At 57.3% G+C, this 56910-nt stretch carries 52 protein-coding genes, 4 tRNA genes and 2 pseudogenes (1 of these 58 only partly in view); 39 read left to right on the top strand and 19 right to left on the bottom strand.

The features are described 5' to 3' along the window. The 3 genes in view from CDA56_RS17340 to araD are tightly spaced (each overlapping or abutting the next) and all read left to right on the top strand, a layout consistent with a single transcriptional unit that may run on beyond the window. Positions 1 to 508: the final stretch of an FGGY-family carbohydrate kinase gene (locus tag CDA56_RS17340; RefSeq protein WP_004848873.1), read on the top strand. The gene continues 971 nt to the left of window position 1, outside the view; the window shows 508 of its 1479 coding nt (coding positions 972-1479); its start codon lies off the left edge, out of view; the stop codon is at positions 506 to 508. Continuing rightward, complete coding sequence (locus CDA56_RS17335) at positions 505 to 1404, top strand: L-ribulose-5-phosphate 3-epimerase (protein WP_025106381.1); 900 nt, start codon at positions 505 to 507, stop codon at positions 1402 to 1404. The genes CDA56_RS17340 and CDA56_RS17335 overlap by 4 nt, the downstream gene beginning before the upstream one ends. After that, positions 1394 to 2089: an L-ribulose-5-phosphate 4-epimerase gene (gene araD / locus CDA56_RS17330; protein ID WP_102803477.1), complete on the top strand. Its 696-nt coding sequence runs from the start codon at positions 1394 to 1396 to the stop codon at positions 2087 to 2089. Before CDA56_RS17335 ends, araD begins: the two co-directional genes overlap by 11 nt. A gap of 228 nt (positions 2090 to 2317) precedes the next feature. On the opposite strand, the gene kdpE is transcribed toward araD, so the two are convergent. The 6 genes from kdpE to kdpF are packed head-to-tail and all read right to left on the bottom strand — an operon-like array spanning position 2318 to position 10106. After that, a complete protein-coding gene (kdpE, locus tag CDA56_RS17325) occupies positions 2318 to 2995 on the bottom strand; it encodes a two-component system response regulator KdpE (RefSeq protein ID WP_025106379.1) in 678 nt (225 codons plus the stop codon). Then, on the bottom strand, positions 2992 to 5679 hold the full coding sequence (kdpD, locus tag CDA56_RS17320; protein ID WP_064404741.1) for a two-component system sensor histidine kinase KdpD: 2688 nt from the start codon (positions 5677 to 5679) through the stop codon (positions 2992 to 2994). The genes kdpE and kdpD overlap by 4 nt, the downstream gene beginning before the upstream one ends. A gap of 2 nt (positions 5680 to 5681) precedes the next feature. Then, entirely contained in the window at positions 5682 to 6257 is a 576-nt protein-coding gene (kdpC, locus tag CDA56_RS17315; protein WP_004848885.1) for a potassium-transporting ATPase subunit KdpC, read from the bottom strand. A gap of 10 nt (positions 6258 to 6267) precedes the next feature. After that, on the bottom strand, positions 6268 to 8316 hold the full coding sequence (gene kdpB, locus CDA56_RS17310) for a potassium-transporting ATPase subunit KdpB (RefSeq protein WP_049083038.1): 2049 nt from the start codon (positions 8314 to 8316) through the stop codon (positions 6268 to 6270). A 21-nt stretch (positions 8317 to 8337) separates the two neighbouring features. Beyond that, on the bottom strand, positions 8338 to 10017 hold the full coding sequence (gene kdpA, locus CDA56_RS17305; RefSeq protein ID WP_014837834.1) for a potassium-transporting ATPase subunit KdpA: 1680 nt from the start codon (positions 10015 to 10017) through the stop codon (positions 8338 to 8340). Further along, the gene (gene kdpF, locus CDA56_RS17300; protein WP_009651669.1) at positions 10017 to 10106 is read right to left on the bottom strand and encodes a K(+)-transporting ATPase subunit F; all 90 of its coding nucleotides are present in this window, start codon (positions 10104 to 10106) and stop codon (positions 10017 to 10019) included. The genes kdpA and kdpF overlap by 1 nt, the downstream gene beginning before the upstream one ends. A 309-nt stretch (positions 10107 to 10415) precedes the next feature. On the opposite strand from kdpF, the gene CDA56_RS17295 reads away from it, so the two are divergent. Both CDA56_RS17295 and phrB read left to right on the top strand, forming a co-directional pair. Further along, positions 10416 to 10622, top strand: coding sequence for a DUF2517 family protein (locus CDA56_RS17295; protein WP_103814128.1), 207 nt, complete (start codon positions 10416 to 10418; stop codon positions 10620 to 10622). Between the two features lie 244 nt (positions 10623 to 10866). Continuing rightward, the gene (gene phrB, locus CDA56_RS17290; protein WP_103814130.1) at positions 10867 to 12315 is read left to right on the top strand and encodes a deoxyribodipyrimidine photo-lyase; all 1449 of its coding nucleotides are present in this window, start codon (positions 10867 to 10869) and stop codon (positions 12313 to 12315) included. Here phrB and dtpD read toward each other — a convergent pair. After that, positions 12278 to 13759, bottom strand: coding sequence for a dipeptide permease DtpD (gene dtpD, locus CDA56_RS17285; RefSeq protein ID WP_103814132.1), 1482 nt, complete (start codon positions 13757 to 13759; stop codon positions 12278 to 12280). The two genes, phrB and dtpD, sit on opposite strands and share 38 nt — an antisense overlap. A gap of 270 nt (positions 13760 to 14029) precedes the next feature. Between dtpD and CDA56_RS17280 the strand changes: the two genes are divergently transcribed. The 8 genes and pseudogenes from CDA56_RS17280 to nei all read left to right on the top strand — a co-directional run bounded on the left by CDA56_RS17280 (position 14030) and on the right by nei (position 20347). Further along, complete coding sequence (locus CDA56_RS17280) at positions 14030 to 14773, top strand: type 2 GTP cyclohydrolase I (protein WP_014228436.1); 744 nt, start codon at positions 14030 to 14032, stop codon at positions 14771 to 14773. 15 nt (positions 14774 to 14788) lie between these two features. Continuing rightward, positions 14789 to 15445 carry a 5-oxoprolinase subunit PxpB gene (gene pxpB, locus CDA56_RS17275; RefSeq protein ID WP_064375131.1) on the top strand — a complete coding sequence of 219 codons (657 nt, stop codon included), beginning with the start codon at positions 14789 to 14791 and terminating at the stop codon, positions 15443 to 15445. Further along, a pseudogene (pxpC, locus tag CDA56_RS17270) lies at positions 15439 to 16370 on the top strand (5-oxoprolinase subunit PxpC). The gene pxpB and the pseudogene pxpC overlap by 7 nt, the downstream one beginning before the upstream one ends. Further along, entirely contained in the window at positions 16360 to 17106 is a 747-nt protein-coding gene (gene pxpA, locus CDA56_RS17265; RefSeq protein WP_004848906.1) for a 5-oxoprolinase subunit PxpA, read from the top strand. Before pxpC ends, pxpA begins: the two are co-directional and overlap by 11 nt. Before the next feature lie 62 nt (positions 17107 to 17168). Then, on the top strand, positions 17169 to 17894 hold the full coding sequence (locus tag CDA56_RS17260) for a DUF969 domain-containing protein (RefSeq protein ID WP_004130515.1): 726 nt from the start codon (positions 17169 to 17171) through the stop codon (positions 17892 to 17894). Further along, positions 17891 to 18886, top strand: a complete 996-nt coding sequence (locus CDA56_RS17255) for a DUF979 domain-containing protein (protein WP_025106370.1) — start codon at positions 17891 to 17893, stop codon at positions 18884 to 18886. The genes CDA56_RS17260 and CDA56_RS17255 overlap by 4 nt, the downstream gene beginning before the upstream one ends. Before the next feature lie 9 nt (positions 18887 to 18895). Next, positions 18896 to 19540, top strand: a complete 645-nt coding sequence (gene pcp, locus CDA56_RS17250) for a pyroglutamyl-peptidase I (protein WP_064358418.1) — start codon at positions 18896 to 18898, stop codon at positions 19538 to 19540. Positions 19541 to 19555: 15 nt separating this feature from the next. After that, positions 19556 to 20347 carry an endonuclease VIII gene (gene nei / locus CDA56_RS17245; RefSeq protein WP_025106369.1) on the top strand — a complete coding sequence of 264 codons (792 nt, stop codon included), beginning with the start codon at positions 19556 to 19558 and terminating at the stop codon, positions 20345 to 20347. Between the two features lie 45 nt (positions 20348 to 20392). Here nei and gltA read toward each other — a convergent pair whose 3' ends face one another. Both gltA and CDA56_RS31690 read right to left on the bottom strand, forming a co-directional pair. Continuing rightward, positions 20393 to 21676 (bottom strand): citrate synthase, encoded by a 1284-nt coding sequence (gene gltA / locus CDA56_RS17240; RefSeq protein WP_004100276.1) that lies wholly within the window; start codon positions 21674 to 21676, stop codon positions 20393 to 20395. Positions 21677 to 21888: 212 nt separating this feature from the next. Then, a complete protein-coding gene (locus tag CDA56_RS31690) occupies positions 21889 to 22041 on the bottom strand; it encodes a hypothetical protein (protein ID WP_418268728.1) in 153 nt (50 codons plus the stop codon). Between the two features lie 274 nt (positions 22042 to 22315). Here CDA56_RS31690 and sdhC point away from each other — a divergent pair, with 274 nt between their 5' ends. From sdhC to CDA56_RS17180, 11 genes are all read left to right on the top strand, one after another. Continuing rightward, on the top strand, positions 22316 to 22720 hold the full coding sequence (sdhC, locus tag CDA56_RS17230; protein WP_014837839.1) for a succinate dehydrogenase cytochrome b556 subunit: 405 nt from the start codon (positions 22316 to 22318) through the stop codon (positions 22718 to 22720). Beyond that, positions 22714 to 23061 (top strand): succinate dehydrogenase membrane anchor subunit, encoded by a 348-nt coding sequence (gene sdhD, locus CDA56_RS17225; protein ID WP_004100278.1) that lies wholly within the window; start codon positions 22714 to 22716, stop codon positions 23059 to 23061. The genes sdhC and sdhD overlap by 7 nt, the downstream gene beginning before the upstream one ends. Beyond that, complete coding sequence (gene sdhA, locus CDA56_RS17220; protein ID WP_103814136.1) at positions 23061 to 24827, top strand: succinate dehydrogenase flavoprotein subunit; 1767 nt, start codon at positions 23061 to 23063, stop codon at positions 24825 to 24827. Before sdhD ends, sdhA begins: the two co-directional genes overlap by 1 nt. A gap of 15 nt (positions 24828 to 24842) precedes the next feature. Then, entirely contained in the window at positions 24843 to 25559 is a 717-nt protein-coding gene (sdhB, locus tag CDA56_RS17215) for a succinate dehydrogenase iron-sulfur subunit SdhB (protein ID WP_004130526.1), read from the top strand. Between the two features lie 379 nt (positions 25560 to 25938). Continuing rightward, positions 25939 to 28746, top strand: a complete 2808-nt coding sequence (gene sucA / locus CDA56_RS17210; protein WP_004130528.1) for a 2-oxoglutarate dehydrogenase E1 component — start codon at positions 25939 to 25941, stop codon at positions 28744 to 28746. Positions 28747 to 28760: 14 nt separating this feature from the next. Further along, positions 28761 to 29984: a 2-oxoglutarate dehydrogenase complex dihydrolipoyllysine-residue succinyltransferase gene (odhB, locus tag CDA56_RS17205; protein ID WP_049071821.1), complete on the top strand. Its 1224-nt coding sequence runs from the start codon at positions 28761 to 28763 to the stop codon at positions 29982 to 29984. A gap of 99 nt (positions 29985 to 30083) precedes the next feature. Beyond that, complete coding sequence (sucC, locus tag CDA56_RS17200) at positions 30084 to 31250, top strand: ADP-forming succinate--CoA ligase subunit beta (protein ID WP_004848923.1); 1167 nt, start codon at positions 30084 to 30086, stop codon at positions 31248 to 31250. Then, positions 31250 to 32119 carry a succinate--CoA ligase subunit alpha gene (gene sucD, locus CDA56_RS17195; protein ID WP_004100288.1) on the top strand — a complete coding sequence of 290 codons (870 nt, stop codon included), beginning with the start codon at positions 31250 to 31252 and terminating at the stop codon, positions 32117 to 32119. Before sucC ends, sucD begins: the two co-directional genes overlap by 1 nt. Before the next feature lie 165 nt (positions 32120 to 32284). Then, positions 32285 to 33055: a helix-turn-helix transcriptional regulator gene (locus CDA56_RS17190; RefSeq protein WP_057173518.1), complete on the top strand. Its 771-nt coding sequence runs from the start codon at positions 32285 to 32287 to the stop codon at positions 33053 to 33055. 395 nt (positions 33056 to 33450) lie between these two features. Beyond that, positions 33451 to 34353, top strand: coding sequence for a LysR family transcriptional regulator (locus CDA56_RS17185; protein WP_004848928.1), 903 nt, complete (start codon positions 33451 to 33453; stop codon positions 34351 to 34353). Between the two features lie 64 nt (positions 34354 to 34417). After that, positions 34418 to 34858, top strand: a complete 441-nt coding sequence (locus tag CDA56_RS17180; protein ID WP_103814138.1) for a hypothetical protein — start codon at positions 34418 to 34420, stop codon at positions 34856 to 34858. A 2-nt stretch (positions 34859 to 34860) separates the two neighbouring features. On the opposite strand, the gene cobO is transcribed toward CDA56_RS17180, so the two are convergent. The 10 genes and pseudogenes from cobO to glmS form a co-directional block, all read right to left on the bottom strand. Further along, positions 34861 to 35463, bottom strand: coding sequence for a cob(I)yrinic acid a,c-diamide adenosyltransferase (gene cobO, locus CDA56_RS17175; RefSeq protein ID WP_032748761.1), 603 nt, complete (start codon positions 35461 to 35463; stop codon positions 34861 to 34863). Between the two features lie 9 nt (positions 35464 to 35472). Then, a complete protein-coding gene (locus CDA56_RS17170) occupies positions 35473 to 37125 on the bottom strand; it encodes a class I fumarate hydratase (RefSeq protein ID WP_103814140.1) in 1653 nt (550 codons plus the stop codon). A gap of 11 nt (positions 37126 to 37136) precedes the next feature. Continuing rightward, positions 37137 to 38138, bottom strand: coding sequence for a glutaminase A (gene glsA, locus CDA56_RS17165; protein WP_014228450.1), 1002 nt, complete (start codon positions 38136 to 38138; stop codon positions 37137 to 37139). Between the two features lie 103 nt (positions 38139 to 38241). Next, a pseudogene (locus CDA56_RS17160) lies at positions 38242 to 39520 on the bottom strand (dicarboxylate/amino acid:cation symporter); the annotation flags it as partial. Between the two features lie 169 nt (positions 39521 to 39689). Then, entirely contained in the window at positions 39690 to 40007 is a 318-nt protein-coding gene (locus CDA56_RS17155) for a DUF4387 domain-containing protein (RefSeq protein ID WP_064375127.1), read from the bottom strand. Then, a complete protein-coding gene (locus CDA56_RS17150; protein ID WP_014228452.1) occupies positions 40004 to 41374 on the bottom strand; it encodes an acyclic terpene utilization AtuA family protein in 1371 nt (456 codons plus the stop codon). The genes CDA56_RS17155 and CDA56_RS17150 overlap by 4 nt, the downstream gene beginning before the upstream one ends. Positions 41375 to 41377: 3 nt before the next feature. Beyond that, the gene (locus CDA56_RS17145) at positions 41378 to 42619 is read right to left on the bottom strand and encodes a methylaspartate ammonia-lyase (protein ID WP_025108135.1); all 1242 of its coding nucleotides are present in this window, start codon (positions 42617 to 42619) and stop codon (positions 41378 to 41380) included. Next, positions 42619 to 44064, bottom strand: coding sequence for a methylaspartate mutase subunit E (locus tag CDA56_RS17140; RefSeq protein ID WP_047724238.1), 1446 nt, complete (start codon positions 44062 to 44064; stop codon positions 42619 to 42621). Before CDA56_RS17140 ends, CDA56_RS17145 begins: the two co-directional genes overlap by 1 nt. 16 nt (positions 44065 to 44080) lie before the next feature. Then, entirely contained in the window at positions 44081 to 45469 is a 1389-nt protein-coding gene (glmL, locus tag CDA56_RS17135; protein WP_014228454.1) for a methylaspartate mutase accessory protein GlmL, read from the bottom strand. Continuing rightward, a complete protein-coding gene (gene glmS, locus CDA56_RS17130) occupies positions 45469 to 45918 on the bottom strand; it encodes a methylaspartate mutase subunit S (protein WP_004848951.1) in 450 nt (149 codons plus the stop codon). Before glmS ends, glmL begins: the two co-directional genes overlap by 1 nt. A 1225-nt stretch (positions 45919 to 47143) precedes the next feature. Here glmS and cydA point away from each other — a divergent pair. The 15 genes from cydA (at position 47144) to CDA56_RS17055 (ending at position 56815) form a co-directional block, all read left to right on the top strand. Beyond that, complete coding sequence (gene cydA / locus CDA56_RS17125; RefSeq protein WP_004130574.1) at positions 47144 to 48712, top strand: cytochrome ubiquinol oxidase subunit I; 1569 nt, start codon at positions 47144 to 47146, stop codon at positions 48710 to 48712. 15 nt (positions 48713 to 48727) lie between these two features. Further along, positions 48728 to 49867, top strand: coding sequence for a cytochrome d ubiquinol oxidase subunit II (gene cydB / locus CDA56_RS17120; protein ID WP_004848954.1), 1140 nt, complete (start codon positions 48728 to 48730; stop codon positions 49865 to 49867). A gap of 15 nt (positions 49868 to 49882) precedes the next feature. Further along, entirely contained in the window at positions 49883 to 49996 is a 114-nt protein-coding gene (gene cydX / locus CDA56_RS17115) for a cytochrome bd-I oxidase subunit CydX (RefSeq protein ID WP_004100325.1), read from the top strand. Then, the gene (gene ybgE / locus CDA56_RS17110) at positions 49996 to 50286 is read left to right on the top strand and encodes a cyd operon protein YbgE (RefSeq protein WP_004100327.1); all 291 of its coding nucleotides are present in this window, start codon (positions 49996 to 49998) and stop codon (positions 50284 to 50286) included. The genes cydX and ybgE overlap by 1 nt, the downstream gene beginning before the upstream one ends. Before the next feature lie 149 nt (positions 50287 to 50435). Then, a complete protein-coding gene (ybgC, locus tag CDA56_RS17105; protein ID WP_004100330.1) occupies positions 50436 to 50840 on the top strand; it encodes a tol-pal system-associated acyl-CoA thioesterase in 405 nt (134 codons plus the stop codon). Continuing rightward, the gene (tolQ, locus tag CDA56_RS17100) at positions 50837 to 51529 is read left to right on the top strand and encodes a Tol-Pal system protein TolQ (protein WP_014228456.1); all 693 of its coding nucleotides are present in this window, start codon (positions 50837 to 50839) and stop codon (positions 51527 to 51529) included. The genes ybgC and tolQ overlap by 4 nt, the downstream gene beginning before the upstream one ends. A gap of 3 nt (positions 51530 to 51532) precedes the next feature. Continuing rightward, entirely contained in the window at positions 51533 to 51961 is a 429-nt protein-coding gene (gene tolR, locus CDA56_RS17095) for a colicin uptake protein TolR (protein WP_004130580.1), read from the top strand. A 105-nt stretch (positions 51962 to 52066) separates the two neighbouring features. After that, positions 52067 to 53392 carry a cell envelope integrity protein TolA gene (tolA, locus tag CDA56_RS17090; protein ID WP_049084019.1) on the top strand — a complete coding sequence of 442 codons (1326 nt, stop codon included), beginning with the start codon at positions 52067 to 52069 and terminating at the stop codon, positions 53390 to 53392. Between the two features lie 128 nt (positions 53393 to 53520). Beyond that, entirely contained in the window at positions 53521 to 54813 is a 1293-nt protein-coding gene (gene tolB, locus CDA56_RS17085) for a Tol-Pal system beta propeller repeat protein TolB (RefSeq protein ID WP_004133400.1), read from the top strand. Positions 54814 to 54847: 34 nt separating this feature from the next. Then, positions 54848 to 55372, top strand: a complete 525-nt coding sequence (gene pal, locus CDA56_RS17080; RefSeq protein ID WP_004100337.1) for a peptidoglycan-associated lipoprotein Pal — start codon at positions 54848 to 54850, stop codon at positions 55370 to 55372. 9 nt (positions 55373 to 55381) lie between these two features. After that, entirely contained in the window at positions 55382 to 56173 is a 792-nt protein-coding gene (gene cpoB / locus CDA56_RS17075) for a cell division protein CpoB (RefSeq protein ID WP_049080954.1), read from the top strand. Between the two features lie 162 nt (positions 56174 to 56335). Next, positions 56336 to 56411: transfer RNA gene (locus tag CDA56_RS17070), tRNA-Lys, on the top strand. Positions 56412 to 56538: 127 nt separating this feature from the next. Then, positions 56539 to 56614 (top strand) — tRNA-Val (locus CDA56_RS17065). Positions 56615 to 56617: 3 nt separating this feature from the next. Further along, positions 56618 to 56693, top strand: a tRNA-Lys gene (locus CDA56_RS17060). Positions 56694 to 56739: 46 nt separating this feature from the next. After that, positions 56740 to 56815, top strand: a tRNA-Lys gene (locus CDA56_RS17055). The last annotated feature ends 95 nt before the right edge of the window (positions 56816 to 56910 follow it).

Here is a 56910-nt window from a genome sequence, read left to right as displayed (position 1 = left end):
AAGCTGGATCGCGCAAGATACCGACAGCAACCTCATTTTTTTACCCTATTTGTTCGGTTCCAATCTGGCGATGGATCTGCCCGGCGCGCTGGTGGGCCTCGCGGGGCATCATACGAAAAAGGATATTATTGCGGCTATCTATCGCGGCATCGTTTTTTCTCACCTGGTGCATCAGGACCGCATTATTGAACTCAATCGGGATATTCAAAAAATTCGCTTTACCGGCGGGCCGAGCCAGTCGAGAGGCTGGACGCAGATGTACGCCGATGCGGCCAATCTTCCGCTGGAAGTGGTGGATATCGAACAGGCGGGCTGTCGAGCCGCCGCGCTGTGCGCCGCGGCCGGCAGCGGCGCCTACGCTAACTTCAGCGAAGCGATTGCCGCCACGCAGCCCGAGGTGGTCTGCTATCAACCCGACAGCAATAGGCATCAGCAGCTGCGTGAAGGCTACGCCCGTTACTTAGCGGTCGCGCAAAGCCTCTCCAGGGCGACGGGAGCGGCGCAATGAAACCCAGACTTGGCATCTACGAAAAAGCGCTCCCCGCGGCGCTGGACTGGCCGAAACGCTTTGAAATGGCGGCGGGCCTGGCGTTTGATTTTATTGAAATCTCCGTTGACGAAAGCCCCGAGCGCCAGGCCAGGCTGCGCTGGAACCGGGGGCAGCGGCTGGCGTTCGTGGCCGACAAAATTAACAGCGGCATTGATGTGCCGAGCATGTGCCTCTCCGCGCACCGCAGCCATCCCTTTGGTAGCGTCAATCGCGATACCCGGCTTAAGGCGCGGGAACTGATGCTTGATGCGCTGGATTTTGCCAGCCACGTCGGCATTCGCAACATCCAGCTGGCAGGCTATGACGTCTATTACGAATCCTCTTCGGCGCAGACCCGGGAATACTTTATCGAGGGCATCAACTGGGCAGTGGCCGAAGCGGCGAAAGCGCAGGTGATGCTGTCGATGGAGATTATGGATACCGCCTTTATGAGCAATATCTCCCGCTGGCTGGATCTCGAACGGAAGGTTTGCAGTCCGTGGTTTTGCGTCTACCCGGACGTTGGCAACTTAAGCGCCTGGCAAAACGATGTTCCCGAAGAGTTGAGGAAGGGCATTCATAAAATCACCGCCATTCATTTGAAGGATACCCAGCCCGTTTCGCACGCTTCGCTGGGGCAGTTCCGCGATGTGCCATTCGGGACCGGCTGCGTCGATTTTACCGAGATATTTCGTACGCTCTCGGCGCTGAACTATCGCGGCGCCTGGCTGATTGAGATGTGGGCCAAAAATGACGGGCGGGACAGCGAGAGAATCGCCGACGCTAAAGCGTGGCTAACGGATAAATACCAGCAGGCGTTTCTCCCGCCTCAGTATGAAGGCATTGTGAATTCAGGAGTGAAGTATGTTGGATAACCTCAAGCAGGCGGTTCTTGACGCCAATCTGGCGCTGCCGAAATTTCATCTTGTGACCTTTACCTGGGGCAACGTCAGCGGTATCGATCGCGAGGCCGGGCTGGTGGTAATCAAACCCTCCGGCGTGGAATACGCCGTGATGACGGCCGAGGATATGGTGGTGGTGGAGCTGGCGACCGGCAGGGTGGTGGAGGGGCGCTATAAGCCCTCGTCGGATACGCCGACCCATCTGGCGCTGTATAAGGCGTTTAGCGGCGTGGGCGGAATTGTGCACACCCATTCGCGCCACGCGACGATTTGGGCGCAGTCAGGCAGGCCGCTGCTGGCGATGGGCACCACCCACGCCGACTATTTTTATGGGCCGATCCCCTGTACCCGCCCGCTCAGCGATGATGAAATCCGCGGTGATTATGAAACCAATACCGGTCACGTGATTATTGAAACGCTGGGCGCGCAGCATACCGATCCGCTCAGCGTGCCCGCCGCGCTGGTCCACGGCCACGGCCCGTTTGCATGGGGAAAAGATCCGGCGAACGCGGTGCATAATGCGGTGGTGCTGGAGGAGATTGCCTATATGAATATGTGGACCCGTCAGCTGAGCATTGACGAACAGCCGGTCTCTGCGACGTTGCTGGATAAACACTATTTGCGTAAACACGGGGCAGGGGCCTACTACGGACAATAATCGCCTGCATTTCCCGGATTGCGGCGTAAACGTCTTATCCGGGCTACCGGCCCGCAGTCGACGGTGAACACGTAGCCCGGTCAGCGTAGCGCCACCGGGATGAAACAGCGTTGATTTATGAGGCCCGGCACATTTCCCGGAGGCGGCGCTTGACGCGCCTGTCCGGGCTACCGCCTGGCAGACGACGGCGGTAGTCCGGCTAAGCGAAGCGCGAGCCGGGGACAACGGCTAGGGCATAAACCGATAGCCGATCCCCGTTTCGGTCAGCAAATGCTGCGGACGCGCCGGATCGGCCTCCAGCTTTTGCCGCAGGTGCCCCATATAAATGCGCAGATAGTGGCTGTGCTCCACCGCATTCGGCCCCCAAACCTGATTGAGCAGCTGCCGCTGGGTCAGCACCTTGCCGGGATTATTGAGCAGTACCGCCAGCAGGCGAAATTCAATCGGCGTCAGGTGGATCTCCTGATCGCCGCGTACGATGCGGCGGGCGGGGATATCAACGTCAATATCGGCAAAACGCACCCGCGGTTCGTCGGCCTGGGCGCCGGCATGGCGGCGCATCGCCACCCTCAGCCGCGCCTGCAGCTCGCCAATACCAAAGGGTTTACTGAGATAGTCATCGGCACCGGCGTCAAGCGCGGCGATTTTGTCCTGCTCCTCGGTGCGCGCCGACAGCACGATAATCGGCATCTGGCTCCACTGGCGAACCTCGCGAATAAACGCGTTGCCGTCACCATCGGGTAGTCCAAGATCGAGAATGGTTAAATCCGGCTTGCGGGTCGCGGCTTCGATCAGCCCGCGCTGCAGGGTCTCCGCTTCAAATACGCGCATGCCGTCGGCTTCCAGCGCGGTGCGCAGAAAGCGGCGGATAGCATTTTCGTCTTCAACGATCAGAACGTTAATCACATTTCCTCGGCTAACTCTTCCAGTTCAGGGGGCGTTTCCCTCGGCAGTGTAACACGGAAGCAGGCGCCGCCCTGCGGGCGCGTCGCGGCGCTAATGGTCCCGCCGTGCACCTCAACGATCGCCTGGCAAATGGCCAGCCCCAGCCCGACGCCGGGGATCGCCGACTCTTTATTGCCGCGAGCGAATTTATCAAAGATAGCCTGTTCTTGCCCGGCGGGAATACCCGGTCCGTTATCCCATACCTCAAGCACTAAAGTGTGCGGATCGACGTCTGCGGTAATGCCGATTTGCGCCTGTGCTCCCGCGTATTTCACCGCATTTTCCAGAAGATTAATCAGTACCCGCTCAAAAAGCGGACCGTCGACGTGAACCAGCAGCAGCGGGTCCGGCAGCGCAAGCTGAATATGCCGCCCGCCGAGCCCCGGCTCCAGCATACGCAGCGCGCTGCCGACGACCTCTTCCAGGGTTAGCCACTCTTTATGCAAATTAAAGCCGCCGGACTGGATCCGCGCCATATCCAGCAGATTATTCACCAGGCGGGTGGTATTGAGCACGTGCTGGCGTATCTCGTTGGCCTGCGGCGCGTGCTTCGATCCTTCGCTGGCGAGATCGAGCGTCAGGATCTCCGCCTGGCCAAACAGCACCGTAAGCGGAGTCCGTAGATCGTGGGACAGCGCCGCCAGCAGAGAGTTGCGCAGGCTTTCCCGTTCGCTGTTCAGCCGGGCCTGCTCTTCGCTGGCGGTGAGCGCCAGCCGTTCCAGCGCGCTGGCGACCAGCAGGGTGAAGGTTTCCAGCAGGCGCTGCTGTTCGGGGATCATCAGTTGGCGCAGGTTGGCCGGCTCCACGACCAGCAGTCCCCAGGTGCGGGCGGCGCTTTTCAGCGGCAGGATCTGGTAGGGCACTCCGGGAAGCGTATCGGTGCCCGCGCCGGCGGGTTGGCCTTTATCAAAGCTCCAGCGGGCAATCGCGTCATCCCAGGTGATTGCCGCCGCGGGCTGCGTCAGCGGCGTGAGTCTTAATGTTTCATCGGGCAGCAGCAGCTGGCTGCGCGCCTGAAACGTTGAGGCGATAAACCGCTCGCTGGTAGCGGCGATATCTTCACGACTGCGGCCCACCGCCAGCGCTTTTGACATTTCGTACAGATGCCGGGTGCGCTGTTCGCGATAGCGCGCCACCCGCGCCTGGTAGCGTACGCCGGCGGTGAGGTTGCCGATAAGCAGCCCGACGGTCAACATCACGCCAAAGGTCAGCAGATACTGCACGTCAGAAACCGCCAGCGTGCCGCGCGGCGCGACAAAAAACAGGTCGAAGCTGACCACGTTAATCACCGTCGCCAGCACCGACGGCCAGCGGCCGTACAGGAGGGCGATAATCACCACGCCGAGCAGGTACAGCATCACCAGGTTGGCGGCCTCAAAGGCCATCAGCCACTGCATGGCGACGACGGTAATAACCGCGCACAGGGCGATGGCGACGACGCACCCCTGGAGCTGCAAACGCCATTTTTCCATCGCCGTCCGGCTATCGCTGGCGCGCGCCGGCAGGGAGGCGGCCTTCTCATCCAGCGCGATCACCACCAGGTCGAGATCCGGCGCGTGACGGGCCAGGCGATCGGCGAAGCCGCTGCGATCCCACCAGCGCCTTTTCTGCTGGCGGCCAATCACTATCTTGCCGAGATTATGTTCGCGGGCGTAGTGGAGAACGGCCTTCTCTTCAGAAGGATCGGCGAGGGTGGCGGTTTCCGCGCCCAGCTCCTGCGCCAGCCTGAGCGCGGCGAGAATCGCCCGCCGTTTCGCCTCCGGCAGGCGGTGCAGAGAGGGGGTTTCAACATACACCGCATGCCAGACGCTCCCCAGCCGGGCCGCCAGCCGGGCGGCGGCGCGGACCAGCTTTTCGCTGCCGGTGTTATGGCCGATGCACAGCAAAATGGCGTCGCGGGTATGCCAGACTTTTTCCTGGCCCTGACGGTCGCGCCAGGCGCGCATCTGCTCATCGACCCGATCGGCGGTACGGCGCAGCGCCAGCTCGCGCAGGGCGATGAGGTTGCCCTTGCGAAAGAAGTTCTCGATGGCCCGCTCGGCCTGGCCGCCGATATAGACTTTTCCCTCATTGAGCCGCTGACGCAGATCGTCGGGGGGCAGGTCCACCAGCACCACATCGTCGGCGGCGTCGAAAAACGGATCCGGGACGGTTTCGCGAACCTGCACGCCGGTGATGCCGCTGACGACATCGTTCAGGCTCTCGAGGTGCTGGACGTTAACGGTGGTAAATACGTCAATGCCGGCTTCCAGCAGCTCTTCGACGTCCTGCCAGCGTTTAGGATGACGCGAGCCGGGCGCGTTGCTGTGCGCCAGCTCATCGACCAGAATCAGCGCCGGGCGACGGGCCAGCGCGCCGTCAAGGTCAAACTCCTTTACGTAGCGCCCGCGGTGGGAAAGGCGGCGCTGGGGCAGGGTACTGAGCCCCTCAAGCATTGCGGCCGTCTCTTTGCGTCCGTGGGTTTCCGCCACGCCAATCAGAATATCCAGCCCCTGGGCGCGCAGCCGCTGCGCTTCCGCCAGCATCGCCCAGGTTTTACCGACCCCGGCGCAGGCGCCAAAAAATATCTTTAGCTTACCGCGATGCGGGGCGGCGGCGTGTTGCAGCAGGCGGTCAGGGTCCGGACGCAGCGGCTCGTCACTCATTTTTACTTATCCTTCAGGGCATCCAGCGACATATTCAGCTGCAGTATATTTACCACAGGTTGGCCGAGAAAACTGAGCAACGGTTTTTGCGTTGCCTCGTTCACCAACTGCGTGACCTGCTCCACGCTAAGCTGGCGCGCTTTGGCGACGCGCGGCGCCTGCCACAGAGCGGCGGCAGGCGTCAGACTGTAATCCAGTCCGCTCGCCGAGGCGGTCACCAGCTCCACCGGAACCGTTGCGCTGGCGTCCGGATTGGCGGCGCGCAGGGCCTGCACCCGTTCGCTGATGGCTTTGTCCAGCGCCGGATTGCTGGCAGCGAGGTTGCTGCCGCCGGACGCCAGCGGGTTATCCGGCATCTCCGCCGTCGCGGAAGGGCGGCCCTGGAAGTAGCCCGGCGCGGTAAAGTTCTGCCCGATAAGGCGGGAACCGCGCACTTCGCCGTCAATCCGCACCAGCGAGCCGTTGGCCTGCTGCGGGAACCACCACTGTCCCAGCGCGGTGGTTAACAGCGGATAGACGCCGCCGGTGAGCAGCGTTAACAGAATAAACAGCACAACAGCAGGACGAATGAATGACATGGTTTTTTCCTCACAGCAGCCCGGTCAGGGTCAATAACAGGTCGATCGCTTTGATACCGATAAAGGGCACCAGCAGTCCGCCCAGGCCGTAGACCCACAGGTTGCGGCGCAGCATCGCCGAGGCCGTCAGCGGCTTATAGCTCACGCCCTTCAGCGCTAGCGGGATCAGGAAGATGATAATCAGCGCATTAAAAATCACCGCGCTCAGGATCGCCGAAGAAGGCGAGTGCAGATGCATCACGTTAAGCATCGCCAGCGGCGGATAGACGGCGGCAAAGGCGGCCGGAATGATGGCAAAGTACTTCGCCACGTCGTTGGCGATACTGAAAGTGGTTAACGAACCGCGGGTCATCAGCATCTGTTTACCGATATGTACGACCTCGATCAGTTTGGTGGGGTTAGAGTCGAGATCCACCATATTGCCCGCCTCTTTCGCCGCCTGGGTACCGGAGTTCATCGCAACCGCCACGTCGGCCTGCGCCAGCGCCGGGGCGTCGTTGGTACCGTCGCCGGTCATCGCCACCAGCCGTCCTTCCGCTTGATACTGGCGGATCAACGCCAGCTTGGCCTCCGGCGTCGCTTCGGCGAGAAAGTCGTCCACGCCTGCTTCCGCGGCAATAGCGGCGGCGGTCAGGCGGTTATCGCCGGTGATCATCACCGTCTTAATCCCCATTTTACGCAGTTGGGCAAAACGCTCTTTGATGCCACCTTTGACGATATCTTTCAGCGAGATAATCCCCAACACGCGTTCGCCTTCGGCGACCACCAGCGGCGTAGCGCCAAGACGCGCCACGTCTTCAACCTGTTTATCGACGTCGGCCGGGAAGTGGCCGCCGTTGGCCTCAACGTGGCGGCGAATGGCATCCACGGAACCTTTGCGGATCATCCGCTGGTCGATGTTGATGCCGCTCATCCGGGTCTGGGCGGTAAACGGCACGAAGGTGGCATGCAGCGATTGCAGATCGCGCTCGCGCAGATTAAAGCGCTGTTTTGCCAGCACCACGATGCTGCGGCCTTCCGGCGTTTCGTCGGCCAGCGACGACAGCTGGGCGGCATCGGCAAGGGTTTTCTCTTCCACGCCCTGCGCAGGCAGGAATGCCGAAGCCTGGCGGTTGCCGAGGGTAATGGTGCCGGTTTTGTCCAGCAGCAGGACGTCGACGTCGCCCGCCGCTTCAACCGCGCGGCCGCTGGTGGCGATCACGTTCGCGCCGAGCATGCGGCTCATCCCGGCGACGCCGATGGCCGACAGCAGGCCGCCGATAGTGGTGGGGATCAGGCACACCAGCAGCGCCACCAGCACCGTGACGCTGACCGCGTTACCGCTCCAGGCGGAGAAGGGCCAGATGGTGGCGGTGGCCAGCAGGAACACCAGGGTCAGGGCGATAAGCAGGATAGTCAGCGCGATTTCGTTCGGCGTCTTGCGGCGCTGGGCGCCTTCAACCATGGCGATCATCCGGTCAAGGAAGGTTTCGCCGGGGTTGACGCTGCAGCGGATCACCAGCCAGTCGGAGAGAATACGCGTCCCGCCGGTCACCGAGGCGAAGTCGCCGCCGGACTCGCGGATAACCGGCGCGGATTCACCGGTAATGGCGCTCTCATCCACCGACGCGCCGCCTTCGATAACTTCGCCATCGCAGGGAATAATATCCCCCGCTTCGACCAGCACCACGTCGCCTTTACGCAGCTCTTCGGCGGGGACGTGGTCAATTTGCGCATCGTGCTGCGGCGCGCGCAGCTTACGGGCAAAGGCGGTCTTTTTGACCCCTTTGAGGCTGTTAGCCTGCGCTTTACTGCGGCCTTCCGCCATCGCTTCGGCGAAGTTGGCGAACAGGACGGTGAACCACAGCCAGAGACTCACGGCGGCGGTAAATCCGGCGCTGCCGGCGATCTGCCCGCTTGCCATGGCAAGAGCCAGCAGGGTGGTGAGCAGACTGCCAATCCAGACGATAAACATCACCGGGTTACGCCACTGTATGGCAGGGCTCAGTTTTTTCACGGCGTCCAGCAGGGCCTGACGCACCAGCGTCGGCTCCAGCAGGGCTAATGATTTGCGACTCATAACAGGTTGCTCCGCAATCGCTTAAAGTAAGGAAAAGTGTTCCGCCAGCGGGCCGAGCGCCAGCGCGGGAATAAAGGTCAGGGCGCCAACCAACAGCACGGTGCCGATCAGCAGGCCGATAAACAGCGCGTCATGGGTGGCTAGCGTGCCGCTGCCGGCGGGCTGAATTTTCTTCGTTACCAGCGAACCGGCAATCGCCATCACCGGGATAATGACCGCGAAGCGGCCAACCAGCATGCAGAACGCTAGCAGCAGGTTCCAGAACGGCGTCGCCGCGCTGAGGCCGCCAAAGGCGCTGCCGTTGTTGTTGGCCGCCGAGGTGACGGCGTACAGCACTTCGCTGAAGCCGTGCGGCCCGGGGTTGAACATGCCCGCGCGACCGGCTTCGGTCATCATCGCCAGCGCCGTGCCGAGGAGCACCAGCGTCGGGGTCACGAGGATCGCCAGCGCAATCATTTTCATTTCGCGGACGTCAATTTTCTTCCCGAGGTACTCCGGGGTGCGGCCAATCATCAGCCCGGCGATAAATACCGCCAGCATCACGAACAGCAGCATGCCATACAGACCCGAGCCGACGCCGCCGAAGACCACTTCGCCTATCTGCATCAGCCACATGGGGACCATTCCGCCCAGCGCGGTAAAGGAGTCGTGCATGGCGTTGACCGCCCCGCAGGACGCGGCGGTGGTGACCACGGCAAACAGGCTGCTGGCGAGAATACCGAACCGGCTCTCTTTGCCTTCCATATTGATACTGCTGTCGGCGCCAAGGCTCAGCAGATGCGGGTTACCGCGGGTTTCCGCCCACATCACCACCGCCACGCAGACGATGAAGATGAGCGTCATCGCCCATAGAATGGCCCGTCCCTGACGGCGATCGCCCACCACCTCGCCGAAAGCGAAGCACAGCGCCGCCGGGATGAGAAAGATCGCCAGCATCTGCACCAGGTTGGTCAGCGCGGTTGGGTTTTCAAACGGATGCGCTGAGTTGGCGTTAAAGAAGCCGCCGCCGTTAGTACCCAGCATTTTGATCGCTTCCTGTGAAGCCACCGGCCCCATCGGCAGCATCTGGCGCACCCCTTCAAGCGAGGTAAAGCCCTGATTCGGGGAAAAACTCTGCGGCACGCCCTGCTGAATAAAGAACAGCGCGATGAGCAGCGAAATGGGCAGCAGCAGCCAGAGGGTGATGCGGGTCAGATCGACCCAGGCGTTGCCCAGGGTGCTGACTTTCTGCCGGGCGTAAGCGCGGGTAAGGGCAAAGATCACCGCGATGCCGGTGGCGGCGGAGAGGAAGTTTTGCACCGCCAGCCCGGCCATCTGGCTAAGGCTACTCATGGTGGTTTCACCGGCATAGGCCTGCCAGTTGGTGTTGCTGACAAAGCTCACCGCCGTATTCAGCGCCAGGTCCCACGACAGGCCGGGCAGGTGCTGCGGATTGAGCGGCAGCGAGCCCTGGAACATCAGCAGCGTGAACAGGACCAGCAGACCCAGCGCGTTAAACAGCAGAATAGCGAATAAATATTGATACCAGTTCATCTCCTGCGAACGAATGCCCGCCGCCCGCCATAAACCGCGTTCGATGCCGGCCAGGCCCGGTAGCGGGGCATCATTGATCATCGTCGCCAGCGCCGTGCCCAGCGGACGAGCCAGGATCATCAGCAGCAGAATAAAGCTCGCGATGAGTAAAAATCCTTGAGCGGCCATCAGAATGCCTCCGCGTGTATCAGGGCATAAACCAGATAAACCAGCAACAGGAACACCAGCGCTACGCCAGCGATTACGCCTGCACTCACAATCCACCTCCGGGTGTCTTTTTGATATACGAGGAGAATAGGCAGTCGGGCGCAAAGATTTCGCAAAAATCAGCGGCGGGGGTGTAAAAAAAATATAAAAATCGCCAAGACCACAATTTAACTAATGGTTAGTATTAATTTAACTTTTTTGTAACTAAGTTACCGGGTGAATGTAAATAAAGGCTAAATACGTGCTTTTTAGTGGTCGGATGAGTAGTAAAATTACAGCCAAAGCGGTACTATTTTAAGCAGAGAAACAGATTAACTTTACCGGCTTTGCTTGCCGGCCTGACAAAGGGGAGAGAAATTATGGCGTTGTACAAAACTTATCCTGCTCATATCATCTTTGCGCGTCGCGCTTTCGCCGTGGCGGCTGGCGTGCTGGCGCTGCCAATAATGCTGTTCTGGAAAGATCGCGCCCGTTTTTACAGCTGGCTGCACCGCGTGTGGGCGAAAACCAGCGAACAGCCGGTATGGCTGGCGCAGGCTGAAAAAGTCTCCGCAGATTTTTATTAATAACGGTTTATGGCTCAGCGGGCGCGCGCTGCGGAAACGGGCTAATGGATTGATATCCTGGCTTATTTACCCTGTTTTCCCCGGCACAGCGTGCCAACAGATTGCCTTATCATCATGCCGCCGGTTTACCCGGCGGTTTTTTTTTGCCATGAGTGGCTTACACTTATTCACTCCCCGAAGGTTAAGCCTGCGGGAGGGTTAAATATAAGTCGAACTTATCAATTTTCATGATGAAAGGAATGCTATGGCCACCCATCTGGTCTGGTTTCGCGCGGATTTGCGCATCCACGATAACCTGGCGCTCGCCGCCGCCTGCCGCGATCCCGATGCCGAGGTGCTGGGATTATTTATCGCCACGCCTGGGCAATGGCGCCAGCACGGTATGGCGCCGCGCCAGGCGGCGTTTATGGTCAGCCACCTTCATAGCCTGCAAGCGGCGCTGGCCGAAAAGGGGATCCCGCTGCAGATTGAACATGCCGCAGATTTCACCGCCAGCGTGGCGCTGCTCGCCAGCATTTGCCGGCAGCGGCAGGTGACCCATCTGTTTTATAACTACCAGTACGAAATCAATGAACGCCAGCGCGATGCGGCGGTGGAGAAATCCTTAGCGGAGGTGACCTGTCAGGGCTTTGATGACAGCGTTCTGCTGCCGCCGGGCAGCGTACTGACCGGCAGTCGTGAAATGTATAAGGTCTTTACGCCGTTTAAAAATGCCTTTATTCGCCGTTTGCAGGAAGCGCTGCCGGAGTGCGTCGCCGCGCCGAAAGTCCGCGCGGGCGGGCCCATCGCTGCGGCGTCTGAAGTGAAAATAGATTATCCGCAGACGCCATTTGATAGCGAGCTGTTCGCCGCGGATGAAAAAAGCGCCATCGCCCGGCTTCGCGGCTTCTGCCAGCAAAAGGCCGCCGACTATGAGCAGCAGCGCGATCTTCCCGCCATCGAGGGGACCAGCCGACTGTCGCCGTGCCTGGCGGTGGGCGCGCTCTCACCGCGCCAGTGCCTGCACCGTTTGCGGGTTGAGCAGCCGCGGGCGCTGGATGGCGAAGCCGGATCGGTATGGCTCAACGAGCTTATCTGGCGCGAGTTTTATCGTCACCTGATGGTTTACTACCCAAACTTGTGTAAGGGGCGGCCTTTTATCGACTGGACCGATAACGTGGCGTGGCTGGACGATAAATCCGCGCTTCAGGCCTGGCAGCGCGGGCAAACCGGCTTCCCGATTGTCGACGCCGCGATGCGTCAGCTTAATGCGACCGGCTGGATGCATAACCGCCTGCGGATGATTGTCGCCAGTTTCCTGGTGAAAGACCTGCGCATCGACTGGCGGCTGGGCGAGCGCTACTTTATCGAACAGCTTATTGATGGCGATCTGGCGGCGAATAACGGCGGCTGGCAGTGGGCGGCTTCAACGGGTACCGATGCCGCGCCCTATTTTCGTATTTTTAACCCGACGACCCAGGGAGAGCGCTTCGACAAAGCGGGGCAGTTTATTCGTCAATGGCTGCCGGAGCTGGCCGGGGTACCTGAAAAAGCGGTGCATCAACCGTGGCTGTGGGCGGAGAAACAGGGCGTAACGCTGGATTATCCGCGCCCGATTGTTGACCACAAGCAGGCGCGGCTGGCGACGCTGGCGGCCTGGGAAGCCGCCAGAGAGCTTAAGACTCCAACGCCAGGCGACGAGTCCGGATCTTAACGGCGTGATACAGCCAGATAGCCAGCACCAGGCCGACGCAGGCCAGCGCGCCCCAGGTTATCTGGCTGAACACCTCAATGTAGGCGTTGATCGAGTAGTTGACGGCCCCGGCGGCGTCGAACGACCCCTGCGACGTTTGATCGGCAATCACGCCTGCCAGATAGTTAGCGATAGCGCCGGAGAGCAGCATATAAATACCGGTCAGCACCCCGGTCACGCCGGGGATCTCAATACGGGTAATCTGCGACATCGCCACCGGGTCGATAAACAGCTCGGCGAAGCCCATCACCGCCAGGCCCAGCACCATCAGCGGCATTGAAGATTGTCCGTAAGCCGCCGACCAGCGTGCGCTGAGGGTCAGGATACAGAAACCGGCGCTCATCAGGCCGAGGCCCAGCGCAAATTTGCCCCAGATGCGCACGGTACGGTTGCCGTTAATATTCTCCTTCACCAGCCACGCCAGCACCACTCCGCAAAGCATCACCGCAAAGGCGTTCACCGACTGGAACATCGCGGTCGGTATCTCATAGCCCATAAAATGACGATTAACAAAACGGTCGATATAGAGGCTGATGGAGCTGCCTCCCTGCTGCGCAAAGGCCCAGAACAGCAGGCTGAAGCAGGTGAGCACCATAATCAGACGCAGCTCTTTACGCTGCCTGGCGGTCTCCGCCCGCAGGTAGATCCGCGTCAGTACCGCCAGGCCGATAACCGTCGCCACAATCAGCGCGTAAACCGACCACTCCTGCCAGAACAGCACGGTGATCAGCAGCGGCGCGGCGATCAGCAGCACCAGCAGCCAGCCCCAGTTTGGTAAGACGAAAGTCCGCGCCCGCAGCGCTTCGCGATTGACGCCCCGGGTGTGGCGGAAATGGTGATTGCCGCTGAGGAAAATCACCAGCCCGGCGATCATGCCGATGGCCGCCAGCGCGAAGCCCATCGCCCAGCTGTACTCCTCCTGCACGTAGCCGCAGGCGATCGGCGCAACGATAGACCCGACGTTGCCCGCCGCGTACATCAGCGAAAAACCGCCGTCGCGGCGCGGGTCGGTGGGTTCATACAGCTCGCCGAGCAGGCAGCTGACGTTGGATTTAAACAGCCCGTAGCCGCAGACAATAATCGCCAGCGACAGATAGAGGAAGGTAGGGGCGATTTCGCTGGCGCCGAGCACCAGATGGCCGATGGCCATCAGCAGCGCGCCGAGCATTACCGCCATGCGGTTGCCCAGCAGCTTATCGGCCAGGAAGCCGCCGAGAATCGGCGTGACGTAGACTAAAGAACAGTAGGCGCTGAACAGCGCATAAGCATGATTATCGTCATACTTGAGCTGATTGGTGAGATAAAGAATCAGCAGCGCGCGCATGCCGTAAAAACTGAAATATTCCCAGATTTGCAGCGCAACGACGTAATAAATCGCCCGCGGCTGTGAGGATTGTGTGTTCATGTAATGCCTTGTCCTGCCGTAAAAAAGAAAGTCGATCTTTCTGCATGAATAGCCATTAACTAGCGATATTCATGGCCTTATGGGCTTTCTGGTTATTTAATATGCTGTAATAGTGCATAAATATACACGAATGCGCGAGCGAGGGAGTAGACAAATTGCGGGATTTCGCGAAAAGTCAAAATGGACGGCGAAGCGGCAGAACTATCGACTGACCGGACGGATACCGTTATGTTATTCCTCTGCATAGAACGATGACCTGGTGGAACGGCAATGAAAAATAGTGAACTGGAACAACTGATTAATGAAAAACTCAATAGCGCGGCCATCAGTGATTACGCCCCCAACGGGCTCCAGGTGGAAGGGCGCGAAACGATACAAAAAGTCGTCACCGGCGTGACCGCCAGCCAGGCGCTGCTGGATGAAGCCGTCCGCCTGGAGGCCGATGCGGTGATCGTCCATCACGGCTACTTCTGGAAAGGCGAATCGCCGGTCATTCGCGGCATGAAGCGCAATCGCCTCAAAACGCTGCTGGCTAACGACATTAACCTCTATGGCTGGCACCTGCCGCTCGACGCTCACCCGGAACTGGGCAATAACGCTCAGCTGGCGTCGCTGCTCGGCATCAATGTGATGGGGGAGATTGAACCGCTGGTACCGTGGGGCGAACTGTCGATGGCGGTATCGGGCCTGGAGCTGGCTTCATGGATTGAAGCGCGGCTGGGTCGCAAACCGCTGTGGTGCGGCGACACCGGGCCGGATAAAGTCGCCCGCGTGGCCTGGTGCACCGGCGGTGGGCAAAGCTTTATCGACAGCGCGGCCCGCTTTGGCGTCGATGCGTTTATTACCGGTGAAGTTTCAGAGCAAACCATACACTCGGCGCGCGAGCAGGGGCTGCATTTCTACGCCGCCGGGCACCATGCCACCGAGCGCGGCGGCATTCGCGCGTTAAGCGAATGGCTGACGGAAAATACCGAACTGGACGTCACGTTTATTGATATCCCGAACCCGGCCTGATGAACGGAGGCAAAAGTGCAGCGAGCGCGTTGTTATTTATTAGGTGAAACGGCAGTCGTACTGGAGCTTGAGCCTCCGGTGACGCTGGAAAGCCAGAAGCGGATCTGGCGGTTAGCCCAGCGGCTGGTAGGCCATACCGAGGTGGTGGAAGCCATCCCGGGCATGAACAACATTACCGTGATATTGCGCAACCCGCAGCAGACGGCGTGGGACGCGATTGAGCGCCTGCAGCTCTGGTGGGAGGAGTGCGATACGCTCGAACCGGAATCGCGGGAGGTCTCGGTCCCGGTAGTTTATGGCGGCGAATACGGACCGGATCTGGGAGAAATTGCCCGCCACAGCGGCCTGAGCGAAAAGCAGGTGGTTGAGCTGCATTCGTCGGTGGAGTACGTGGTGTGGTTCCTCGGCTTCCAGCCGGGGTTCCCGTACTTCGGCGGCTTGCCGGATCAGCTGGCGATGCCGCGACGGGCGGAGCCGCGCCTGCTGGTGCCCGCCGGGTCCGTCGGTATTGGCGGGGCGCAAACCGGGATCTATCCGCTGGCGACGCCGGGGGGATGGCAGCTGCTGGGGCGTACGCCGCTGGCGCTGTTTGATCCGAAGCGCAAGGAGCCGGTGCTGCTGCGTTCCGGCGACAGAGTGCGTTTCGTGCCGCAAAAGGAGGGCGTATGTTAAAAATTATCCGCGCCGGAATGTATACCTCGGTGCAGGACGGCGGGCGTGAAGGGCTGCGTCAGCTGGGCATCAGCCGCTGTGGCGCTATGGATAAGCCGGCGCTGGTCACCGCTAATCTGCTGGTGGGTAACGGCGCTAACGCCGCGGCGCTGGAGATAACGCTGGGTCAGGTGGATATTCAGTTTGAACGCAGCGGCTGGTTTGCGCTGACCGGCGCCGCCTGCGAGGCGAAACTCGATGGCGAGCCGGTATGGGTGGGCTGGCGAACGGCGGTCAAGGCCGGGCAGCATCTGGTGCTCAAGAACCCGCAGCACGGTGTGCGCAGCTACCTGGCGGTGGCGGGGGGATTGCGGTGCCGAAGGTGCTGGGTTCGCGCAGCACCGATCTGAAAGTGGGGATTGGCGGTCTGGAAGGTCGACGTTTGCAGGACGGAGACCGGCTGAAGCTGGGGAAATCGGATAAGCAGTTCCGCGGGCCGCGCGGCGTGAAGCAGCTCCCCATCGGCAACCGCATCCGCGCGCTGCCCGGGCCCGAGTACCAGGAGTTTGATAGCGTGTCGCAGGACACGTTCTGGCGCTCGCCGTGGCAGCTTAGCCCGCAGAGCAATCGTATGGGCTATCGTCTGCAGGGGCAACCGCTGAAGCGGACGACCGACCGCGAGATGCTTTCGCACGGCCTGCTGCCCGGCGTGGTACAGGTTCCGCATAATGGCCAGCCCATCGTACTGATGAACGACGCGCAGACCACCGGCGGCTATCCGCGGATTGCGACCATTATCGAGGCTGATATGTACCAGCTGGCGCAGATCCCGCTGGGACAGCCGATCCACTTTGTTCCCTGCTCCCTGGAGGAGGCGCTGAAGGCGCGCGCCGACAGACAACGTTATTTTGAACAGCTGGCATGGAGACTGAACGATGAAGATTGATTTAAACGCCGACCTGGGCGAAGGCTGCGCCAACGATAGCGCGCTGCTGCAGCTGGTCTCTTCCGCCAATATCGCCTGCGGTTTCCATGCGGGCGATGCGGTGATGATGCTGCAGTGCGTCCGCGAAGCGCTGAAATATGGCGTCGCGGTGGGCGCGCATCCCAGCTTTCCTGACCGGGAAAATTTTGGCCGTACGGCGATGCAGCTGCCGCCGGAAACGGTTTATGCGCAAACGCTGTATCAGGTCGGCGCGCTGGCGGCGCTGGTGCGCGCGCAGGGCGGCGAGCTGCAGCACGTCAAGCCGCACGGCATGCTCTATAACCAGGCGGCAAAAGATCCGCAGCTTGCTGACGCTATCGCCAAAGCGGTATATGACGTTGACGCGGGTCTGGTGCTGGTAGGCCTGGCGGGCAGCGAGCTGATTCGCGCCGGGCAGCGTTATCAGCTGACCACCCGCCAGGAGGTCTTCGCCGACCGCGGCTATCTGGCGGACGGCAGCCTGGTGCCGCGTACCCAGCCCGGCGCGCTGATCGAGAGCGAAGAGCAGTCGCTGGCGCAAACCCTGGAAATGGTGCAGCACAGCCGGGTGCGGAGCATCACCGGCGAATGGGCGCACGTGGTGGCGGAAACCGTCTGCCTGCATGGCGACGGCGAGCACGCGCTGGATTTTGCGCGCCGCTTGCGCGCGGCGTTTGCCGGGCGCAATATACAGGTCAGTGCGGAAGTAGAAGAATAAAAACAATATTATCAAGCAATTAACATTAGACAACAATTCACAACAACATACAGGATGTAACTATGGGAGAGTCATTATCTCTCTGGCCACTGATCGGCATTGCTGCGATCGTGGTCGGATTTGTTCTGCGTTTTAACCCGGTACTGGTGGTTATTGTGTCCGGGATCATCACGGGTCTGACGGCGCATATGCCGATCGCGACCATTCTGGAAAAGCTGGGAGAAGGATTTCTTAATACCCGCAACCTGCCGTTTATTCTGCTGCTGCCGCTGGCGGTGATTGGCCTGCTGGAGCGGCACGGTCTGAAAGAGCGCGCGCAGACGTGGATCGCGAAGATCCGCAGCGCCACCGCCGGTCGTCTGCTTATCGTCTATCTGTTCGTTCGTGAAGTGACCGCGGCGATGGGCCTCACTAGCCTGGGTGGTCATCCGCAGATGGTGCGCCCGCTGCTGGCGCCGATGGCGGAAGGGGCGGCGGAGAAAAACTTCGGCGCCTTGCCCGGCGAGGTGCGCTATCGTCTGCGTGCGATGTCGGCGGCGACCGACAACGTGGGCCTGTTCTTCGGGGAAGATATTTTCGTCGCCTTCGGGGCGATTATCTTTATGCATAACTTTATGCTGGAGTCGGGCGGCATTCAGACCGAGCCGCTGCATATCGCCCTGTGGGGGATCCCAACGGCGGTCTGCGCCTTCCTGATCCACTCCGCCCGCCTGTGGCGCCTCGACCGCCATCTCCAGCGCGAGCTGGACAAGGTTAACGCCGGGCAGGCGAAAGGCGGTGCCGCATGAATTTTCAGCAAACCTGGCTGTACTGGCTGGCGGGCGCGGTTCTGCTGGTGGTGGCGGTGATGTCATGGCGCGATAAGGCCAACCCGCGCAGGCTGACAACCGGCCTGTTCTGGGGGCTCTATGGCCTGGTGTTTCTGTTTGGCGACTGGACCTATGAGCTGGTCGGCGACAAGCGGGCCGTTAATATCGGCGTTGGCGTGGTGGTGGTGGTGCTGGCGCTGATCGCCGGTTTTGGCGGCGTGCGCCTCGGTCGCTATCATCAGCGCTCGCAGGAAGAACGTACCGCCAGCGCCGCGCGTCTTGGCAACCGGCTGTTTTTCCCGGCGCTGGCGATCCCGGTAGTGACGGTGATCGGCGTGCTGCTGTTTAATAATCTCCCCTCGCTGCAGGTCGCTATCTTTGGCCCGGGCAATCACGCCACGCTGATCACGCTGTTTTCGATGACCGCGGGCACGCTGCTCGGTCTGGTGATGGCTATCCGCATGACCCATGAAACGGCGGCGCAGCCGTTACAGGAAGCCCGCCGCCTGCTGGATTCGGTGGGCTGGGCGTTTATTTTGCCGCAGATCCTCGCGGTGCTCGGGCTGCTGTTTACCGCCGCCGGCGTTGGCAACAGCATCTCCCTGCTGACGCAGCACTACCTGGCGGTAGACAGCCGGTTTATCGCCGTTGCCGTCTATACCCTGGGAATGGCGCTGCTGACGATGGTGATGGGCAACGCTTTCGCCGCGTTTCCTATCGTGACGGCGGGGGTCGGGATCCCGATTCTGGTGCTGCAGCACGGGGGGAACCCGGCGGTGATGGCGGCCATTGGCATGTTCTCCGGCTACTGCGGTACCCTGATGACGCCCATGGCGGCGAACTTCAATATCGTACCTGCCGCGCTGCTGGAGCTGCCGGATAAAAACGCGGTCATCAAAGCCCAGGTGCCGACCGGCGTTATGCTGCTTATCGTGAACGTATTTTTGCTCTATTTCCTGATGTTCCTGTAAGGAGGGATCATGGCTGGCGTGTTAATTACCGGTTTTGAGCCGTTCGGCGGCGAAGCGGTTAACCCTTCGTGGGAAGTGGTAAAGCGGCTGGATGGCGCTATTATCGGCGGACAGCCGGTGGCGGCGCGGCAGCTGCCGTGCGTCTTTGGCGACGCCCTGACGGCGCTGAACGCCGCGCTGGATGAGCTGGATCCCGTCCTGACCCTGGCGATTGGCCAGGCGGGCGGTCGCGTCGACATCACCGTTGAGCGGGTGGCGATCAACGTCGATGATGCGCGGATCCCGGACAATAAAGGCCTGCAGCCGATCGACGTACCGATCGCTGCCGGCGGGCCGGCGGCGTACTTCAGCACGCTGCCGATCAAAGCGATCGTAACCGCCCTGCGCAGCCGGGGGATCCCGGCGTCGGTGTCGCAGACGGCGGGGACGTTTGTCTGTAATCACGTGATGTACGGCCTGCTGCACAGCCTGCGTCATCGCAGCGGCACGAAGGGCGGGTTTATCCATATTCCGTATTTGCCGGAGCAGGCCGCGGCTCATCCCGGCGAAGCCAGTATGGCGGTAGAGACGGTGCAGGCCGCGCTGGAGACGGCCATCGCCGTTGCCCTGCAGCAGGATGGCGATGTGAAAGTCGGCGGTGGGGCAACGCATTAACACAAGGACAAGATTATGCCGGAAGGTCCGGAAATTCGCCGCGCGGCGGATAGCCTGGAAGCGGCGATTAAAGGCGAACCCCTGACCGGGGCGTGGTTCGCCTTCCCGCAGTTACAACATTACCAATCTCAGCTGGTCGGCCAGCGAGTGACGCACATTGAAACTCGCGGTAAGGCGCTGCTGACCCACTTCTCCGGCGGGTTAACGCTGTATAGCCACAATCAGCTGTACGGCGTCTGGCGAGTGGTGGACGCGGGGGAGCAGCCTGAAACGACGCGCGTTCTGCGCGTTCGGCTGCAGACCGCGCGCAGGGCGATTTTGCTCTACAGCGCCTCTGATATTGAGATGCTGACGCCCGAGCAGCTCGCCCGCCATCCGTTTTTGCTGCGGGTCGGGCCGGATGTGCTCGATATGCGCCTTAGCGTTGAACAGGTCAAAGCGCGGCTGCTGTCGGCGAAATTCCGCAACCGCCAGTTCTCCGGTCTGCTGCTGGATCAGGCGTTTCTTGCCGGATTAGGCAACTATCTGCGCGTGGAGATCCTCTGGCAGGTGGGGCTGACCGGGCGGCATAAAGCCTCTGAACTGGATGAAAAACAGCTCGATGCGCTGGCGCATGCGCTGCTGGAGATCCCGCGATTGTCCTACAACACCCGCGGTCTGGTGGACGAGAATAAGCACCACGGCGCGCTGTTTCGCTTTAAGGTTTTTCATCGCGAAGGGGAGGCCTGCGAGCGCTGCGGCGGAATAATCGAGAGAACGATGCTATCGTCGCGGCCGTTTTACTGGTGCCCGGGATGTCAGCAATAAAAAAACGCGCCTTCAGGCGCGTTTTTTGTCGCTGCGATAGCCCTCTTAACGGGCGATATCGTTTTTGAAATCGCGCTTTTCGTAGCCGGTATACAGCTGGCGCGGACGGGCGATTTTCATGCCGTCGCTGTGCATTTCGTTCCAGTGCGCAATCCAGCCCACGGTACGCGCCATCGCGAAGATAACGGTAAACATAGAAGACGGAATGCCCATCGCTTTGAGGATGATACCGGAGTAGAAATCGACGTTCGGGTAGAGTTTCTTCTCAATGAAGTACGGGTCGTTGAGCGCGATGTGCTCAAGCTCCATGGCCACTTCCAGCAGATCGTCTTTGGTACCGAGCTCTTTCAGCACTTCGTGGCAGGTCTCACGCATCACGGTGGCGCGCGGGTCGTAATTTTTGTACACGCGGTGGCCAAAGCCCATCAGGCGGAAAGAGTCGTTTTTGTCTTTCGCGCGACGGACGAATTCCGGAATGTGTTCAACGGAGCTGATCTCTTCGAGCATCTTCAGCGCCGCTTCGTTGGCGCCGCCGTGTGCCGGTCCCCACAGGGAGGCAATACCCGCAGCGATGCAGGCAAACGGGTTCGCGCCGGAAGAGCCGGCGGTACGTACGGTGGACGTTGAAGCGTTCTGTTCGTGGTCGGCGTGCAGGATCAGGATACGGTCCATGGCGCGTTCCAGAATCGGATTCACTTCATATTTTTCACACGGCGTGGAGAACATCATATTCAGGAAGTTACCCGCGTATGAGAGGTCGTTGCGCGGATAAACGAAAGGCTGGCCGATAGAGTACTTGTAACACATTGCCGCCATCGTCGGCATTTTGGAGAGCAGGCGGAATGCGGCGATATCGCGGTGGCGTGGGTTATTCACATCCAGCGAATCGTGATAGAACGCGGCCAGCGCACCGGTGATACCGCACATGACGGCCATCGGGTGAGAATCGCGGCGGAACGCGTGGAACAGACGGGTAATCTGTTCGTGAATCATGGTGTGGCGGGTAACGATGGTTTTGAATTCGTCGTACTGGGCCTGGGTCGGCTTCTCACCGTTCAGCAGGATGTAGCATACTTCCAGATAGTTGGAGTCGGTTGCTAACTGATCGATCGGGAAACCGCGGTGCAGCAGGATACCTTCATCACCGTCGATAAAGGTGATTTTAGATTCGCAGGATGCGGTGGAGGTAAAACCAGGGTCAAAAGTAAACACGCCTTTTGAACCAAGACTACGAATATCAATAACATCCTGACCGAGCGTGCCCTTTAGCACATCCAGTTCGATAGCAGTATCACCACCCAGGGTGATTTTTGCTTTAGCATCAGACATTTATGGTCTCCTTAGCGCCTTTATTGCTTAAGGCTGCCGGGTGGTGGATTTGCATTCAGCCCGTAGCAGATGACATTACCAGTTTGTTATGTTGCACATCGCTCTGCGTCGCGAAAAGGGCAGGGTACAGAGCAAGGGCGCTTGATGGTACGTCTTCAGCCTACGACGAAACAACAGCAAATCAGCGTTTTAGCAGCCCGAATATTATAAAACTATATACCACTAATAACTGTCCTGATTACATCGGTCAATACTCTCTCACTGTTGCATAACTTATTCTCAGGTAAAAGAGTGACCCCATAACTTTTGCGTATTATTGCATTTATCTGGTAATGGTTGTAACAATAATGTTTAATATTTGTCAAATCAGATGATTAAAAATTAAAAATATGTTGTTATCGTGACATGGATCACTGTTCGGGAGAAAACCCGACAAACTATATGTAGGTTAATTGTAATGATTTTGTGAACGGCCTATACTGCCGCCAGGTCTCCGGAACACCCTGCAATCCCGAGCCACCCAGCGTTATTTTGTCACGCTTTAACTCCTGGAAAGGCGTTTTAACATGACTTTTAGTTATAGATAAGGACGCTGTCTGACCCGCAAGCAGACCGGAGGAAGGAAACAATAAGAACAGCATGTGGGCGTTATTCATGGTAAGAAATGTGAAAAAACAAAGACCTGTCAATCTGGATCTGCAAACGATCCGGTTCCCAATCACGGCGATAGCGTCCATTCTCCATCGCGTATCCGGAGTGATCACCTTCGTGGCGATCGGGATTCTGCTTTGGCTGCTGGGCACCAGCCTTTCCTCTCCCGAAGGTTTTCTCACTGCGGCATCCATTATGGATAGCTTCTTTGTGAAGTTCATCATGTGGGGCATTCTGACCGCGCTGGCGTATCACGCGGTGGTCGGTATTCGCCACCTGCTGATGGATTTTGGCTACCTTGAAGAAACCCTCGAAGTAGGGACACGCTCCGCCAAAATTTCTTTTGTTATTACTGTCGTGCTTTCACTTCTCGCAGGAGTCCTCGTATGGTAAGCAACGCCTCAGCACTAGGACGCAACGGCGTACATGACTTTATTCTGGTCCGTGCTACCGCTATCGTTCTGACCCTCTACATCATCTATATGGTTGGCTTCTTTGCCACCACCGGTGAAATTTCATGGGAAGTCTGGACGGGCTTTTTCTCCTCCGCGTTCACTAAAGTCTTCACCCTGCTGGCTCTCGTTTCCATTCTGATCCACGCCTGGATCGGGATGTGGCAGGTATTAACGGACTACGTTAAACCACTGGCCGTGCGCTTAATTCTGCAACTGCTGATCGTTGTTGCGCTGGTGGCTTACGTTCTTTATGGATTTGTTGTGGTGTGGGGTGTGTAATGAAATTGCCTGTCAGAGAATTTGATGCTGTTGTCATTGGTGCCGGCGGCGCAGGTATGCGCGCGGCGCTGCAGATTTCCCAGAGCGGCCAGACCTGTGCGCTGCTCTCTAAAGTTTTTCCGACCCGTTCCCATACCGTTTCCGCGCAGGGTGGTATCACCGTCGCGCTCGGTAATACCCATGAAGATAACTGGGAATGGCATATGTACGACACCGTTAAGGGGTCGGACTACATTGGCGATCAGGACGCCATCGAATACATGTGTAAAACCGGCCCGGAAGCGATTCTGGAGCTGGATCATATGGGTCTGCCGTTCTCGCGCCTCGAAAATGGCACGATTTATCAGCGTCCGTTCGGCGGCCAGTCGAAAAACTTCGGCGGCGAGCAGGCGGCACGTACCGCTGCGGCGGCTGACCGTACCGGTCACGCCCTGCTGCACACCCTCTATCAGCAGAACCTGAAGAATCACACCACTATTTTCTCCGAGTGGTACGCGCTGGATCTGGTGAAAAACGCCGATGGCGCGGTGGTCGGTTGTACCGCCCTGTGTATCGAAACCGGTGAAGTGGTTTACTTCAAGGCTCGCGCCACCGTGCTGGCTACCGGCGGCGCCGGTCGTATCTACCAGTCCACCACCAATGCCCATATCAATACCGGCGACGGCGTTGGTATGGCGATCCGCGCCGGCGTGCCGGTGCAGGATATGGAAATGTGGCAGTTCCACCCGACCGGTATCGCCGGGGCGGGCGTTCTGGTGACAGAAGGGTGCCGTGGTGAAGGCGGCTACCTGCTGAACAAACATGGCGAACGTTTCATGGAACGTTATGCCCCGAATGCGAAAGACCTGGCGGGTCGCGACGTGGTGGCGCGTTCCATCATGATCGAAATCCGTGAAGGTCGCGGCTGCGATGGTCCGTGGGGCCCGCACGCCAAGCTGAAGCTCGATCACCTCGGTAAAGAAGTGCTGGAATCCCGCCTGCCGGGTATCCTGGAGCTCTCCCGCACCTTTGCCCACGTCGACCCGGTAAAAGAGCCGATTCCGGTTATCCCAACCTGCCACTATATGATGGGCGGTATTCCGACCAAAGTGAGCGGACAGGCGCTGACCGTCAACGAGCTGGGCGAAGATGTGGTTATTCCGGGACTGTTCGCGGTAGGCGAAATCGCCTGCGTATCGGTACACGGCGCGAACCGTCTGGGCGGCAACTCGCTGCTTGACCTGGTGGTCTTTGGCCGCGCGGTGGGTCTGCACCTGCAAGAGTCTATCGCCGAGCAGGGCGTACTGCGCGACGCGACGGATGAAGAGATCGACGCTTCTCTGGAACGTTTGAACCGCTGGAACGGCAACCGGAATGGTGAAGACCCGGTCGAAATCCGCAAAGCGCTGCAAGAGTGTATGCAGCATAACTTCTCGGTCTTCCGCGAAGGGGATGCAATGGCGAAGGGCCTTGAGCAGCTGAAAGCCATCCGCGAGCGTCTGAAAAACGCCCGCCTGGATGATACTTCCAGCGAGTTCAACACCCAGCGCGTTGAGTGCCTGGAGCTGGATAACCTGATGGAAACCGCTTACGCCACCGCGATGTCTGCGAACTACCGTACCGAAAGCCGCGGCGCGCATAGCCGCTTCGACTTCCCGGATCGTGATGATGAAAACTGGCTGTGCCATTCCCTGTATCTGCCAGAGTCGGAATCCATGACGCGTCGTAGCGTCAATATGGAACCGAAGCTGCGTCCGGCATTCCCGCCGAAGATTCGTACTTATTAATGCGGAGACAGGAATATGAAACTCGAGTTTTCAGTTTATCGTTATAACCCGGACGTAGACGATGCTCCGCGCATGCAGGATTACACCCTGGAAGCGGAAGAGGGTCGCGACATGATGCTGCTGGACGCGTTAATCCAGCTGAAAGAGAAAGACCCGTCGCTGTCGTTCCGCCGCTCCTGCCGTGAAGGGGTTTGTGGCTCCGACGGTCTGAACATGAACGGGAAAAATGGTCTGGCGTGCATCACGCCGATCTCCGCGCTGAATCAGCCGGGTAAGAAAATTGTTATCCGTCCGCTGCCAGGATTACCGGTTATCCGTGATTTGGTGGTAGACATGGGGCAATTCTATGCACAATATGAGAAGATTAAGCCTTACTTGTTGAATAATGGGCAAAATCCTCCGGCTCGCGAGCATCTGCAGTCGCCAGAGCAGCGTGAGAAACTCGATGGTTTGTATGAGTGTATTCTCTGCGCATGTTGTTCAACGTCTTGCCCGTCGTTCTGGTGGAACCCGGACAAGTTTATCGGCCCGGCCGGCCTGCTGGCCGCGTATCGCTTCCTGATCGACAGTCGCGATACCGAAACCAGCGAGCGCCTCGAAGGGCTGAGCGATGCTTTCAGCGTATTCCGCTGTCACAGCATTATGAACTGCGTCAGTGTGTGTCCTAAGGGGCTGAACCCGACGCGCGCCATCGGCCATATTAAGTCGATGCTGCTGCAGCGCAGTGCGTAAGTAACCCGGTCTGCCCCGGATGGCGCTAGAGCTTATCCGGGCTACCAAAAGCAGTCGCCCCGGCAGCGTTCGCGCCGCCGGGGGATATAGCAGGAAATCTTTAAAAACCGCCAAATATGTACCAGTAATCAAGGCGTTCAGAGCGAGGTAAGGCGGCAACTGAACGCATCTCCGGGAGCATAGTGAACTATGTGACCGGGGTAAGTGAAGGCAGCTGACGCAACCGCAGCCTGAACGCCGAAGATTAATGGCAGTTTTTAAAGGTTCCTTAGCGGACGAAACCACAACTCATCCGCAACAAGTGAACCCCGGCACGTACAACTTCTGTGCGTGGTAGTTTCTACGGCGAAATAAGCATATAAATGCTTAAGGGATCACGATGCAGAACGGCGCAATGAAAGCCTGGCTGGACTCTTCTTACCTCTCTGGTTCGAACCAGAGCTGGATAGAACAGCTCTATGAAGACTTCTTAACCGATCCTGACTCTGTTGACGCCAACTGGCGTTCTATGTTCCAGCAGTTACCTGGCACCGGAGTCAAACCGGATCAATTTCATTCCAAAACGCGTGATTATTTCCGCCGCCTGGCGAAGGATGCCTCGCGTTACACTTCTTCGATTTCCGACCCTGACACCAATGTGAAGCAGGTTAAAGTCCTGCAGCTCATCAACGCATACCGCTTCCGTGGTCACCAGCATGCGAATCTCGATCCGCTGGGACTGTGGCAGCAAGAGAGAGTGGCGGATCTCGATCCGGCTTACCACGATCTGACCGAGGCCGATTTCCAGGAGATCTATAACGTAGGTTCTTTTGCCATCGGTAAAGACACGATGAAGCTGGGCGATCTGATCTCTGCCCTGAAGCAAACCTATTGCGGCTCCATCGGCGCGGAGTATATGCACATTACTTCTACCGAAGAAAAACGCTGGATCCAGCAGCGTATCGAGTCGGTAGCAGGCAAAGCGAGCTTTAGCGCCGAAGAGAAAAAACGCTTCCTGAGCGAGCTGACCGCGGCGGAAGGCCTCGAACGCTACCTCGGGGCGAAATTCCCGGGCGCGAAACGCTTCTCGCTGGAAGGCGGCGATGCGCTGATCCCGATGCTCAAAGAGATTATCCGCCACGCGGGTAAGAGCGGCACCCGCGAAGTGGTGCTGGGCATGGCGCACCGCGGTCGTCTGAACGTACTGGTCAACGTGCTGGGTAAAAAACCGCAGGACCTGTTCGACGAATTTGCCGGTAAACATAAAGAACACCTCGGTACCGGTGACGTGAAGTACCACATGGGCTTCTCGTCCGACATGGAAACCGAAGGCGGCCTGGTGCACCTGGCGCTGGCGTTTAACCCGTCGCACCTGGAAATCGTCAGCCCGGTGGTTATCGGCTCCGTACGCGCTCGCCTCGATCGTCTCGACGAACCGAGCAGCAACAAAGTTCTGCCGATCACCATTCACGGCGACGCCGCGGTCACCGGCCAGGGCGTGGTTCAGGAAACCCTGAACATGTCCAAAGCTCGCGGTTACGAAGTGGGCGGTACCGTACGCATCGTGATTAACAACCAGGTGGGATTCACCACGTCTAACCCGCTGGATGCGCGTTCTACCCCGTACTGCACCGACATCGGTAAGATGGTGCAGTCGCCGATTTTCCACGTCAACGCCGATGACCCGGAAGCGGTCGCTTTCGTGACCCGCCTGGCGCTGGATTTCCGTAATACCTTCAAACGCGATGTCTTCATTGACCTGGTGTGCTACCGCCGTCACGGCCACAACGAAGCCGACGAGCCGAGCGCAACCCAGCCGCTGATGTACCAGAAAATCAAAAAGCATCCGACCCCGCGCAAAATCTACGCTGACAAGCTGGAAGCCGATAAGGTCGCGACGCTGGAAGACGCTACCGAGCAGGTTAACCTCTACCGCGACGCGCTGGATGCCGGCGAATGCGTGGTGCAGGAGTGGCGTCCGATGAACATGCACTCCTTTACCTGGTCCCCATACCTCAACCACGAGTGGGATGAGAGCTATCCGGACAAAGTTGAACCTAAGCGTCTGCAGGAGCTGGCGAAACGCATCAGTACGGTGCCGGAAGCCGTTGAGATGCAGTCGCGCGTCGCGAAAATCTATGGCGATCGTCAGGCAATGGCCGCCGGCGAGAAGCTGTTCGACTGGGGCGGCGCGGAAAACCTCGCCTACGCCACGCTGGTCGATGAAGGTATTTCGGTGCGTCTGTCCGGCGAAGACTCCGGGCGCGGGACCTTCTTCCACCGCCACGCGGTGATCCATAACCAGAAAAATGGTTCAACCTATACGCCGCTGCAGCACGTCCACAACGGTCAGGGCCATTTTAAAGTCTGGGACTCCGTGCTGTCGGAAGAAGCGGTCCTGGCGTTTGAATACGGCTATGCCACCGCAGAGCCGCGTACTCTGACCATCTGGGAAGCGCAGTTCGGCGACTTCGCCAACGGCGCGCAGGTGGTTATCGACCAGTTCATCAGCTCCGGCGAGCAGAAGTGGGGCCGTATGTGCGGTCTGGTGATGCTACTGCCGCACGGCTACGAAGGCCAGGGGCCGGAGCACTCCTCCGCGCGTCTGGAACGCTATCTGCAGCTCTGCGCCGAGCAGAACATGCAGGTTTGCGTACCGTCCACGCCGGCGCAGGTTTACCATATGCTGCGTCGTCAGGCGCTGCGCGGTATGCGTCGCCCGCTGATCGTCATGTCGCCGAAATCGCTGCTGCGTCACCCGCTGGCGGTATCGAGCATGGACGAACTGGCTAACGGCACCTTCCAGCCGGCAATCGGTGAAATCGACGATCTCGACCCGAAAGCCGTGAAGCGTGTTGTGCTGTGCTCTGGTAAGGTTTATTACGACCTGCTGGAACAGCGCCGCAAGAAAGAGCAAAAAGATGTCGCTATCGTTCGCATAGAGCAGCTCTACCCGTTCCCGCACCAGGCGGTACAGGAAGCGCTGAAACCGTATGCGCACGTGCATGATTTTGTCTGGTGTCAGGAAGAACCGCTCAACCAGGGCGCGTGGTACTGCAGCCAGCATCACTTCCGTGAAGTGATTCCGTTTGGGGCCTCTCTGCGTTATGCAGGCCGCCCGGCCTCCGCCTCTCCGGCGGTAGGATACCTGTCCGTTCACCAGAAACAGCAACAAGATCTGGTCAATGACGCGCTGAACGTCGATTAATTAAAGGATACATAATGAGTAGCGTAGATATTCTGGTTCCCGACCTGCCTGAGTCCGTAGCTGACGCAACGGTTGCCACCTGGCATAAAAAACCGGGCGATGCGGTTGTTCGTGACGAAGTGCTGGTAGAAATCGAAACTGACAAAGTGGTACTGGAAGTACCGGCTTCAGCGGATGGCATTCTGGACGCGGTCATTGAAGACGAAGGCGCCACCGTGCTCTCTCGTCAGATCCTCGGCCGCCTGCGTGAAGGCAACAGCGCGGGCAAAGAGTCCGGCGCGAAAGCCGACGCCAAAGAGTCTACTCCGGCCCAGCGCCAGCAGGCTTCTCTGGAAGAACAAAACAACGATGCGCTGAGCCCGGCGATTCGCCGTCTTCTTGCGGAACACAGCCTCGACGCGGCGGCCATTAAAGGCACCGGCGTTGGCGGCCGCCTGACCCGCGAAGACGTGGAGAAGCATCTGGCGAGCGCTCCGGCTAAAGCTCAAGCCCCGGCGGCTGCGCCCGCTGCAGCTGCTCCGGCTCCGCAGCTGGGCCACCGCTCGGAAAAACGCGTGCCGATGACCCGTCTGCGCAAACGCGTTGCCGAGCGTCTGCTGGAAGCGAAAAACTCCACCGCCATGCTGACGACCTTCAACGAAGTCAACATGAAGCCGATTATGGATCTGCGTAAGCAGTACGGTGACGCGTTTGAAAAACGTCACGGTATCCGCCTGGGCTTCATGTCCTTCTACGTGAAGGCGGTCGTGGAAGCGCTGAAACGCTATCCGGAAGTGAACGCCTCTATCGATGGCGACGACGTGGTGTACCACAACTATTTCGACGTCAGCATGGCGGTCTCCACGCCTCGCGGCCTGGTCACCCCGGTTCTGCGCGACGTCGATCTGCTGGGCATGGCGGATATCGAGAAGAAAATTAAAGAGCTGGCAGTAAAAGGCCGCGACGGCAAGCTGACCGTAGACGACCTGACCGGCGGTAACTTCACCATTACCAACGGCGGCGTATTCGGTTCTCTGATGTCCACGCCGATCATCAACCCGCCGCAGAGCGCGATTCTGGGTATGCATGCCATCAAAGATCGTCCGATGGCGGTGAATGGTAAGGTGGAAATTCTGCCGATGATGTACCTGGCGCTCTCCTACGACCATCGTCTGATCGACGGACGTGAGTCGGTTGGCTACCTGGTTGCGATTAAAGAGCTGCTGGAAGACCCGACTCGTCTGCTGCTGGACGTGTAGTCAGCAAGAGTATGACCTACCGTAGGCCGGGTAAAGCGCGCGAGCGCCATTATCAGGCCTACAGGTTTATAATTATTCCCTGAAGGATGGACTGAACACATGAACTTACATGAATATCAGGCAAAACAACTCTTTGCCCGCTATGGCTTACCGGCGCCGGTGGGTTATGCCTGTACTACTCCGCGTGAAGCAGAAGAAGCCGCTTCAAAAATCGGCGCGGGTCCGTGGGTAGTGAAATGTCAGGTTCACGCTGGTGGCCGCGGCAAAGCGGGCGGTGTGAAAGTAGTGAAGAGCAAAGAAGACATTCGCGCATTTGCTGAACACTGGCTGGGCAAACGCCTCGTCACCTATCAAACAGATGCGAACGGCCAGCCGGTTAACCAGATTCTGGTTGAAGCGGCGACCGATATTGATAAAGAGCTGTACCTGGGCGCGGTTGTTGACCGTAGCTCCCGTCGCGTGGTCTTTATGGCCTCTACCGAAGGCGGCGTGGAAATCGAAAAAGTGGCGGAAGAGACCCCGCACCTGATCCACAAAATCGCCATCGATCCGCTGGCGGGTCCGATGCCTTACCAGGGCCGCGAACTGGCGTTCAAACTGGGTCTGGAAGGTAAACAGGTTCAGCAGTTCACCAAAATCTTTATGGGCCTGGCGACCATTTTCCTTGAGCGCGACCTGGCGCTGATCGAAATCAACCCGCTGGTGATCACTAAGCAGGGCGACCTGATCTGTCTCGACGGTAAACTGGGCGCTGACGGCAACGCGCTGTTCCGCCAGCCGGATCTGCGCGAAATGCGCGACCAGTCGCAGGAAGACCCGCGCGAAGCTCAGGCGGCGCAGTGGGAGCTGAACTACGTCGCGCTGGACGGCAACATCGGCTGCATGGTTAACGGCGCGGGCCTGGCGATGGGTACCATGGACATCGTTAAGCTGCACGGCGGCGAACCGGCTAACTTCCTCGACGTTGGCGGCGGCGCAACCAAAGAGCGCGTCACCGAAGCGTTTAAAATCATCCTCTCTGACGACAACGTAAAAGCGGTTCTGGTTAACATCTTCGGCGGTATCGTACGCTGCGACCTGATTGCCGACGGCATCATCGGCGCGGTAGCCGAAGTGGGCGTTAACGTCCCGGTAGTGGTTCGTCTGGAAGGTAACAACGCCGAACTGGGCGCGAAGAAACTGGCTGACAGCGGCCTGAATATTATTGCAGCGAAAAGTCTGACGGATGCAGCTCAGCAGGTTGTTGCCGCAGTGGAGGGGAAATAATGTCCGTTTTAATTAATAAAGATACCAAGGTTATCTGCCAGGGCTTCACCGGTAGCCAGGGTACATTCCACTCTGAACAAGCCATCGCTTACGGTACGCAAATGGTTGGCGGCGTAACGCCGGGCAAAGGCGGCACCACCCATCTGGGCCTGCCGGTGTTCAACACCGTGCGCGAAGCGGTAGAAGCGACCGGCGCAACCGCATCCGTTATCTACGTTCCGGCGCCGTTCTGCAAAGACTCCATCCTGGAAGCTATCGATGCAGGCATTAAGCTGATTATCACCATCACCGAAGGCATCCCGACGCTGGATATGCTGACTGTGAAGGTGAAGCTGGATGAAGCGGGCGTGCGCATGATCGGGCCAAACTGCCCGGGCGTGATCACCCCAGGCGAATGCAAAATCGGCATCATGCCGGGCCACATTCACCAGCCGGGTAAAGTGGGCATCGTTTCCCGTTCCGGTACCCTGACCTATGAAGCGGTTAAGCAGACCACTGATTACGGCTTCGGCCAGTCCACCTGCGTGGGCATCGGCGGCGACCCGATCCCGGGCTCTAACTTCATCGATATCCTGAAGCTGTTCCAGGAAGATCCGCAGACCGAAGCGATCGTCATGATCGGTGAGATCGGCGGTAGCGCGGAAGAAGAAGCGGCCGCTTACATCAAAGATCACGTGACCAAACCGGTTGTCGGCTACATCGCCGGCGTGACCGCGCCGAAAGGCAAACGTATGGGTCACGCGGGCGCCATCATTGCCGGTGGTAAAGGGACGGCGGATGAGAAATTCGCCGCGCTGGAAGCCGCTGGCGTGAAGACCGTTCGCAGCCTGGCCGATATCGGCGAAGCGCTGAAAACCGTAATTAAGTAATAAGTAAAAAAACAGCCCTGACGTTCTGCATGGTTAAGGGCTGGTCCAATTTCGACATGGTTGGCCATCTGATGATGGCCTTTTTTTTGCCTGCCACTGCGCCATCAGGCGTTACGCCGTTTTCGCCCGCGATTTCATGCCGTTTAATCATATTCATCTGCGCAAATGAGATTATTTTTTGCGTCCGGCATCATCCTTTTTATCCGCGCTATTTTGCATATTAAGTGCTTGCAAAAGGCGGTGGGGAATAATGTGGTGCGAAAGAAAATGCATGAACAATGGGAGAGCTTTAGCTCGCTGGCAGCGCTTTTTTCGCGGGCTACCGGGCTGGAGACCACGGTGATTGAGGCGAATGACAATCGATTACCTGCTGGCTATGGTGGGTTAAATTTCTTTGCCTTACCGCTGATTCAGGACAATACATTATCCGGTTATATTATTTGCGACCATCATAACGCGACCGACAACCAGCATCGGGCGGCGGCGATACGATTACTGCATTTTATCGTTAATAATATGTCTGCGATTGCAGAAAACAGTGAAGTGGACGAGAAACCGTTGTGGCATAAGAGAGAGTTTTATTATTCGCAAAAATCGTCGCATGAAATAAAACTGCTGTCGGCATTACGCTATATTGATGAAAATTTATATGGTGAGCTGTCTTTAGAGGCCGTCGCCGCTCACGTTTGTTTAAGCGCAAATTATTTTAGTCGTTTTTTTAAAAAACGCCAGGGGGTGAATTTTAAAGTCTGGGTTAATCAGCGCAAAATGCAGCGTGCCGGAGAACTGCTTGGCGATCCGTCATATTCGGTAGACAGCGTAGCGCGTAAGCTTCAGTTTGCGCAAACCAGCTACTTTTGTCGGGTGTTTCGCGCCGCTCATCGCACCAGCCCGCAGTCGTTCCGCGATCGGCATCTCGCAGCCGCTTCACGGTAAGTCGATTAGCCGCCGTTTTATCGTTAATACAGATTTTTCCTGGAGCGCTCATAATGTGTGGCCGATCGCGGAAAAATTTTCATTTATGCTCACCAGCGGGCAATTAAATTTCATCGTCTCATCGACTGACTTCGCAAATAAACAAGTTAATGTGAAAAAATATTGACAACTTATTGCTGTTATTTGCATGGCAATCACATTGTTTAAATTGTGTTTATTGTAGTGCCTGGGTATTATTGGTTATTATTTGATCAATAACAGTGTGCATTTATCATGGAATAGATCAATGACATCTGAAGGTAAAATAAAATATAACACCCGGGGCTAATCTGATGTCCTTGCGCGCTTTTTTTATCTATTAAACAATTTTTTGCACGCCGTAAATGGAAGACGTTATGAGAGGAAAAATCCCCAAAACTGAATTACTGGTGACCTTTGAGGTTGTGGCTCGCCACGAAAGTTATACTCGGGCAGCGGAAGAGTTGGCTTTAACACAAAGCGCCGTGTTCCGACAGGTCACGGCGCTGGAGGATTTCCTCCATACGTCATTATTTAATCATGCTAAAAAAAGGATTTTTTTAAATGCGGCTGGCAAGCATTATTTGACTATCGTTAAGGAAACGCTTAACAAACTGGAACGTGATACCAACTCCATTATGACATGGCAACCGACGGTGCAGGTGCTTGAGCTGGCCGTCAATCCTACCTTTAGCACCCACTGGCTGATCCCCAACCTGCGCGAGTTTAATAAATTACATCCGGGCATTATCGTTAATATTCATTCGCTGGCTAATATTGGCGATTTTCTTAGCCGCGAGTACGATGCCGCCATTATGCGCGAGGATTTTTGCTCGCCGTGGGCGGAGGTTGAGTATCTGTTCGAAGAGGAAATTCTGCCGGTGTGCGGCTGCGGGCTGCTGTCCGAACCCGGGCAGAAGCTGGCGGTCGAGGAGCTGCTGGGCGAGTTTCCGCTGCTGCATCAAAGCACGCGAATTCACGGCTGGCAGGAGTGGTTTGCGCTGTCGAATATCACCAGCCCGCAGATCAACATCGGTCCGCGTTTTGACCTGCTCTCAATGCTGATTGCGGCGGTGCGTTCGAACCTGGGGGTGGCGCTGCTGCCGCGTTTTGCCATTCAGCATGACCTGGATAGCGGTGAGATGGTGATCCCCTGCGATGTGCCGATTCGCACCGGCAACCGCTTCATTATGACGTGGCAGGAGGATAAAGCGGAATCCCGACATTTACAGGTATTCCGCGAGTGGCTGCTGCAAAAATCGGTGGTCTCGGCAGCCTGACGGCGCGTTATCCGGGCCGCAGACGGCGGTGCCGGGCGCAGAGCGGCATCATCTCCCGGAGGCGATGCTGCGCATCTGTCCGGGCTACCGGCCCGCAGACGGCGGTGAACCTGTAGCCCGGGCAAGGCGCATCAAGCGCCGCCCCCGGGAGCATAGCGCAGAGTGGCTGAATTTCCCGGAGGCGATGCTGCGCATCTGTCCGGGCTACCGGCCCGCAGAACGCTGTGAACCCGTAGCCCGGGCAAGGCGCGTCGAGCGCCGCCCCCGGGAGCATAGCGCAGAGTGGCTGAGTTTCCCGGAGGCGATGCTGCGCATCTGTCCGGGCTACCGGCCCGCAGAACGCTGTGAACCCGTAGCCCGGGCAAGGCGCGTCGAGCGCCACCCCCGGGAGCATAGCGCAGAGCGGCTGAATTTCCCGGAGGCGATGCTGCGCATCTGTCCGGGCTACCGGCCCGCAGAACGCTGTGAACCCGTAGCCCGGCTAAGCGCAGCGCGAGCCGGGTAAAACTACCAGTCGATTCCCACCTGCGCCTGAATACCGCTGTCAAAGGCATGCTTCACCGGACGCAGCTCACTAACCGTATCGGCAAGCTCCAGCAGCCGGGCGTGGCAGCCGCGGCCGGTGACAATCACGTTCTGCCGCGGCGGACGATTCTCTATCGCCGCGATCACTTCCTGAGTATCCAGATAGTGATACGCCAGCATATAGGTAAGTTCATCCAGCACCACCAGATCGTAGCTCGGGTCGGCCAGCATGCGCTTGCACTCCTGCCATACGGCCGACGCCGCCTCGATATCTGCCTCCCGGTTTTGCGTTTCCCAGGTAAAGCCGGTGCCCATAATGTGAAACTCAACGCCGAGCGGATGCAGCGTGTTGTACTCTCCATTATCCCACTGACCTTTAATGAACTGGGCAGCACCGACGCGCTTACCGTGGCCGACGGCGCGCGTTGCCGTACCGAAGGCGGCGGTGGATTTACCTTTGCCGTTGCCGGTGAAGACGATCAGAATGCCTTTTTGCTCCGTTGCCGCCGCCACGCGGGTAGCAACCTGCGTTTTCAGCTTCTGCTGGCGCTGACGATGGCGGTCGGGATTGCCTCGCGCGTGCATAAATGCTCCTTAGTGTCCTGCCGGACAGGTGGCGCAGCGGTGCTGCTGCTCGAACTGGCTAAAGAAGTTGTTGCCTTTGTCGTCAACCAGCACAAACGCGGGCAGATTTTCGACTTCCATCATCCATACCGCTTCCATGCCCAGCTCCGGATACTCCAGGCAGCGCAAACTTTTAACATACTGCTGCGCCAGCAGGGCCGCCGCGCCGCCGATGCTGCCGAGATTAAAGCCGCCGTGTTTATGGCAGGCCTCGGTCACCTGCTGGCTGCGGTTGCCTTTGGAAAGCATGATCAGACTGCCGCCCGCCGCCTGGAAAGCGTCAACATACCCATCCATGCGTCCGCCGGTGGTGGGGCCCAGCGAGCCGCAGGCCAGATTATTCGGCGTTTTCGCCGGGCCGGCGTAGTAGACAATATGCTTGCGCATATACTCCGGCATCGGTTCGCCGTTATCCAGACGCGCTTTGATTTGGGCATGGGCGATGTCGCGGGCGACGACAATCGGACCGCTCAGCGATAGCCGGGTGCCCACGGGCAGGGCTGACAGGTCGTGGAGGATGTCGCGCAGCGGCCGGTTCAGATCGAGCTGGACGGTCTGCGCCCCGTTTTCTATGCGCTGAGAATCAGGGATAAACTTGCCCGGGTTATGTTCCAGCTTCTCCAGCCAGATGCCGTGTTTGTTGATTTTGGCTTTGATGTTTCGGTCGGCGGAGCAGGAAAGCGCCATTGCGATAGGGCAGGAGCCGCCGTGCCGCGGCAGGCGAATCACGCGAATGTCGTGGGCGAAGTATTTGCCGCCAAACTGTGCGCCGATGCCGAACTCGCGGCTGGCTTTGAGCAGCGCCGCTTCCAGCGACGTATCGCGAAACGCCTGGCCCAGTTCGTTTCCGCTGGTGGGCAGATTGTCGTAATATTTTGTCGAAGCCAGCTTCGCCACCTTCAACGCCTGGTCCGCCGACAGGCCCCCCACGACAAAGGCGATGTGGTACGGCGGGCAGGCGGCGGTGCCCAGCGCCTTCATTTTTTCAATCAGGAAGGCGGTGAGTTTTTCCGGCTGCAGAATAGATTTTGTTTCCTGAAATAGCGCGGCTTTGTTCGCCGAACCGCCGCCTTTATTGACGAAGAGGAAGCGGTACTCGCTGCCCGGCACCGCGCTGATATCAATCTGCGCGGGCAGGTTGGTCTCGGTGTTGACCTCGGTATACATATCAAGGGGAGCATTTAGCGAATAGCGTAAATTGTTGTCCTGAAAGGTGGTGTAGATGCCCTGACTCAGAGCTTCCGCGTCGTTACCGCCGGTCCAGACGTTCTGGCCTTTGCTCGCGACGATGGTGGCGGTCCCGGTATCCTGGCAGTTTGGCAGCACGCCTTTTGCCGAGACTTCGGCGTTGCGCAGCAGCTGTAGCGCCACGTATTTATCGTTGCCGCTGGCCTGCGGGTCGTGCAGGATGCTGGCGATCTGCTTTAAGTGCCCGGCGCGCAGGAAAAACGACGCCTCATAAAATGCCTGCTGAGCCAGCAATGTTAACGCTTCCGGCGCAACCTTGATGACCTCTTCTCCATCTAACTCTGTCACCTTAACATGTTGATTCGTTAGCAGTTCATATTCGGTATTATCGTTGCTCTGAACAAAAAGTTCCTGCCAGACAAAGGGTTTCGACATTTTACTTCTCACTATTTCGCTAAAAAGAGATTGGCCCGCGTCGCATTCGCGACGTACTCGATGGTCTGCTGGGCGCGGACGCTGTTGCCGGCTGCATCCAGCGGAGGGGAGTAGACGGCGATAGCGTATTGCCCGGGAACGACGGCGACCATTCCGCCGCCAACGCCGGATTTTGCCGGGATACCGACGGTGTACAGCCATTTGCCGCTGCCGTCGTACAGCCCGGCGATCGCCATTTCCGCCAGCACCTGCGGGACGTAGCTGGCGGTGAGCAGCTGCTTGCCGTTGAACGGTGATTTGCCATTGTTGGCGAGTACGGCCCCCATTTTGGCGAGCTGCTCAACGGTGATATCCACCGAACACTGACGGGTGTAGATTTCGACGGCTTCCTGAGGGTCGCCATAGAAGCTGCGGTATGAATTCATCAGCATCGCCAGCGCCTGGTTATGCTGATTGGTCTCCATTTCGGATTGAAATACCGGCTCGTTAACGCTCAGGGAGCTGTCGGCCCAGGCGTTGAGGTTGTTGAGAATGTTGTTCCAGCGGTCGGTTTTGTCTTTCGCCGCAATCAGGCTCACGGTGCTCATGGCGCCGGCGTTGACTAACGGGTTCTCCGGCGCGCCTTGCGTAAGCTCCACGGCTAAGCCGGAATTGAAGGGCAGGCCGGTCGCGTTCGCGCCGAGTTTATCCAGCACCTCCTGCGGCCCGCGCTGCTCCATCGCCAGCGCCAGGGTGAAAACTTTACTTAAGGATTCCATCGGAAAGGCTTTTGTCACGTCGCCGGTCTGGTAAATTTTGCCTTCGACCGTCGCGAGCGTAATGGCGAAATTATTCGGGCTATAGCTCGCCAGGGCAGGGATATAGTCGGCGACTTTACCGTCGTGGTTACTCTTATATTTCTGATGCGCCTGCTCGATAATGCTGGCGTAGTCCGGCGCGCTTTGCGCCTGCGCGGCGGCGCTAAACAGTAAGCTGGCGGTTAAGATGCAGGTGCCAAGGAATTTCACGTTCATGGTGTGTCCCGTTGGGATGATTGGAGGGAACCGGGCCGGACGTATCCGGCCTGGGGCTCATAGCCATTTTGCTGTCAGGACATCGCCACTTCTGACGTTTCGCTGGCAGGGCGCTCCTGCTCCGGTTTTTTGACCGGGGCGGTGCCGCGGCAGCCTTCTCCGTAATGCTCGCCTTCCCAACGGCCAACGATGGCGGCGCCCATGGCGTTACTCATCACGTTGGTGGCGGAGCGACCCATATCGAGGAACGGGTCGACGCCCATCAGCAGGATCAGGCCCGCTTCCGGAATGTTGAACTGGTTCAGCGTCGCGGCGATAACCACCATTGAGGCGCGCGGCACGCCCGCCATCCCTTTGGAGGTCAGCATCAGGATCAGCAGCATGGTGATCTGCTCGCCCATGCTGAGGTGGACGTTACAGGCCTGGGCGATAAACACCGTGGCGAACGAGCAGTAGGCCATGGAGCCGACCAGGTTAAAGGAGTAACCGATGGGCAGGACGAAGCTGGCGATTTTGGAAGAGACGCCGAATTTTTCCAGCTTATCGAGGGTTCCTGGGAAGGCGGCTTCTGAGCTGGATGTGGTGAAGGCCAGCAGCGCGGGCTCGAAGATCGCTTTGGTCAGACGGCTGATACATGGGCCGACAATCACCGTCGACAGGCCAATCAGGATTGCCCACAGCATGCCCAGCGTCAGGTAGAACTCACCCATAAAGATCCCGGCGCTGACCATCACGCCAAGACCGCGCTCGGCAATCAGCCCGGAGATGGCGGCGAAAACGGTCAGCGGTGCGAACAGCATGACGTACCCTGTGAGCTTCAGCATCACGTGGACCAGCGAATCGAGCACCTTCACAATGGGCTCGGCTTTTTCGCCGATCGCCGCCAGGCTGCAGCCGAGGAAAATAGAGAACACCACGATTTGCAGAATTTCGTTGCGCGCCATCGCATCAACGATGCTGGTGGGTACCGCGTGCGAGATAAACACTTTCAGGGTGAAGGGCTCGGACTGAACGGCGGCCACGGCTCCGGCATCGTGGGGGACAAAGTTGATGCCCGCGCCTGGCTGGAACAGATTGACGATCACCAGACCCAGCGCAATCGACAGCAGCGAGGCGCAAATAAACAGGAAAAAGGTTTTAGAGAATATACGCCCGAGCGTTTTCGCATCGCCCATTTTGGCGATGCCGACCACCAGCGTTGATATTACCAGCGGGGCGATAATCATTTTTACCAGGCGTAAAAATATAGTGGTAAAAATGGAAATATCCTGCGCATAGGATTTTGCTGTATCTGCTGATGCCATATTATTAATGATCACCCCGGCAATCATGCCGAGTATCAGGCCTAATATGATCATTTTGGTTAAACTTATTTTTTTCATATTTACTCCATCGGAACAGGGTTAGTCGGTGAAGTGGTGTAGGGCGGCGTACGCCTGCGCCAGGCAGCAGCGCAGACGTACCCCTGTGGTGACCAACCGCATAAATTGTCTGGAATACAGTGATACAGCGAAATTCTGTACCCCAATGGATGTTGTTGTATTTTAGAAATTACAGGTCGAACTCAATACTTAATAACGGCGCATGCTGCTGAGCACCATAAACATCATTGTCCCCGACGTTGCCGGAAATAATAGTCCGTGGCATGACGATTTTTACCGCGTTGGCCGGATCGAACCAGACAATACGATGAATAAAATCAGGCTTCACGTTATATAAACCGGCAATGAGCTGCGGGGTTAATTGCTCAGAACGTTTGACCCGCTGATAATCTTCCCGGGTTTTAAATAAAATATCTAAAACCAGTTCATACGGTCCGGCGTTTTTGGAGCGGATCACCTGCGCCAGTGAGCATAGGGATTGTTTCATGCCTGAACTCCTTCTGGCGTCACCTGTTCGATATGGAAGTCAAAGCGCAGCGCGTCGCTGGCTTCGATCAGGTGATAGATTGAGAACTCATACACCGGGCCGCTCTGAATATCGGAAGGCGAGAACGGGAAGGCGAGGTTGCCCGCGGTGGCAATGCGGTTTTCATAGCCGTAGTGCAGCAGGGTAGAGCGCACCAGCGAACAGACGCTGTTGGCGATATCCTGGGTTGGCGCAACGACATCAAGCAGGATGCCCAGTTCGTGCCCGGCAGTTTTCATTGGTTCGTGATTGCCCATCACGCCGTTCTTTCCATACAGATGGAAGGTCATGCGGATGCTGTCATCGTTCAGGGAGAGGTTACGTGCGACGCTGGTCTGTACCTCTTCAAGAATATTATCGATTCCGGCAATCATGATCGGGTCGCGCGTTCCGGCAATGGTCAGGCAGCGGAAGCCGACCCGCCGCGCGCCTTCCAGCTTCAGCGCGTACGGCGTCGCTTCATGACGAGAACCGCTGACGTAAACCTCGCCTTCGTTGACGGCTTTGAAGGTGCATCCTTTCAGGTTAAGCACGCCGCCCGGACCGGGCAGGAAATACGGATCGGACTTCTCGTACAGCGTATGCGCCGCCGCAGAGGTTTCGGTAAACTTACGCTTTGGATTAAACGCTTTCAGCGTAAAGCCGCTGTCGTCGATAATCCCCATGGCGCAGTCGGAACCGGAGCCCGGCGTGGCGGCAATGGCCGCGCATTCGAGGATCTTGCCGCAGTGCAGGGCGAGCCCCTCATCAAAGCCCTGCATAATCGGCAGCGCCGCGAAGCAGGCCGGATCGTACGCCCGGCCGCCAAGCACCACCTGGGCGCCGGCGGCGAGCGCCCGCTGAAAGGGTTCGATCCCCATCTGGGCGACGATATAGGTACTCTCTTCAATGGCCTCGTGGGTCAGTTCAGGCACAAAGTCCAGGGCGGTGATTTTGCCGTTATCCAGCGCCTGATGAACGATGGCTTTATCGACATCAGACGGGATCAGCGCCATGGAGAACGACAGTTTTTCTTCCTGCGCAATCTCATGGATAATCTGCCGACACCACTCCAGATGCGGCGCGGCGCCGGATCCTCCAGCGGTGCCGATCACCACCGGAATGTTATTCTTCACCCCGGCGACGATCATATAGCGCAGATCGCGTTTCACCCCGGCCCGGTCGGTAAAAGGTTTGCCTGCCCCCAGATAGTGGGGGCCGGGATCGGATGAACCGGCGTCAACGGCAATCAGATCCGGCGATGCCTCCATAGCTTTACGAAAGCTCTCTTCCGGGAAGCCATAGCCGAGGATTGCCGTCGGCGATAAGATCTTAAAGGTACGAGCCATCTCTTAATCCTTAGTCTGCAACAGCGCGATGGTGCGGTTCATTTCGTTAAACACGATGTTAAGACCTTCGTCAAAGCCCATGCCCGGCTTGATCAGCATACGCATCGGACGCGCGGCCAGCGCGACGTGAACGCAGGTGCGGGCGCTGATCTCGGTTTCGTTACAGGTACCGCCCTGGTAGGCTTCCATCGCGTGTTTGTTGCAGTACAGCACCGCGTCCACGATGTTATGAATGCCGCCGAGATCCGGGGTTTTAATCTGCACCATGTGGCAGCTGCCGGCATCGGTAAAGTCAACGATATCCTGGTAGGTGTTACACCACTCGTCGGCGACAATTTTTACGCCGGAACCGAGGCGGGTCAGCTCTTTGGTAATGGCCGTGAGCATACGGATCTGGTCCGGTTTATTACCCGCATCCACCGGGCCTTCTATGTAGAGCGGCAGGCCCTGCGCCTCTTGCTCCAGGCTGGCGATATAGTCGGCGCAGCGAACCGGATCCATATCGAAAATCAGGCCGATGGTGCCGTACACGTCGATATGCAGCGTGGGGCGATAGCGGGGGCTGGTGCGCAGGCTTAAGATGCGGTCGGACAGCCAGCGGACATACTCACGCAGTTTTTCCCCTTTCAGACCCAGCTTCTCTTCGACGTTGTTAATGAGCGCATGCGGCAGGACGTCAACGCCTTTGAGGATCATTTTGTCCACGGCGATGTAGCGGTCGTCGCCGCTCTGACCAAATAACGGAATCGCTTCCGGTATGCAGGGCAACTGCCATTCGTCGCAAACCACCTCCGCCTTCAGGCGGCCGCTGGCCAGCGCTGTGGCGTCGAGCAGCGCCTGGGAAAGACCGTAGCGGACGGCGGTATGCAGCAGATGACCGTCGATGCGCAGCTTGTCGAAGAAGCGGGCGTTCGGCAGGAAGGTATCGACATCGCGGCCCTCCAGCAGCGGTTTGATATGATCGTTGAGGAACGGGATAAAGTTCTCCGCCAGGAACAGCGGGTCGCGGCCGCCCGCGCCGGAGTACTGTACGGCGGCACAGTCACCGACCGCCACCGCGCCGTTTTCCAGAATCAGCTGGACGGATACGCATTCACCCGCCTGGCGTACCGAGGTGAAGCCTGGCGTTACCGGAGCACCGGTATAAATGAACCCATCATGACCCGCGCCGTTTTTGATCGCCTGCTGATCGTCAAAATAGAATGAAGAGTAGCCAGCGGTGAAAAGGGCCTGTTTAATTTTCATTATGGTCTTCCTATTAATTTACTGTGGGATACCGCGTTGATGTCATCAACAACCATCTGGAATGAGGGTTTGCGTCCTTCAAATTGCGCACGTTCAGCGACGTAATCGTGGTGCAGGGCGAGGATGTCCTTCGGCAGCGGAACCGCGCCGGCTTCAAGCACGCGAATGGCGCCGGCATTGTCGCGAACCGGCAAAATTTTGCCCGCGTTGCAGGATGCGGGGGCAAAAGGCACGTCCAGGACGCCCGCTTCAAAGGCCAGCACCGTACCGCGGGCGATGTCGCCGTTGCCCAGCTCGAATACTTTCTTCAGCACCGCGCGAACCTCGCTTTTTATCAGCTCCACTTCCTGCTCAACCGCGGCGCAGGGCGGGAACTTCTGATCGCTGACCATATTGAGCATCTGGCGGGATGCCCTCAGCCCCTGCGCGTTGGCCGCCGCGGTGGGAATACCGAACGCTTCATGCGGGCTCTTGGTGATCACTTTGGTGGCGCCGGACATCCCGGCTACCGCCGCGCCCCAGGAGATAATGGCAAAGGCTTTTGATTCATCTTCCGGAAAGCCGCCCATCCACTGGTGGAAGACGGTACTCAGCTCATAATCGTCGAATCCGTAATTGCCAAAGTATTCGTGGGAGAGTTCGCGAAGAGATTTAATCGCCGCGATGTCCTGGGTCAGGCTGCCGACCTGGCCGTAGCCGACGGTGATTGACTTGACGCCCTGTTCCAGCGCCAGCAGACCTTCGATAATGGCCACCGCGTGGGACATAAACGGTGGGATCAGGGTGCCGGTCAGCGGGCCGAACGGTTCGCGGTTAATACGAATGCCGTGTTCTTCATACAGGCCCATCAGGCGGTCGCAGTACTGCCAGTCGCGAATCGACTTCTCCAGAGTGACGCGCTTGGCGTAGGGAATGTTGTAGGAGATACCGCCGCCTTCGTAGCTGGTAAAGCCGCTGGCCATGGAGATTTCCGCCAGCAGGCGCGCGTCTGGCGTACCGTGACGTACCTGGACCGGTTTTTCCAGCGCTTCGGTCATCCGGCGGCAGGCGGCGACGCCGTGGTTAACCACCGGCAAACCATTCAGTTTGGAGGTTCCCGCCTCGATGGATTTCTGTATGCCGACCGCCGCTTCTTCGTAACGGTTGAGGCGGGTATAGGCATCGATGGTGCTGGGCAGCAGATCGCACTCTTCCTGCAGGGTTTTGAGCAGCGCAATATGTTCATCCATCAGCGCCACGCCCGCGCGCGGCTGGCTCAGGGTTTTACCCTCCTGGTCGGCCTTAAGCAGAGCGTGAGAAAAGCGTTTTTTCTCAGGAATGGTTTGCTGGTACTTCACGCCATCTTCGAAGTGCTCAACGTCCTTGCCGGTATGCCAGGTCTGCAATACCTGATGCCGCTCGGTCATGAATTCGTCGTGGGTTAATTTTTTATTTCGAAGTTCCATTCGTAGCTGCCTTCATTTATAGGGTTAAACAGTGAATGCTGGTGCGAGCGGCGAGCTCGGGGTAGAGCCTGGCAACGTTTGCCAGCAGCGGAAGCAGGCCTTTTGCATCGCGGTAATAATCAAACCGGGTTGGCAGGAGAATGCGTCTGCCGTCGTCATCCAGTTCGCGGTATTTCAGCCAGCGGTGGATGTCGAAGCCGCTGGCGCGGGAGAGCCATCCACCGGAACCGACGACTTTACGCACGGGGGTCAGATCGCGGCCCATCTGTAAATCGACGTTGCCCACGCAGGTGCAGACCTGCTTTTTGGTGCCCGCGTGGCGTTCGCTGGCGTAGCCGACGCACAGCCCGGCCAGCACGGTGTCGAAATATTTTTCTTCCTCATTGAGCGGCAGATAATCCGGCTGAGCGACCAGATGGCGCAGGTAGCGGTAAAAGGCCTCCTGACGCTGCGGCTGGTGGGCAAACACCACGTTCACCAGCTCCTGAGTACTTTCACCGACCACGACAGCTGAAACGCGCATGCCGAGATCGCCTTCTACCGTACGTTTAACAAACGGTTCCGGAACCCCGTGCAGAACGGTATCCGGAGAGAGCGTGTTGGCGCTGGCTGAGTAGACGTCGGTGGTGGCGCCGCCCATATCGATCAGCATGAACTCTTTCCACGCGCTGTCGTAATGGCTGATGGTTTTTACCAGCTCGTAGACGGTCCACGGCGTTGGCATCGGCTCTTCGCCGGTTTCCGCGACAATCACGTCCAGCCCTTTACCTTTGACGATTCGGGATAAGAAGACATCGCAAATCGCCTTGCGGGCAGCGTAGGGATTAGGGTGATCGAGATCGGGCAGAATGTTGTCTACCGTGGTCAAATCTTTGTGGCCAAGGATGGCCTGAACCTCGTCCTGAATATCCCGGTTTCCGGCATAGATAATGGCGCAGTCGAGCGTTGACTCCGCCAGCGCATGGGCGTTGGCCAGGCCGTAGCTCTCCTCGCCGCCGTCGGTTCCGCCGGTAAACAGCAGGATATCCGGCGGCGTGGCTTCCAGCGCCTGGATATCGTGGCGGTTGAGTTTGTAGGCGTAGTATTGGGCGATTTTGGCCCCCGCCGAGTGGGCGGTGACTTTTGCTGATTCCAGGGTGATGGACGGCACCAGACCCATCGCGGCAACGGCAAGACCGCCTTTTGCCGATGAAGAGTATTTCAGCGTGACGTCACCGCGGTGCAGCAACGGGCGCGCATCGGCAACGTTAAGCACCCGGTTCAGGCTGGCAAAAAAGCCTTCCGCCAGGTGATGGGTAGTGGTCGGGGTCAGAACGTGGTTTACCAGCGTCAGCTCATCCCCCTCCTGTGCGAAGAGGGCCGCTTTGGTCCACGTCGAGCCGATATCGACAGAGACGGTTTGCATCAGATAGCCTCTTCCAGACACTGCTGTTCAACGCCGTGGCGCTGGTTGATATCGTTCGCCATCAGCCTGCAGACGTCTTCCAGATCGTGGCTTGGGGCAAAGACGCGATTGAAGCCCATCTCTTTGAATTTGGCCTCGACGTCGGCAAAATCATGCTTACCGACCACCAGGTTGCCGCCAACGTAAAGAAGAATATCGCCGATACCCCGTTCGATGCAGCGTTCGCGCAGTCCCAGGCAGTCGATATCGCCGTGGCCGTAAATAGACGAGACAACGATGGCGTCCGCGCCGGTTTCGATAGCGGCATCGATATATTCATCCTGACTGACCATCACCCCCAGATTGATTACGCGAAAATCATGGGCAGTAAAAACGCGGTCCAGGACTTTGTTGCCTACTGCATGGCAGTCAGCACCAATGACGCCAATAACAAGTGTTGATTTCTTCATGGGTAATCCTCTGTAAGGCTGATGGTATAAAAATAAAAACGACTTTCTAATATTTGCAGCGTTGATGATGGCCGCCTGTTAATAGGGCTGGAGTGTCTGTGGTTCGAAGGGGGGAAGCAATTGATCTATTTTCAGAATATCTTTCAAAAAAGTCTTGTTTTTGATTTTTCTTTAAAAAATCCTTTTGTATCATGATGTTGTTAGTTTTTTTATTGTCTGGGGTTATTTCTGTTCAGATCTTTTTAATAAATAGATTGCGATGTTTGTGAGCAAGGTCTTATTTTATATTTTGCGTTTATTTTGCCTTGATAATAAGCGGTAAATACAATTCTTTAAATTTTTCTGTGAGCATAGTAACGGAATTTATGTGCTGTTTTTTATATGCGTCACGGCGAATTTGTTAGATTAAAGATATAAAATGGTGATTTGTTTATTTAATATTTCATTTTTGTTGAATGGCGGAGTGGGGCAGGAGAGCTGCTGTCCGGGGGGATAAAAGCGCAGGGGGAAAGTCTGCTGCATAAAGAGCAGGGTGCGTTGCGTCACAAAACGACGAGAAAGAGAATGTACGCCGCATTTACTTGATAATGAGATAGTTACGCATCTGTGTTAATTGAAAGTAAACGCAATGATAAATGTAATAAGCAAAAAAATTTAGGGCATTAACTTGATAAAAAAAATCTGTGAGCTACACGACATTGTCAGCTGATGCCCGGATTAATGCGCCCAGCGCTCATCCCATTAAATTCCCCTCCGCGGCGAAATAAATGGACTATCATTTTCAGTAACCGTTGATACTCTTGAAAAACATATTGTTAACCTAGTGTTTACCTGTACGGTACACGGTATACATAATTAACATTTAAAATGAAAATTGATTTAAATCAATGTTTAAAACTTGGAAAAGGTCGCGAAATGGAGTTAAATTGTCGCGGATCAAATTGACCGAAATCTGGTATTTTCGCTATAAATTGATCGCTGTCGAAAACTGCAAATTTATCACAATAAAAACCTATTTATTGTAAGGGTTTTGCAGCGTAATATAATCACGGGATCAATTTGGGTGTTTTGTTAACATGTTTGTAACTTCTCATTACTATCGTTTTCTTGCATGAGAAAACGGGCGTGACGAGAAGAAGCAAATAAATTTGTATTGGGGCATGCGTGTGACCCTTTCTAACGGGGTTCACTCTCGGAGTCTTCATGCGATGAGCAAGGAGTCATGATGTTAGATATAGTCGAACTGTCGCGCTTACAGTTTGCCTTGACCGCGATGTACCACTTCCTGTTTGTGCCGCTGACGCTAGGTATGGCGTTCCTGCTGGCCATCATGGAAACGGTCTACGTCCTTTCCGGCAAACAGATTTATAAAGATATGACCAAGTTCTGGGGCAAGTTGTTTGGTATCAACTTCGCGCTGGGTGTGGCAACCGGTCTGACCATGGAGTTCCAGTTCGGGACTAACTGGTCTTACTACTCTCACTATGTGGGCGATATCTTCGGTGCGCCGCTGGCCATTGAAGGTTTGATGGCCTTCTTCCTCGAATCTACCTTTGTCGGTCTGTTCTTCTTCGGTTGGGATCGTCTGGGCAAAGTTCAGCACATGGCCGTGACCTGGCTGGTGGCGCTGGGCTCCAACCTGTCGGCGCTGTGGATCCTCGTCGCTAACGGCTGGATGCAGAACCCGATTGCGTCGGACTTTAACTTTGAAACCATGCGTATGGAGATGGTCAGCTTCTCTGAGCTGGTCCTGAACCCGGTTGCTCAGGTTAAGTTCGTTCATACCGTGGCGTCAGGCTACGTGACCGGCGCGATGTTCATTCTTGCCATCAGCTCCTGGTATATGCTCAAAGGCCGCGACTTCGCTTTTGCCAAGCGCTCCTTCGCTATCGCAGCCAGCTTCGGTATGGCGGCGATTCTCTCCGTTATCGTTCTCGGTGATGAATCCGGCTACGAAATGGGCGACGTGCAGAAAACCAAACTGGCGGCTATCGAAGCTGAATGGGAAACTCAGCCTGCTCCGGCGGCCTTTACCCTGTTTGGTATTCCCGATCAGAAGGCGCAGGAGAACCGCTTCGCGATTCAAATTCCTTACGCGCTGGGCATCATTGCGACTCGATCCGTGGATAAACAGGTTACCGGCCTGAAAGACCTCATGGTTCAGCACGAAGAGCGTATCCGTAACGGGATGAAAGCTTACGCGCTGCTGGAACAGCTGCGTGCCGGTTCAACCGACCAGGCCGTGCGCGATCGCTTTAACGACGTGAAGAAAGATCTGGGCTACGGTCTGCTGCTGAAACGCTATACCGACAACGTCTCTGACGCGACGGAAGAGCAGATTGCTCTGGCGACCAAGGACTCTATTCCTGCCGTGGCGCCGCTCTACTTCGCCTTCCGTATCATGGTAGCGTGCGGCGTGCTGATGCTGTTGATTATCGGCGCCTCCTTCTGGAGCGTGATTCGCAACCGCATCGGTGAGAAAAAATGGCTGCTGCGCGCCGCGTTCTATGGCCTGCCGCTGCCGTGGATTGCCGTTGAATCGGGTTGGTTTGTCGCCGAATATGGCCGTCAGCCGTGGGCTATTGGTGAGGTGCTGCCGACGGCCGTCGCGAACTCGTCGCTGACCGCGGGCGACCTGATCTTCTCTATGGTGCTGATTTGTGGCCTGTACACGCTGTTCCTGGTGGCTGAACTGTTCCTCATGTTCAAGTTTGCCCGTAAAGGACCAAGCAGCCTGAAAACCGGTCGCTATCACTTTGAACAGTCCTCTGCGGCTATTCAGTCGGCACGCTAAGACAGGAGTCGTCAAATGATCGATTATGAAGTATTGCGTTTTATCTGGTGGCTGCTGATCGGCATTTTGCTTATTGGTTTTGCCGTCGCCGATGGCTTCGACATGGGGGTGGGGATGCTCACCCGTTTCCTCGGTCGTAACGACACCGAGCGTCGAATTATGATTAACGCCATTGCCCCGCACTGGGACGGAAACCAGGTGTGGCTGATCACCGCCGGCGGCGCGCTGTTTGCCGCCTGGCCGATGGTCTACGCCGCCGCGTTTTCCGGCTTCTATGTGGCCATGATCCTGGTGCTGGCCTCTTTATTCTTCCGTCCGGTGGGTTTCGACTACCGCTCGAAGATTGAGGATAACCGCTGGCGTAACATGTGGGACTGGGGCATCTTCGTCGGCAGCTTCGTGCCGCCGCTGGTGATTGGCGTGGCGTTCGGCAACCTGCTGCAGGGCGTTCCGTTCCACGTTGATGAATATCTGCGCCTGTACTACACCGGTAACTTCTTCCAGCTGCTGAATCCGTTTGGCCTGCTGGCCGGTATTGTTAGCGTGGCGATGATCCTGACGCAGGGCGCGACCTATCTGCAGATGCGTACCGTGGGTGAACTGCACCTGCGCACCCGCTCCGTGTCTACGGTGGCGGCGCTGGTGACGCTGGTCTGCTTCGCGCTGGCGGGCGTTTGGGTCTACTACGGTATCGACGGTTATGTGGTGAAATCGGTGATGGATCATACCGGCCCGTCTAACCCGCTGACCAAAGAAGTCGCGCGTGAAGCCGGCGCGTGGATGGTGAACTTTAATAACATGCCGGCGCTGTGGGCGATTCCTGCTCTGGGCGTGGCGCTGCCGCTGCTGACCGTCATCTCGACAAAAGCGGATAAAGGCGCATGGGCGTTTCTGTTCTCCTCGCTGACGCTGGCGTGCATCATTCTGACTGCCGGTATCGCCATGTTCCCGTTCATTATGCCATCAAGCACGGCGATGAACGCGAGCCTGACCATGTGGGATGCGACCTCCAGCCAGCTGACGCTGAACCTGATGACTTACGTGGCGATTGTCTTCGTACCGATTATTCTGGCCTACACCGCCTGGTGTTACTGGAAAATGTTCGGTCGCATCACTCGCGAAGACATCGAAAAGAACACCCACTCGCTGTACTAAGGTAAGGAGCTATATATGTGGTATTTCGCATGGATTTTGGGAACGCTTCTTGCCTGTGCTTTTGGGGTGATTACCGCGCTGGCGCTTGAGCACGTGGAAGCCACCAAAGCAGGTAAAGAAGAACACTGATGAGTATTATCGCGACTCTTTACGCGATAATGGACAAGCGCCCGTTAAGGGCGCTTTCCTTATTGATGGCGCTGGCGCTAGCGGGCTGCATCTTCTGGGATCCGTCGCGCTTTGCGGCCAAAACCAGCGAGCTGGAAATCTGGCACGGCTTCCTGCTGATGTGGGCGGTTTGTACCGGCGTTATCCACGGCGTGGGCTTCCGCCCGCGCGCCATTCACTGGCAGGGAATTTTTTGTCCGCTTATCGCTGATATTGTGCTCGTTTTGGGCCTGTTCTTTTTCTTCTTTTGAATAAGAAATCTCTGTTAACCATATGGGCTTGCATAAGCCCATAAAAATTTACTCCTCGTTTACTTTCCCCCATTCCAAACCACGATTCCCGCGCGTATAGTAGCGAAGTTTGAAAGCACTAACCTTTTGTTGCATTACCGGGATGTAAAGTGAATACAACGCTGTTTCGATGGCCGGTTCGGGTCTATTACGAAGACACCGACGCCGGTGGTGTGGTTTACCACGCCAGCTACGTCGCTTTCTATGAAAGAGCACGCACAGAGATGCTGCGCCATCATCACTTCAGCCAACAGGTTTTGCTGGCTGAACGAGTTGCCTTTGTGGTTCGCAAAATGACGCTGGAGTATTTTGCGCCCGCCAGACTCGACGACATGCTCGAAATCCAGACGGAGATAACCTCAATGCGAGGAGCTACCCTGGTTTTCACGCAGCGAATCGTCAACGCCGAGAACGTCGTTTTGAATGAAGCTGAGGTTCTTATCGTGTGCGTTGATCCACTCTTAATGAAGCCTCGTGCGCTTCCCAAGTCTATTGTCGCGGAGTTTAAGCAGTGACTGAGATGAATATCCTTGATTTGTTCCTGAAGGCGAGCCTTCTGGTTAAACTTATCATGTTGATTTTAGTTTGTTTTTCCATCGCCTCCTGGGCCATCATTATTCAGAGAACGCGTATCCTCAATTCGGCGTCACGTGAGGCCGAAGCGTTTGAAGATAAGTTCTGGTCCGGTATCGAGCTTTCTCGTTTGTACCAGGAAAGCCAGGGTCGTCGCGATAATCTGACCGGTTCGGAACAAATCTTCTACAGCGGCTTCAAAGAGTTTGCGCGTCTGCATCGTGCGAACAGCCATGCGCCGGAAGCGATTGTCGAAGGGGCGTCGCGCGCCATGCGTATTTCGATGAACCGCGAGCTGGAAACCCTGGAAACCCACATCCCGTTCCTCGGTACGGTGGGTTCTATCAGCCCATATATCGGTCTGTTTGGTACCGTATGGGGGATCATGCATGCCTTTATCGCGCTGGGCGCGGTAAAACAGGCGACGCTGCAAATGGTCGCGCCGGGTATCGCAGAAGCGCTCATCGCGACGGCAATTGGTCTTTTTGCCGCTATCCCGGCGGTTATGGCCTATAACCGTCTGAACCAGCGCGTGAACAAACTTGAGCTGAACTACGACAACTTTATGGAAGAGTTCACCGCCATTCTGCACCGTCAGGCGTTTACCAGCAGCGAAAGCAATAAGGGGTAAGCCATGGCCAGAGCACGTGGACGCGGACGTCGCGAACTGAAGTCCGAGATCAACATCGTTCCGCTGCTGGATGTCCTGTTGGTGCTGTTGCTGATCTTTATGGCGACAGCGCCGATCATTACGCAGAGCGTAGAGGTCGACCTACCGGACGCAACGGAGTCGCAGGCGGTGAAAAGCAACGATGAGCCGCCGGTGATCGTTGAAGTCTCCGGCGTCGGGCAGTACAGCGTGAAAGTTGGCCCGGAAACGTTATCGCAGCTGCCGCCGGAACAGGTTATTGCGGAAGCCAGGCGTCGACTTGAGGCGAATGAGAAAACGGTGTTCCTGATCGGCGGTGCTAAAGAGGTGCCATACGATGAGATTATTAAAGCGCTTAACCTGTTGCACAGCGCAGGGGTTAAATCGGTTGGCTTGATGACCAAGCCGATCTAATCGCTCGCAATATGCACGCCCGCCAGCACGTCGGCTTTGGGACAACAGCGTCTCGTGGCCGACGTCATATAACGGGAACAGGCGAACAGTTTTTGGGAACCGATAGTGTCAAAGGCAACCGAACAAAACGACAAGCTTAAACGAGCGATCATAGTATCAGTCGCGCTGCACATCGTATTGATAGCGCTGCTGATCTGGAGTTCGTTTGACGAGCATCTGGATGCTTCTGCCGGGGGTGGCGGAGGTTCCTCTATCGATGCGGTAATGGTCGATCCGGGGGCGGTTGTGAAGAATTATGACCGCCAACAGCAGCAGCAGGCCAGCGCCCGCCGCGCCGCCGAGCAGCGTGAAAAGCAGGCTCAGCAGCAGGCGGAAGAGCTACGTGAAAAACAGGCCGCCGAGCAGGAACGGCTGAAACAGCTGGAACAGGATCGTCTACAGGCGCAGGAAGCGGCTAAAGAGGCGAAAGAACAGCAGAAACAGGCGGAAGAAGCCGCGGCGAAAGCCGCCGCAGCGGCAAAAGCCAAAGCGGACGCACAGGCGAAAGAGGCGCAGGAAGCTGCCGCCAAAGCCGCCGCTGATGCAAAAGCGAAGGCCGATGCGCAGGCGAAAGCAGCCGAAGCCGCTGCGGCGAAAGCGGCGGCGGATGCGAAGAAACAGGCGGAAGCAGAAGCCGCGAAAGCGGCCGCGGACGCGCAGAAAAAAGCCGAAGCCGATGCGGCGAAGAAAGCTCAGCAGGACGCCGAGAAGAAAGCGCAGCAGCAGGCAGAGAAAAAAGCGCAGCAGGAAGCGGCGAAACAGGCCGCTGCTGAAAAAGCCGCCGCCGAAAAAGCGGCAGAAAAAGCCGCCGCGCAGAAAGCCGCTGCTGAGAAAGCGGCAGCCGAGAAAGCCGCCGCAGCGGAAAAAGCCGCCGCCGAGAAAGCCGCGGCAGCCAAAGCAGCAGCAGCAGAGAAGGCCGCCGCAGACAAAGCGGCGAAAGCCGCCGCCGCTAAGGCAGCAGCCGCCAAGAAAGCCGCTGCGGCCAAAGAGGCCAACGGCGTTGACGATCTGCTCGGCGACCTGAGCTCCGGTAAGAATGCGCCGAAAGGTAATACCAGCGGTAGCGCTGGGGGTTCATCTCCTGCTAAAGGAAGTAAGCAGGGGCAGGGTGGGGCATCCCAGGCTGAGATTAACAGCTATATTTCACAGGTGCAGGCTGCGATTAAAGGTCATCTCTATGACTGGGATACCTACAAGGGGAAAACCTGTACTTTACGTGTGAATCTGGCTCAGGATGGAACGCTGTTAAGTGTGAAATCGGAAGGCGGCGATCCGGCGTTCTGTCAGCAAATGCTGGCCGCAACGAGCCGGATGACGAAGTTCCCTAAACCGCCGTCGCAGGCTGTTTATGAAACATTCAAAAATGCGCCACTGGACTTCAAACCTCAGTGATAGTTTTCCCCGTTTATACGGGGAAAACAAACGTCGGTAGGCCCAGGGTTTTGGTAGTTTTGTGTATTTGAGTTTGTTAACATTCTGCTAAATTATCGTGGGCTTTTCGCCTGGATAAGGGAGATATGATGAAGCAGGCATTACGAGTAGCATTTGGTTTTTTAATGCTGTGGGCGGCAGTGCTGCACGCAGAAGTACGCATCGAGATTACCCAAGGGGTCGACTCGGCACGCCCAATCGGCGTTGTGCCGTTCCAGTGGGCGGGGCAGGGTGCTGCGCCGGAAGATGTGGGCGGTATCGTGGCGGCTGACCTGCGCAACAGCGGCAAGTTTAATCCGCTCGATCGCTCGCGTCTGCCTCAGCAGCCGGGTAGCGCTCAGGAAGTACAGCCGGCGGCATGGTCTGCGCTGGGCGTTGACGCCGTCGTGGTTGGTCAGGTGACGCAAAACCCTGACGGTTCCTACAACGTGGCGTATCAGCTGGTTGATACCGGCGGCGCGCCGGGTACCGTGCTTGCGCAGAACTCCTTTAAAGTCACGAAACAGTATCTGCGCTATGCCGCGCATGCTGCCAGCGACGCCGTATTTGAGAAGCTGACCGGTATTAAGGGCGCCTTCCGTACCCGTATCGCCTACGTGGTACAGACCAACGGCGGTCAGTTCCCGTACGAGCTGCGCGTGTCCGACTACGACGGCTACAATCAGTTCCTCGTTCACCGTTCAACCCAGCCGCTGATGTCTCCGGCATGGTCTCCGGACGGCGCGAAGCTGGCCTACGTGACCTTTGAAAGCGGACGCTCTGCGCTGGTTGTGCAGACGCTGGCTAACGGCTCCGTTCGTCAGATTGCTTCGTTCCCGCAGCATAACGGCGCGCCGGCGTTCTCGCCGGACGGCAGCAAACTGGCTTTCGCTCTGTCGAAAACCGGTAGCCTGAACCTGTACGTGATGGACCTGGGATCTGGCCAGATTCGTCAGGTGACCAACGGTCGCAGCAATAACACCGAACCAAGCTGGTTCCCGGATAGCCAGAACCTGGCCTTTACTTCCGACCAGGCCGGTCGTCCGCAGGTGTATAAAGTCAATATTAATGGCGGCACGCCGCAGCGTATTACCTGGGAAGGTTCACAAAACCAGGACGCTGACGTGAGCGCTGATGGTAAAACTATGGTAATGGTAAGCTCGGCCGGTGGTCAGCAGCACATTGCCAAACAAGATCTGGAAGCGGGTGGTGTGCAGGTTCTGTCATCAACGTTTTTAGATGAAACGCCAAGTCTGGCACCTAACGGCACTATGGTAATCTACAGCTCTTCTCAGGGGATGGGATCCGTGCTGAATCTGGTTTCTACAGATGGGCGTTTCAAAGCGCGTCTTCCGGCAACTGATGGACAGGTAAAATCACCTGCCTGGTCGCCGTATCTGTGATAATAAATAATTGATTATTAAAGGAATCAAAGAAATGCAACTGAACAAAGTGCTGAAAGGGCTGTTGATCGCTCTGCCGGTTATGGCAATCGCGGCGTGTTCTTCTAACAAGAACGCCAGCAACGACCAGAGCGGTGAAGGCATGCTGGGTGCCGGCACTGGTATGGACGGTAACGCTAACGGCGGCAACATGTCTTCCGAAGAGCAGGCTCGTCTGCAGATGCAACAGCTGCAGCAGAACAATATCGTTTACTTCGATCTGGACAAATACGATATCCGTTCTGACTTCGCTGCAATGCTGGACGCGCACGCAAACTTCCTGCGCAGCAACCCGTCCTACAAAGTGACCGTAGAAGGTCATGCGGATGAGCGTGGTACGCCGGAATACAACATCGCTCTGGGTGAGCGTCGTGCTAACGCCGTTAAGATGTATCTGCAGGGCAAAGGTGTTTCTGCTGACCAGATCTCCATCGTTTCTTACGGTAAAGAAAAACCTGCAGTACTGGGCCACGACGAAGCGGCTTACGCCAAAAACCGTCGCGCCGTACTGGTTTACTAAGAGAATTGCATGAGCAGTAACTTCAGACATCATCTATTGAGTCTGTCGTTACTGGTTGGCATAGCGGCCCCCTGGGCCGCTTTTGCTCAGGCGCCAATCAGTAGTGTCGGCTCAGGCTCGGTCGAAGACCGCGTCACTCAACTCGAGCGTATTTCCAATGCGCACAGCCAGCTTTTAACCCAACTCCAGCAACAACTCTCCGATAATCAGTCCGATATTGATTCCCTGCGCGGTCAAATTCAGGAAAGCCAGTATCAGCTGAATCAGGTTGTTGAGCGCCAGAAGCAGATCCTGCTGCAGATCGACGGTCTGAGCAGCGGTGGCGGCGCAGCGGGAGCGCAAACCCAGACGCCAGCGGGCGATCAGGGCGCTGCGGCTAGCGGGACGGCGCCAGCGGCCTCGTCAGGCGCCCCGGCGCAGACCGGTGATGCCAATACCGATTACAACGCGGCTATCGCGCTGGTGAAGGATCCCTCTCGCCAGGACGATGCGATGGCGGCTTTCCAGAACTTCGTCAAAAAGTACCCCGATTCAACGTATCAGCCGAACGCCAACTACTGGCTCGGTCAGCTGAATTACAACAAGGGTAAAAAGGACGATGCGGCGTACTATTTCGCTTCCGTGGTGAAAAACTACCCTAAATCCCCGAAGGCGCCCGACGCGATGTTTAAAGTCGGCGTGATCATGCAGGACAAAGGCGATACCGCAAAAGCGAAGGCGGTTTACCAGCAGGTGGTCAGTAAATTTCCTGGCACCGACGGGGCCAAACAAGCGCAAAAACGCCTTAACGCACTCGGATGATTATGGCATGACCAGAAATCGCATCATTTCTGGTCTTGTCGCATGAATCCTAAGCAGTTAAGCAATCTTTATCTAAATTGTTGTTGCGCTGAATTCTGAAATCAGTAATATATGCCGCCGTTGCCAAGGGATATCGAACAAGCCCAAAGCGGCGAAAATAGTGGGTCGTTAGCTCAGTTGGTAGAGCAGTTGACTTTTAATCAATTGGTCGCAGGTTCGAATCCTGCACGACCCACCAATCGTTCTGGTGGAACGCGATAGTAAAACGTGAAGGATAACGTTGCGTCAGCAACGGCCCGTAGGGCGAGGCGAAGCCGAGTCATCCTGCACGACCCACCGTTAAAAGATGTATCCAGCGCAGTATCGGGTGATTAGCTCAGCTGGGAGAGCACCTCCCTTACAAGGAGGGGGTCGGCGGTTCGATCCCGTCATCACCCACCACTCGGGTCGTTAGCTCAGTTGGTAGAGCAGTTGACTTTTAATCAATTGGTCGCAGGTTCGAATCCTGCACGACCCACCAATTTCGAATTGGTGACGAGTGAAGAATATTCAGGCAGTACCCGAGCGGGTCGTTAGCTCAGTTGGTAGAGCAGTTGACTTTTAATCAATTGGTCGCAGGTTCGAATCCTGCACGACCCACCAACTTAACATCGTAGTCAGATGTTAAGCGTGAAGGATAACGTTGCGTCAGCAACGGCCCGTAGGGCGAGTGAAAGCGAGTCATCCTGCACGACCCA

It is taken from the genome of Klebsiella michiganensis (assembly GCF_002925905.1).
GTDB classification, from domain to species: Bacteria; Pseudomonadota; Gammaproteobacteria; order Enterobacterales; family Enterobacteriaceae; genus Klebsiella; species Klebsiella michiganensis.
The sequence above is the reverse complement of the archived record's forward strand: the minus strand, read 5'-3'. Positions and strand labels throughout refer to the sequence as shown.

Excerpts from the sequence above, each read along its gene's own strand:
- sdhB (WP_004130526.1), top strand. The coding sequence starts at position 24,843 with ATGAAACTCGAGTTTTCAGTTTATCGTTATAACCCGGACGTAGACGAT.
- CDA56_RS17190 (WP_057173518.1), top strand. The coding sequence starts at position 32,285 with ATGAGATTATTTTTTGCGTCCGGCATCATCCTTTTTATCCGCGCTATT.
- CDA56_RS17170 (WP_103814140.1), bottom strand. The coding sequence starts at position 37,125 with ATGTCGAAACCCTTTGTCTGGCAGGAACTTTTTGTTCAGAGCAACGAT.
- sucD (WP_004100288.1), top strand. The coding sequence starts at position 31,250 with ATGTCCGTTTTAATTAATAAAGATACCAAGGTTATCTGCCAGGGCTTC.
- CDA56_RS17185 (WP_004848928.1), top strand. The coding sequence starts at position 33,451 with ATGAGAGGAAAAATCCCCAAAACTGAATTACTGGTGACCTTTGAGGTT.
- sdhA (WP_103814136.1), top strand. The coding sequence starts at position 23,061 with ATGAAATTGCCTGTCAGAGAATTTGATGCTGTTGTCATTGGTGCCGGC.
- CDA56_RS17255 (WP_025106370.1), top strand. The coding sequence starts at position 17,891 with ATGAATTTTCAGCAAACCTGGCTGTACTGGCTGGCGGGCGCGGTTCTG.
- glsA (WP_014228450.1), bottom strand. The coding sequence starts at position 38,138 with ATGAACGTGAAATTCCTTGGCACCTGCATCTTAACCGCCAGCTTACTG.
- tolR (WP_004130580.1), top strand. The coding sequence starts at position 51,533 with ATGGCCAGAGCACGTGGACGCGGACGTCGCGAACTGAAGTCCGAGATC.
- sucC (WP_004848923.1), top strand. The coding sequence starts at position 30,084 with ATGAACTTACATGAATATCAGGCAAAACAACTCTTTGCCCGCTATGGC.
- CDA56_RS17150 (WP_014228452.1), bottom strand. The coding sequence starts at position 41,374 with ATGGCTCGTACCTTTAAGATCTTATCGCCGACGGCAATCCTCGGCTAT.
- pal (WP_004100337.1), top strand. The coding sequence starts at position 54,848 with ATGCAACTGAACAAAGTGCTGAAAGGGCTGTTGATCGCTCTGCCGGTT.
- kdpA (WP_014837834.1), bottom strand. The coding sequence starts at position 10,017 with ATGGCCGCTCAAGGATTTTTACTCATCGCGAGCTTTATTCTGCTGCTG.
- kdpD (WP_064404741.1), bottom strand. The coding sequence starts at position 5,679 with ATGAGTGACGAGCCGCTGCGTCCGGACCCTGACCGCCTGCTGCAACAC.
- CDA56_RS17335 (WP_025106381.1), top strand. The coding sequence starts at position 505 with ATGAAACCCAGACTTGGCATCTACGAAAAAGCGCTCCCCGCGGCGCTG.
- CDA56_RS17280 (WP_014228436.1), top strand. The coding sequence starts at position 14,030 with ATGAAAAATAGTGAACTGGAACAACTGATTAATGAAAAACTCAATAGC.
- kdpB (WP_049083038.1), bottom strand. The coding sequence starts at position 8,316 with ATGAGTCGCAAATCATTAGCCCTGCTGGAGCCGACGCTGGTGCGTCAG.
- cobO (WP_032748761.1), bottom strand. The coding sequence starts at position 35,463 with ATGCACGCGCGAGGCAATCCCGACCGCCATCGTCAGCGCCAGCAGAAG.
- kdpC (WP_004848885.1), bottom strand. The coding sequence starts at position 6,257 with ATGTCATTCATTCGTCCTGCTGTTGTGCTGTTTATTCTGTTAACGCTG.
- ybgE (WP_004100327.1), top strand. The coding sequence starts at position 49,996 with ATGAGTATTATCGCGACTCTTTACGCGATAATGGACAAGCGCCCGTTA.
- tolB (WP_004133400.1), top strand. The coding sequence starts at position 53,521 with ATGAAGCAGGCATTACGAGTAGCATTTGGTTTTTTAATGCTGTGGGCG.
- CDA56_RS17180 (WP_103814138.1), top strand. The coding sequence starts at position 34,418 with ATGCTGCGCATCTGTCCGGGCTACCGGCCCGCAGACGGCGGTGAACCT.
- glmS (WP_004848951.1), bottom strand. The coding sequence starts at position 45,918 with ATGAAGAAATCAACACTTGTTATTGGCGTCATTGGTGCTGACTGCCAT.
- CDA56_RS17140 (WP_047724238.1), bottom strand. The coding sequence starts at position 44,064 with ATGGAACTTCGAAATAAAAAATTAACCCACGACGAATTCATGACCGAG.
- gltA (WP_004100276.1), bottom strand. The coding sequence starts at position 21,676 with ATGTCTGATGCTAAAGCAAAAATCACCCTGGGTGGTGATACTGCTATC.
- CDA56_RS17260 (WP_004130515.1), top strand. The coding sequence starts at position 17,169 with ATGGGAGAGTCATTATCTCTCTGGCCACTGATCGGCATTGCTGCGATC.
- dtpD (WP_103814132.1), bottom strand. The coding sequence starts at position 13,759 with ATGAACACACAATCCTCACAGCCGCGGGCGATTTATTACGTCGTTGCG.
- araD (WP_102803477.1), top strand. The coding sequence starts at position 1,394 with ATGTTGGATAACCTCAAGCAGGCGGTTCTTGACGCCAATCTGGCGCTG.
- CDA56_RS17155 (WP_064375127.1), bottom strand. The coding sequence starts at position 40,007 with ATGAAACAATCCCTATGCTCACTGGCGCAGGTGATCCGCTCCAAAAAC.
- cydA (WP_004130574.1), top strand. The coding sequence starts at position 47,144 with ATGTTAGATATAGTCGAACTGTCGCGCTTACAGTTTGCCTTGACCGCG.
- sucA (WP_004130528.1), top strand. The coding sequence starts at position 25,939 with ATGCAGAACGGCGCAATGAAAGCCTGGCTGGACTCTTCTTACCTCTCT.
- nei (WP_025106369.1), top strand. The coding sequence starts at position 19,556 with ATGCCGGAAGGTCCGGAAATTCGCCGCGCGGCGGATAGCCTGGAAGCG.
- cpoB (WP_049080954.1), top strand. The coding sequence starts at position 55,382 with ATGAGCAGTAACTTCAGACATCATCTATTGAGTCTGTCGTTACTGGTT.
- pcp (WP_064358418.1), top strand. The coding sequence starts at position 18,896 with ATGGCTGGCGTGTTAATTACCGGTTTTGAGCCGTTCGGCGGCGAAGCG.
- sdhC (WP_014837839.1), top strand. The coding sequence starts at position 22,316 with ATGTGGGCGTTATTCATGGTAAGAAATGTGAAAAAACAAAGACCTGTC.
- odhB (WP_049071821.1), top strand. The coding sequence starts at position 28,761 with ATGAGTAGCGTAGATATTCTGGTTCCCGACCTGCCTGAGTCCGTAGCT.
- cydB (WP_004848954.1), top strand. The coding sequence starts at position 48,728 with ATGATCGATTATGAAGTATTGCGTTTTATCTGGTGGCTGCTGATCGGC.
- CDA56_RS17295 (WP_103814128.1), top strand. The coding sequence starts at position 10,416 with ATGGCGTTGTACAAAACTTATCCTGCTCATATCATCTTTGCGCGTCGC.
- cydX (WP_004100325.1), top strand. The coding sequence starts at position 49,883 with ATGTGGTATTTCGCATGGATTTTGGGAACGCTTCTTGCCTGTGCTTTT.
- sdhD (WP_004100278.1), top strand. The coding sequence starts at position 22,714 with ATGGTAAGCAACGCCTCAGCACTAGGACGCAACGGCGTACATGACTTT.
- phrB (WP_103814130.1), top strand. The coding sequence starts at position 10,867 with ATGGCCACCCATCTGGTCTGGTTTCGCGCGGATTTGCGCATCCACGAT.
- pxpA (WP_004848906.1), top strand. The coding sequence starts at position 16,360 with ATGAAGATTGATTTAAACGCCGACCTGGGCGAAGGCTGCGCCAACGAT.
- glmL (WP_014228454.1), bottom strand. The coding sequence starts at position 45,469 with ATGCAAACCGTCTCTGTCGATATCGGCTCGACGTGGACCAAAGCGGCC.
- CDA56_RS17145 (WP_025108135.1), bottom strand. The coding sequence starts at position 42,619 with ATGAAAATTAAACAGGCCCTTTTCACCGCTGGCTACTCTTCATTCTAT.